The organism is Halomonas sp. (genome assembly GCF_029263665.1).
Taxonomy (GTDB): domain Bacteria; phylum Pseudomonadota; class Gammaproteobacteria; order Pseudomonadales; family Halomonadaceae; genus Halomonas.
Genome location: NZ_JAJUFQ010000001.1, coordinates 288,358 through 345,180 on the forward strand (window position 1 = coordinate 288,358; position 56,823 = coordinate 345,180).

Annotated in this window: 56 protein-coding genes (2 of these 56 cut by a window edge); 15 read left to right on the forward strand and 41 right to left on the reverse strand. The window is 57.1% G+C overall.

Features of this window, described 5'->3' with window-relative positions; translation table 11 throughout:
• The 5 genes from Q1K07_RS01235 to Q1K07_RS01255 form a co-directional block, all read right to left on the reverse strand.
• Positions 1–518, reverse strand: partial view of a 4-vinyl reductase gene (locus tag Q1K07_RS01235; RefSeq protein WP_300306598.1) — the 5' portion only. Its footprint begins 52 nt before the window's first position; 518 of the gene's 570 nt are visible here — the first part of the coding sequence; it begins with the start codon at positions 516–518; its stop codon lies beyond the left edge, outside the window.
• A 95-nt stretch (positions 519–613) separates the two neighbouring features.
• Positions 614–1,657 carry a dipeptidase gene (locus tag Q1K07_RS01240; protein WP_300306601.1) on the reverse strand — a complete coding sequence of 348 codons (1,044 nt, stop codon included), beginning with the start codon at positions 1,655–1,657 and terminating at the stop codon, positions 614–616.
• 188 nt (positions 1,658–1,845) lie between these two features.
• Entirely contained in the window at positions 1,846–2,979 is a 1,134-nt protein-coding gene (locus Q1K07_RS01245) for a GlxA family transcriptional regulator (RefSeq protein ID WP_300306604.1), read from the reverse strand.
• A 476-nt stretch (positions 2,980–3,455) separates the two neighbouring features.
• The gene (fghA, locus tag Q1K07_RS01250; protein ID WP_300306607.1) at positions 3,456–4,313 is read right to left on the reverse strand and encodes an S-formylglutathione hydrolase; all 858 of its coding nucleotides are present in this window, start codon (positions 4,311–4,313) and stop codon (positions 3,456–3,458) included.
• Positions 4,314–4,498: 185 nt separating this feature from the next.
• Entirely contained in the window at positions 4,499–5,608 is a 1,110-nt protein-coding gene (locus tag Q1K07_RS01255; RefSeq protein WP_300306610.1) for an S-(hydroxymethyl)glutathione dehydrogenase/class III alcohol dehydrogenase, read from the reverse strand.
• Positions 5,609–5,729: 121 nt separating this feature from the next.
• Here Q1K07_RS01255 and Q1K07_RS01260 point away from each other — a divergent pair, with 121 nt between their 5' ends.
• Entirely contained in the window at positions 5,730–6,659 is a 930-nt protein-coding gene (locus tag Q1K07_RS01260) for a LysR family transcriptional regulator (protein WP_300306613.1), read from the forward strand.
• 173 nt (positions 6,660–6,832) lie between these two features.
• Here Q1K07_RS01260 and Q1K07_RS01265 read toward each other — a convergent pair whose 3' ends face one another.
• From Q1K07_RS01265 to Q1K07_RS01280, 4 genes are all read right to left on the reverse strand, one after another.
• Positions 6,833–8,116 (reverse strand): arylsulfotransferase family protein, encoded by a 1,284-nt coding sequence (locus Q1K07_RS01265; RefSeq protein WP_300306616.1) that lies wholly within the window; start codon positions 8,114–8,116, stop codon positions 6,833–6,835.
• 36 nt (positions 8,117–8,152) lie between these two features.
• Positions 8,153–9,634, reverse strand: a complete 1,482-nt coding sequence (locus Q1K07_RS01270) for a sulfotransferase (protein WP_300306619.1) — start codon at positions 9,632–9,634, stop codon at positions 8,153–8,155.
• Positions 9,634–9,927, reverse strand: a complete 294-nt coding sequence (locus Q1K07_RS01275; protein ID WP_300306622.1) for a hypothetical protein — start codon at positions 9,925–9,927, stop codon at positions 9,634–9,636. The genes Q1K07_RS01270 and Q1K07_RS01275 overlap by 1 nt, the downstream gene beginning before the upstream one ends.
• A gap of 491 nt (positions 9,928–10,418) precedes the next feature.
• A complete protein-coding gene (locus Q1K07_RS01280) occupies positions 10,419–11,798 on the reverse strand; it encodes an L-serine ammonia-lyase (RefSeq protein WP_300306625.1) in 1,380 nt (459 codons plus the stop codon).
• A gap of 237 nt (positions 11,799–12,035) precedes the next feature.
• On the opposite strand from Q1K07_RS01280, the gene Q1K07_RS01285 reads away from it, so the two are divergent.
• Together Q1K07_RS01285 and Q1K07_RS01290 are read left to right on the forward strand one after the other, a co-directional pair.
• Positions 12,036–12,947 carry a LysR substrate-binding domain-containing protein gene (locus Q1K07_RS01285; protein WP_300306628.1) on the forward strand — a complete coding sequence of 304 codons (912 nt, stop codon included), beginning with the start codon at positions 12,036–12,038 and terminating at the stop codon, positions 12,945–12,947.
• Positions 12,948–13,167: 220 nt separating this feature from the next.
• Positions 13,168–13,881, forward strand: coding sequence for a hypothetical protein (locus Q1K07_RS01290; protein WP_300306631.1), 714 nt, complete (start codon positions 13,168–13,170; stop codon positions 13,879–13,881).
• A 279-nt stretch (positions 13,882–14,160) separates the two neighbouring features.
• Here the strand turns inward: Q1K07_RS01290 and rpoD are convergent, their stop codons facing one another.
• The 3 genes from rpoD to rpsU form a co-directional block, all read right to left on the reverse strand.
• On the reverse strand, positions 14,161–16,005 hold the full coding sequence (gene rpoD, locus Q1K07_RS01295; protein ID WP_300306633.1) for an RNA polymerase sigma factor RpoD: 1,845 nt from the start codon (positions 16,003–16,005) through the stop codon (positions 14,161–14,163).
• Between the two features lie 197 nt (positions 16,006–16,202).
• On the reverse strand, positions 16,203–18,062 hold the full coding sequence (dnaG, locus tag Q1K07_RS01300; protein ID WP_300306636.1) for a DNA primase: 1,860 nt from the start codon (positions 18,060–18,062) through the stop codon (positions 16,203–16,205).
• A gap of 235 nt (positions 18,063–18,297) precedes the next feature.
• A complete protein-coding gene (gene rpsU / locus Q1K07_RS01305; RefSeq protein ID WP_013333229.1) occupies positions 18,298–18,513 on the reverse strand; it encodes a 30S ribosomal protein S21 in 216 nt (71 codons plus the stop codon).
• 324 nt (positions 18,514–18,837) lie between these two features.
• Between rpsU and tsaD the strand changes: the two genes are divergently transcribed.
• Positions 18,838–19,890, forward strand: coding sequence for a tRNA (adenosine(37)-N6)-threonylcarbamoyltransferase complex transferase subunit TsaD (gene tsaD / locus Q1K07_RS01310; RefSeq protein ID WP_300306666.1), 1,053 nt, complete (start codon positions 18,838–18,840; stop codon positions 19,888–19,890).
• 43 nt (positions 19,891–19,933) lie between these two features.
• Here the strand turns inward: tsaD and folK are convergent, their stop codons facing one another.
• Both folK and folB read right to left on the reverse strand, forming a co-directional pair.
• On the reverse strand, positions 19,934–20,455 hold the full coding sequence (gene folK, locus Q1K07_RS01315) for a 2-amino-4-hydroxy-6-hydroxymethyldihydropteridine diphosphokinase (protein ID WP_300306669.1): 522 nt from the start codon (positions 20,453–20,455) through the stop codon (positions 19,934–19,936).
• Positions 20,455–20,820 (reverse strand): dihydroneopterin aldolase, encoded by a 366-nt coding sequence (folB, locus tag Q1K07_RS01320; RefSeq protein ID WP_300306672.1) that lies wholly within the window; start codon positions 20,818–20,820, stop codon positions 20,455–20,457. The genes folK and folB overlap by 1 nt, the downstream gene beginning before the upstream one ends.
• A gap of 82 nt (positions 20,821–20,902) precedes the next feature.
• Between folB and plsY the strand changes: the two genes are divergently transcribed.
• Positions 20,903–21,490: a glycerol-3-phosphate 1-O-acyltransferase PlsY gene (gene plsY, locus Q1K07_RS01325; RefSeq protein ID WP_300306675.1), complete on the forward strand. Its 588-nt coding sequence runs from the start codon at positions 20,903–20,905 to the stop codon at positions 21,488–21,490.
• 116 nt (positions 21,491–21,606) lie between these two features.
• Here plsY and Q1K07_RS01330 read toward each other — a convergent pair whose 3' ends face one another.
• The 8 genes from Q1K07_RS01330 to Q1K07_RS01365 form a co-directional block, all read right to left on the reverse strand.
• A complete protein-coding gene (locus tag Q1K07_RS01330) occupies positions 21,607–22,719 on the reverse strand; it encodes a polynucleotide adenylyltransferase (protein WP_300306678.1) in 1,113 nt (370 codons plus the stop codon).
• Between the two features lie 2 nt (positions 22,720–22,721).
• Positions 22,722–23,051 (reverse strand): thiosulfate sulfurtransferase GlpE, encoded by a 330-nt coding sequence (gene glpE, locus Q1K07_RS01335; RefSeq protein ID WP_300306681.1) that lies wholly within the window; start codon positions 23,049–23,051, stop codon positions 22,722–22,724.
• Between the two features lie 106 nt (positions 23,052–23,157).
• Complete coding sequence (locus Q1K07_RS01340; RefSeq protein ID WP_300306684.1) at positions 23,158–23,970, reverse strand: symmetrical bis(5'-nucleosyl)-tetraphosphatase; 813 nt, start codon at positions 23,968–23,970, stop codon at positions 23,158–23,160.
• Between the two features lie 137 nt (positions 23,971–24,107).
• Positions 24,108–24,497 carry a Co2+/Mg2+ efflux protein ApaG gene (apaG, locus tag Q1K07_RS01345; protein WP_300306687.1) on the reverse strand — a complete coding sequence of 130 codons (390 nt, stop codon included), beginning with the start codon at positions 24,495–24,497 and terminating at the stop codon, positions 24,108–24,110.
• Positions 24,494–25,372: a 16S rRNA (adenine(1518)-N(6)/adenine(1519)-N(6))-dimethyltransferase RsmA gene (gene rsmA, locus Q1K07_RS01350; protein ID WP_300306690.1), complete on the reverse strand. Its 879-nt coding sequence runs from the start codon at positions 25,370–25,372 to the stop codon at positions 24,494–24,496. Before rsmA ends, apaG begins: the two co-directional genes overlap by 4 nt.
• 75 nt (positions 25,373–25,447) lie before the next feature.
• Positions 25,448–26,479, reverse strand: coding sequence for a 4-hydroxythreonine-4-phosphate dehydrogenase PdxA (gene pdxA / locus Q1K07_RS01355; RefSeq protein ID WP_300306693.1), 1,032 nt, complete (start codon positions 26,477–26,479; stop codon positions 25,448–25,450).
• 16 nt (positions 26,480–26,495) lie between these two features.
• On the reverse strand, positions 26,496–27,134 hold the full coding sequence (locus tag Q1K07_RS01360) for a SurA N-terminal domain-containing protein (protein WP_300306696.1): 639 nt from the start codon (positions 27,132–27,134) through the stop codon (positions 26,496–26,498).
• Positions 27,135–27,195: 61 nt separating this feature from the next.
• A complete protein-coding gene (locus Q1K07_RS01365) occupies positions 27,196–29,661 on the reverse strand; it encodes an LPS-assembly protein LptD (RefSeq protein WP_300306698.1) in 2,466 nt (821 codons plus the stop codon).
• A 216-nt stretch (positions 29,662–29,877) separates the two neighbouring features.
• Here Q1K07_RS01365 and Q1K07_RS01370 point away from each other — a divergent pair, with 216 nt between their 5' ends.
• The 3 genes from Q1K07_RS01370 (at position 29,878) to Q1K07_RS01380 (ending at position 32,116) form a co-directional block, all read left to right on the forward strand.
• Entirely contained in the window at positions 29,878–30,900 is a 1,023-nt protein-coding gene (locus Q1K07_RS01370) for a phosphotransferase (protein ID WP_300306701.1), read from the forward strand.
• A complete protein-coding gene (gene murU / locus Q1K07_RS01375) occupies positions 30,897–31,562 on the forward strand; it encodes an N-acetylmuramate alpha-1-phosphate uridylyltransferase MurU (protein WP_300306704.1) in 666 nt (221 codons plus the stop codon). Before Q1K07_RS01370 ends, murU begins: the two co-directional genes overlap by 4 nt.
• 134 nt (positions 31,563–31,696) lie before the next feature.
• Positions 31,697–32,116, forward strand: a complete 420-nt coding sequence (locus Q1K07_RS01380) for an OsmC family protein (RefSeq protein ID WP_149283585.1) — start codon at positions 31,697–31,699, stop codon at positions 32,114–32,116.
• A gap of 142 nt (positions 32,117–32,258) precedes the next feature.
• Here the strand turns inward: Q1K07_RS01380 and coq7 are convergent, their stop codons facing one another.
• From coq7 to phaR, 6 genes are all read right to left on the reverse strand, one after another.
• The gene (gene coq7, locus Q1K07_RS01385) at positions 32,259–32,903 is read right to left on the reverse strand and encodes a 2-polyprenyl-3-methyl-6-methoxy-1,4-benzoquinone monooxygenase (RefSeq protein ID WP_300306708.1); all 645 of its coding nucleotides are present in this window, start codon (positions 32,901–32,903) and stop codon (positions 32,259–32,261) included.
• A gap of 214 nt (positions 32,904–33,117) precedes the next feature.
• Positions 33,118–33,459, reverse strand: a complete 342-nt coding sequence (locus tag Q1K07_RS01390; RefSeq protein ID WP_300306710.1) for a histidine triad nucleotide-binding protein — start codon at positions 33,457–33,459, stop codon at positions 33,118–33,120.
• Between the two features lie 301 nt (positions 33,460–33,760).
• The gene (locus Q1K07_RS01395; protein ID WP_300306712.1) at positions 33,761–34,633 is read right to left on the reverse strand and encodes a phosphoribulokinase; all 873 of its coding nucleotides are present in this window, start codon (positions 34,631–34,633) and stop codon (positions 33,761–33,763) included.
• Entirely contained in the window at positions 34,633–35,067 is a 435-nt protein-coding gene (locus Q1K07_RS01400) for a thioesterase family protein (RefSeq protein WP_300306714.1), read from the reverse strand. Before Q1K07_RS01400 ends, Q1K07_RS01395 begins: the two co-directional genes overlap by 1 nt.
• Before the next feature lie 77 nt (positions 35,068–35,144).
• A complete protein-coding gene (purD, locus tag Q1K07_RS01405; protein WP_300306716.1) occupies positions 35,145–36,428 on the reverse strand; it encodes a phosphoribosylamine--glycine ligase in 1,284 nt (427 codons plus the stop codon).
• A 108-nt stretch (positions 36,429–36,536) separates the two neighbouring features.
• Complete coding sequence (gene phaR, locus Q1K07_RS01410; protein ID WP_300306718.1) at positions 36,537–37,007, reverse strand: polyhydroxyalkanoate synthesis repressor PhaR; 471 nt, start codon at positions 37,005–37,007, stop codon at positions 36,537–36,539.
• 162 nt (positions 37,008–37,169) lie between these two features.
• Here phaR and Q1K07_RS01415 point away from each other — a divergent pair, with 162 nt between their 5' ends.
• The gene (locus tag Q1K07_RS01415; protein WP_300306720.1) at positions 37,170–37,883 is read left to right on the forward strand and encodes a 16S rRNA (uracil(1498)-N(3))-methyltransferase; all 714 of its coding nucleotides are present in this window, start codon (positions 37,170–37,172) and stop codon (positions 37,881–37,883) included.
• A gap of 38 nt (positions 37,884–37,921) precedes the next feature.
• Here the strand turns inward: Q1K07_RS01415 and Q1K07_RS01420 are convergent, their stop codons facing one another.
• Positions 37,922–38,608: an ATP-dependent zinc protease gene (locus Q1K07_RS01420; RefSeq protein WP_366945008.1), complete on the reverse strand. Its 687-nt coding sequence runs from the start codon at positions 38,606–38,608 to the stop codon at positions 37,922–37,924.
• Between the two features lie 130 nt (positions 38,609–38,738).
• Positions 38,739–40,016, reverse strand: coding sequence for a lytic murein transglycosylase (locus tag Q1K07_RS01425; protein ID WP_300306722.1), 1,278 nt, complete (start codon positions 40,014–40,016; stop codon positions 38,739–38,741).
• Positions 40,017–40,313: 297 nt separating this feature from the next.
• Between Q1K07_RS01425 and Q1K07_RS01430 the strand changes: the two genes are divergently transcribed.
• From Q1K07_RS01430 to Q1K07_RS01455, 6 genes are read left to right on the forward strand one after another with little or no spacing between them, the layout of a single operon-like run.
• Positions 40,314–43,181, forward strand: a complete 2,868-nt coding sequence (locus tag Q1K07_RS01430; RefSeq protein WP_300306724.1) for a monovalent cation/H+ antiporter subunit A — start codon at positions 40,314–40,316, stop codon at positions 43,179–43,181.
• Between the two features lies 1 nt (position 43,182).
• Positions 43,183–43,527, forward strand: a complete 345-nt coding sequence (locus Q1K07_RS01435) for a Na+/H+ antiporter subunit C (RefSeq protein ID WP_300306726.1) — start codon at positions 43,183–43,185, stop codon at positions 43,525–43,527.
• Positions 43,524–45,032: a monovalent cation/H+ antiporter subunit D gene (locus Q1K07_RS01440; protein ID WP_300306847.1), complete on the forward strand. Its 1,509-nt coding sequence runs from the start codon at positions 43,524–43,526 to the stop codon at positions 45,030–45,032. Before Q1K07_RS01435 ends, Q1K07_RS01440 begins: the two co-directional genes overlap by 4 nt.
• The gene (locus Q1K07_RS01445; protein WP_300306729.1) at positions 45,029–45,526 is read left to right on the forward strand and encodes a Na+/H+ antiporter subunit E; all 498 of its coding nucleotides are present in this window, start codon (positions 45,029–45,031) and stop codon (positions 45,524–45,526) included. Before Q1K07_RS01440 ends, Q1K07_RS01445 begins: the two co-directional genes overlap by 4 nt.
• Complete coding sequence (locus tag Q1K07_RS01450; protein ID WP_300306732.1) at positions 45,520–45,789, forward strand: K+/H+ antiporter subunit F; 270 nt, start codon at positions 45,520–45,522, stop codon at positions 45,787–45,789. Before Q1K07_RS01445 ends, Q1K07_RS01450 begins: the two co-directional genes overlap by 7 nt.
• 17 nt (positions 45,790–45,806) lie before the next feature.
• Positions 45,807–46,196: a Na+/H+ antiporter subunit G gene (locus Q1K07_RS01455; RefSeq protein ID WP_300306735.1), complete on the forward strand. Its 390-nt coding sequence runs from the start codon at positions 45,807–45,809 to the stop codon at positions 46,194–46,196.
• A gap of 203 nt (positions 46,197–46,399) precedes the next feature.
• On the opposite strand, the gene hemH is transcribed toward Q1K07_RS01455, so the two are convergent.
• The 11 genes from hemH to rnr all read right to left on the reverse strand — a co-directional run.
• The gene (hemH, locus tag Q1K07_RS01460) at positions 46,400–47,455 is read right to left on the reverse strand and encodes a ferrochelatase (protein WP_300306737.1); all 1,056 of its coding nucleotides are present in this window, start codon (positions 47,453–47,455) and stop codon (positions 46,400–46,402) included.
• Positions 47,456–47,568: 113 nt separating this feature from the next.
• Positions 47,569–47,871 carry a DUF6482 family protein gene (locus tag Q1K07_RS01465; RefSeq protein WP_366945009.1) on the reverse strand — a complete coding sequence of 101 codons (303 nt, stop codon included), beginning with the start codon at positions 47,869–47,871 and terminating at the stop codon, positions 47,569–47,571.
• Positions 47,872–48,004: 133 nt separating this feature from the next.
• A complete protein-coding gene (locus tag Q1K07_RS01470) occupies positions 48,005–48,298 on the reverse strand; it encodes a hypothetical protein (protein WP_300306744.1) in 294 nt (97 codons plus the stop codon).
• Positions 48,299–48,396: 98 nt separating this feature from the next.
• Positions 48,397–49,785, reverse strand: a complete 1,389-nt coding sequence (dnaB, locus tag Q1K07_RS01475; RefSeq protein WP_300306747.1) for a replicative DNA helicase — start codon at positions 49,783–49,785, stop codon at positions 48,397–48,399.
• 136 nt (positions 49,786–49,921) lie between these two features.
• On the reverse strand, positions 49,922–51,394 hold the full coding sequence (locus tag Q1K07_RS01480; RefSeq protein ID WP_300306750.1) for a carbon starvation CstA family protein: 1,473 nt from the start codon (positions 51,392–51,394) through the stop codon (positions 49,922–49,924).
• A gap of 406 nt (positions 51,395–51,800) precedes the next feature.
• Entirely contained in the window at positions 51,801–52,247 is a 447-nt protein-coding gene (gene rplI, locus Q1K07_RS01485; RefSeq protein WP_300306752.1) for a 50S ribosomal protein L9, read from the reverse strand.
• A 15-nt stretch (positions 52,248–52,262) separates the two neighbouring features.
• Positions 52,263–53,114, reverse strand: coding sequence for a hypothetical protein (locus tag Q1K07_RS01490; protein WP_300306755.1), 852 nt, complete (start codon positions 53,112–53,114; stop codon positions 52,263–52,265).
• A 10-nt stretch (positions 53,115–53,124) separates the two neighbouring features.
• Positions 53,125–53,352, reverse strand: coding sequence for a 30S ribosomal protein S18 (gene rpsR, locus Q1K07_RS01495; protein ID WP_016853668.1), 228 nt, complete (start codon positions 53,350–53,352; stop codon positions 53,125–53,127).
• A 32-nt stretch (positions 53,353–53,384) separates the two neighbouring features.
• Positions 53,385–53,756 carry a 30S ribosomal protein S6 gene (rpsF, locus tag Q1K07_RS01500; RefSeq protein WP_300306767.1) on the reverse strand — a complete coding sequence of 124 codons (372 nt, stop codon included), beginning with the start codon at positions 53,754–53,756 and terminating at the stop codon, positions 53,385–53,387.
• A gap of 144 nt (positions 53,757–53,900) precedes the next feature.
• Positions 53,901–54,707 (reverse strand): 23S rRNA (guanosine(2251)-2'-O)-methyltransferase RlmB, encoded by an 807-nt coding sequence (gene rlmB / locus Q1K07_RS01505; protein WP_300306769.1) that lies wholly within the window; start codon positions 54,705–54,707, stop codon positions 53,901–53,903.
• 5 nt (positions 54,708–54,712) lie between these two features.
• Positions 54,713–56,823, reverse strand: the 3' portion of a protein-coding gene (gene rnr, locus Q1K07_RS01510; RefSeq protein ID WP_300306772.1) for a ribonuclease R. It continues 385 nt past the right edge of the window; 2,111 of the gene's 2,496 nt are visible here — the last part of the coding sequence; its start codon lies off the right edge, out of view — the gene reads right to left on this strand; it ends in the stop codon at positions 54,713–54,715.

A 56,823-nucleotide genomic window follows, 5' to 3' on the forward strand; every position in this document is an offset into this window, starting at 1 on the left:
ACCTCAAAACGGCCAACCTCACATCCGGACTCGGCAGCGCTCTGGGTCTGCAGTGCCACGGTACGCAGCGAGCTGCCACGGGCCTGCAGAATCTGATCCAGGGCCCCGGCAAACCAGCCGGTAAACATGTATTCGATCTTGCGTCCGACCTTGCCGAGCTGGTAGACGAAAGCGCTGTGCTCAAGACGCACCGCTGCAGTCCCCGCATCAAGATCAATGGCTTCGGTAATGAAGTGGCCCCAGCCACGCTGGGACAGGCGCTTCATGTAATGCTCAAATACGGCTTCACCTTCCAGGCCATGCAATTCAGCCTCTTTCTCACACCAGTGCCAGGCACTCTTGTAACCGGCGTGATAAAGAATCTCGGCATAGCGTTCAGCCCCTAGGGCCTCCTCTACTGCGACATGGTTATTGATGAAAAAGTGTCGTGGTACGTACAGCATCGGCAGGGCGTCAGTGGTCCACACACCCGTCTCGACATCCACTTCAATCGGCAGCTCAGGGGCCATCTTGGTCACGGTTGTTACCTCGAAATATCTTGTTGTGACGGGTGAACAACACCCGGCTTCAGCACTCGGTTTCAGCACTCGATTTCAATAAGGAGAAGGCAGGCTTATTCGCCCCAGACGTCCTTGAGAACTCTTACCCAGTTCTCACCCATGATCTTGCGCACCTGCTGCTCGCTCATGCCGCGACGCAGCAGGGCTTCGGTGAGATTGCCGAACTCGCCAATGGTGCGGATGCCCTTGGGGTTGATGATCTCGCCAAAGGAGGTCAGACGACGGGCGTAGCCCTTGTCATGGGTCAGCCACTCGAAGAAGTTCTGGTCGTGGCCCTGAGTGAAGTCGGTACCGATACCGATGGCATCTTCACCAACGATGTTCATCACGTACTCGATGGCTTCGACATAGTCATCGACGGTGGCGTTGACGCCGGCACGCAGGAAGGGAGTGAACATGGTCACGCCGACGAAACCGCCATGATCGGCGATGAACTTGAGTTCCTCATCGGACTTGTTGCGCGGGTGCTCCTTCAGCCCTGAAGGCAGGCAGTGGGAGTAACACACAGGTTTCTTGGACTCGAGAATCACTTCCTGTGAGGTATTGCTACCGACATGCGACAGGTCGCACATCACCCCGACGCGGTTCATTTCAGCGACGATTTCCCGTCCAAAACCGGACAGACCGCCATCACGCTCATAGCAACCGGTGCCCACGAGGTTCTGGGTGTTGTAGCAAAGCTGCACGATACCCACACCGAGCTGCTTGAAGACTTCCACGTAGCCAATCTGGTCTTCGAAGGCGTGGGCATTCTGGAAACCAAAGATGATGCCGGTCTTGCCCTCTTCCTTGGCGCGGCGAATATCGGCGGTGGTTCGCACTGGACGCACCAGGTCGCTGCACTCTTCCATCAGCGCGTTGGAAGACACAATGTTGTCTACCGTCGCTTGAAAACCTTCCCAGACGGACACCGTGCAGTTTGCCGCGGTAAGCCCACCACGACGCATGTCCTCGAACAGCTCACGGTTCCATTTGGCAATGACCAGACCGTCGATCACCGTCGCCTCACGGTGCAGAGAGGCAGCATCCCCGGACTGCCCCTGACCTTGGGTCGAGGGTGTTTGGGTGGCAGGGGGCTGAGTTATAGGAGAATTCATCGCGATTATCCTGTCCGGTGAATGGAGCTCGCGTCCGAAGGACGCGTCATGCCGGCAGGATAGCGCCGCCTTCAGTACCTCCGGCTCCTGATAGCGACGGCCAGAATTCCAAAAACGTCATGGCCGTCGGTCAGAGACCAACGGCCATGAAATGAGAGGAGAGAGATGAGAAAAGCTAGCAAATGGCGTCAGGCCGAAATGATTCGGCAAGTACCGTAGGTAGGCTCCCCACGAGCATGTTCCAGCGCCGCCATGGCCTGGGAAATAGGTTCCAGGTTCTTGCTATGCAATGGTGCTGGCACGGGTTCAGGCACGGCCGAGGCAGCCATTGCTGGCGTAAAGGCACTCCAGCCCAAGCGTTCTTCACGCGGAGGGAAGCCGAAGAATTCGCGATAGCACTTGGAAAAGTGCGGCGTGGAAACGAAACCACAGGCCGCCGCGATGTCGATGATCGACATGGATGTCTGCTTGAGCAGCTGACGGGCCCGGTTCAGGCGCAGACGCATGTAATAGCGCGAGGGAGAACACTTCAAGTTACGCTGGAACAATCGTTCCAGCTGACGACGTGACAGGTTGACATAGCTGGCCAGCTCATCGAGATCGATGGGCTCTTCCAGATTCGCCTCCATCAGGGTGACAATCTCCTGGAGGCGTGGCTGGGTAGTGCCCAGGACATGCTTGAGAGGAACGCGCTGCTGATCCTGCTCACTACGTACCCGGTCGTAGATGAACATGTCGGAGATCCCCGCCGCCAGCTCACGGCCATGATCACGTGCAATCAATGTCAGCATCATGTCCAGAGGGGCGGTACCACCGGAAGCAGTGAAACGCTCTCGGTCGATGGAAAACAGCTTCGATGTCAGGGAGATTCCAGGGAAATCCTCCTGCAATGCTGCCTGGCACTCCCAGTGGGTGCTGACTTCATAGCCTTCCAGCAGCCCGGCCCGGGCCAGGGCCCAGGCCCCGGTACATACCGCGCCGAAGCGGCTTACGTGACGGGCCTGGTGACGCAGCCATGTGGCATGCTGCGGCTTGACCGTACGCGTCGGAGCAACACCTCCGCAGACCACGATCATATCCAGCGACAAGGGCACTGACGTCGATGCATCCGGTGTCACGGTCAAGCCATCGCTGGCCTGCACGACGGCACCATCCAGGCTCAGGGTATACCAGCGATACAGCTCCTGGCCCGAAAGCTGATTGGCCATCCGCAGGGGATCGATCGCCGACGCCAGGGAAATCAGGGTGAAGTCATCCAGCAGCAAAAAGCCAATGGTCTGGGGCGCGGTGCCTCGCGGCATCGCGTTATTATTCACGGTCATGGTCACCTCCATCGTGGCTGGGATACCGCAGTCTGCTAATCCGCCACCTTTCTGGTGTTGTTATTAGGTCAGTATGCAGCCCGCCGGGAGGTATCGCTCGATGGATAGAGCCAGTCGTTGCGACCAGATCACGAGTCAGGAGTTTTGCCGACGAGTTCAAGCGAAATGTATTCTGGAACAGTGCAACAATGCACAGCAAAAATTACTATCGCACGACCACAACATAATGAATTGCGACAATGATGTCGTTTCTGGAACATTACAGGTCGCCTGAGAGACGCTCCACCTCTCCACAACCCTCTGTTGCATGGGGAAAAATCGATAAAAAAACCTGTTGGAACAGAGGTCCCAACAGGTTTTTCTCAGACTTTATTGCTACTTATCTCTACTACTTTGGGTTTATCACCTGCGTGACATGAGCAAGCACAGGCACTTATCGCGCATGCCTAGTCGCGCAAACCTAGAGTCGCGCAAACCTAGCGCTGTGCATATAAGCGTTCCGCGTGGTAACGCAGATGATCATCGATAAAACTGGCGATGAAATAATAACTGTGATCATAGCCAGGCTGACGGCGCAGCGTCAGCGGGTGGTCATGCTTGGCGCATACGGCTTCCAGACGCTCCGGGCACAACTGCTCTTCAAGGAAGTCATCCGCTTCACCCTGATCAATGAACAGCGGCTGGCGGGAAGCCCCTCGAGCTACCAGTTCGCAGGCATCGTATTGGCTCCACTGACTGATATCGTCCCCCAGATAGGCATTGAACGCCTTGCGCCCCCAGGGCACCTGTGTGGGATTGACGATCGGCGCGAAGGCCGAGACCGAACGATAGTGGCCAGGACGGCGCAAGGCCATGATCAAGGCCCCATGCCCCCCCATCGAATGTCCGCTGATCGATTCCCGGCCATTAAGCGGGAAATGCTGATGTACCACCGAAGGCAATTCCTCGGTGATGTAGTCATACATGCGATAGTGAGCCGACCAGGGGGCTTGGCTGGCATTGACATAGAAACCAGCACCGGAGCCCAGGTCATAGCTATCGTGTTCACCGGCCAGGTCCGTCCCCCTGGGACTGGTATCAGGACACAGGATGGCAACCCCCAGCTCCGATGCCAGCCGGTGAGCACCGGCCTTCTGCATGAAGTTCTCGTCGGTGCAGGTCAGCCCGGACAACCACCACAGCAATGGCACTTTCTGGGTCTCCGCCTGGGGAGGCAGATAGATGGCAAAGGTCATCTCGCAATCCAGTGCCCGCGAGCGATGACGGTAACGCTTGTGCCAACCGCCATGACTGCGATTGGCACTGACCAGTTCCAGTTGTTCGGATATCGACATGGGAGCACTCTCTGATGACAGTCGGTTCAATGGCATTCAAACGGATGGAAGGAGTCCGAGCTTTCCAGGCCCTTGGGTTCCAGGCTGTTTGACTCAGAACCCTTGCGCTCAGAACCCCGCTCGGCCCCTTTTCGTTCAGGAACTTGAACCCGGGGGGGTGAGTTCAGATCCCCGGGAGTTCAGGCTCAGAAATGCAGCACCGTGCGAATGCTCTTGCCAGCATGCAACAGGTCGAAGGCTTCGTTGATCTTCTCGAACGGCATGTCGTGCGTGATGAATTCATCAATCTTCAGTTCGCCATTCATGTAGCGGTCCACGTAGCCTGGTAGTTCGCTGCGGCCCTTGACGCCACCGAAGGCAGAACCTTTCCACACCCGTCCGGTGACCAGCTGGAATGGACGGGTAGAGATTTCCTGGCCAGCACCGGCAACCCCGATGATGATCGACTCGCCCCAGCCCTTGTGACAGCACTCCAGGGCAGAACGCATGACATTGACGTTGCCGATGCATTCAAAGGAATAGTCCACACCGCCATCGGTCAGATCGACGATGACCTGCTGAATCGGATCACTGTAATCCTTGGGATTGACAAAGTCGGTAGCACCGAACTGGCGCGCCAGCTCGAACTTGTCCGGATTGACGTCAATGGCAATGATGCGCCCGGCCTTGGCCATCTGCGCACCCTGGATGACTGCCAGACCGATGGCACCCAGGCCGAACACGGCAACGGTGGCGCCCGGCTCGACCTTGGCAGTATTGAGGACTGCGCCAATACCGGTGGTCACGCCACAGCCCAGCAGGCAGATCTTGTCCATGGGAGCTTCCTTGGACACGACGGCCAGGGAAACTTCCGGCACCACGGTATATTCACTGAAGGTGGAAGTGCCCATGTAGTGGTACAGCGGCTTGCCTTCCAGAGAGAAGCGAGAGGTGCCGTCCGGCATCACCCCCTGGCCTTGAGTCGCACGCACTGAACCACACAGGTTGGTCTTGCCCGAAAGGCAGAACTTGCACTTGCCGCACTCGGCAGTGTAGAGCGGAATGACATGATCACCCGGTTTGACGCTGGTCACACCCTCGCCCACCTCCTCGACAATGCCAGCACCTTCATGCCCCAGCACCGCAGGGAACAGACCTTCCGGGTCCGACCCGGACAGCGTGTAGGCATCCGTGTGGCATACACTGGTGGCCACCATGCGCACCAGCACTTCTCCAGCCTTGGGCCCCTGTACGTCGATTTCTGTGAGCGTAAGAGGCTTGCCCGCTTCCAGAGCAATGGCGGCGCGAGATTTCATGTGTTTCTCCTGACAAGATGGATGATGCATATGCTTCGCAGTCTAGCCCCCATGGCAGACTAGGATAAATAGCATCAACGGCATAACATTGTTGCCATATTGCAATAATGGAAAGATCGTCATGCATCCTTGGGCCGGCATAGAAGCCTTTGTCGAGGTGGTCCGCCTCGGCTCTTTCGCCAGTGCAGCTCAGCGCCTGGGAGTCTCCAGCTCCCATGTCAGCCGTCAGATCGCTGCCTTGGAGAAGCGCCTTGACGCACCACTGCTGTACCGCACTACGCGGCGTATTCGCCTAACGGAAGCCGGCCGTCTGTATTACGAGCAATGCGATGCATTGGTGGACGGCTTTCGTGATGCCGACGCGGTACTGCGCGACTTCGAGGCCCGGCCTCGGGGAGAGATCGCCTTGACCTGCGCCACTACCTTTGGCGAGCGCTATATTGCCCCGTTGATCAATGACCTGCTGACACAATATCCACAGCTCAGCGTTCGCCTGCATTTCACCAACAGGAAAGTGGACTTGATCGAGGAAGGTTTCGATATCGGTATTCGCATGGGCGCACTGGAAGACAGTTCGATGATTGCCCGCCGCCTCACCGATCGCCGTGAATATGTTGTCGGGTCTCCAGATTACTTTCAGCACTACCCACAACCCCACACGCTTTCGGAGCTGCGACGCCATCGCTGCCTGCATGGTTCCAGGGATCGCTGGAGATTTGCCGTGGATGGCATCGCTCGGGAGGTCACCGTTCGGGGACCATGGCAAGCCAACTCAGGCCCGGCGCTGCTCGACGCCGTACTCAAGGGGTTGGGGCTGGCCCAGCTACCGGATTACTACGTCGAGCAGCACTTGGCCAAAGGACAACTGATCTCTGTCCTCGACGCTTACCGCCACAGTGACACCGGGGTCTGGGCCGTGACACCCCACCACCGCCAGCGCTCCCCCAAGGTACGCCTGGTCATCGACTACCTTGCCGAACAACTGGCCAGGCGCTTGCCGCCACGCAGCCCTGAGCCCATGAACAGCCTTGAGCGCCATGAACAGCCCTGAGCGCCATGAACAGCCTTGAACTCATGAACAACCCTGGGCGTTACTGATATTGAGTAATGAGCGCCAACAAGAACCCCCGAACAGCGCTCCAGCAGATTCCCATCCGCTTCAAGGCCATTCGGGGGTGAGGAGCTCACGACACCATGTGCTTGTAGTGGCACCTGGCGTTGGGGCTATTTGCTGCTGCAGCTGGGCACACCGTTGGTGAAGAAGTCCTTCGGCACAAAGCGGGCCTCGGTGGTGATCAGGTTGTTCTCCTCATCCCAGACCATCGGCTTGTCCCAGACCAACTCACCTTGCGGCGATACCTCCAGAACACGACCACCTTCCGCCTCGGTAAGCAGGATATTGCCATCCGGCAATGTCTGATGTTTACCACGCCGCCAGCTATAGAAAGGCACCTGATCGGACCCCGCGAAGACGGTTTCGACAGTCTCCCTCCCTTGCTCGCTGGGACGGATCTGACGAATCTTGGTGGCCCCTGAACCTGTCGCATTGTCGAACACAGTGATGGTGCCATCGGGCTCGAAATCCGGGTCATGCTGCTTGAACCAGGGGCCATAGTGCCACCACTTCATGCGCCCGGTATCGGGATCGACGACAGTGATGAGGTTCAGCTCACGCATACTGAGCAAGACATCGCCTGCTTCGAACATTGGGAAGGCATCTGCCATATCCGCACGCAGAGGCTCGGCATCATTGATATGAAATGGATCGTTCAGACGGCGGATTTTCTCACTCGCGCTTTCGGGGGTACGAGTACGAATATCGAGCATGGCCTGCTGCATGCCACCATCCGCAGGGACCATGTCCTCTTTGATATCCAGCCGTTTCAGAACCTCCCCGGTATCTTCATCGAGCCATGCCACGCCATCTTTAAACAAGGTCACGATATGCCCTTCGCCATCGCGGGTAATGGAATGGTGGTAAGCCCCGTTCTGTACCCACATCGGTTCACCACAGGCGTCGATGCGTGCAATGGCATTACCAGCATCGAAAGTCAGGATCAGCGAGCCATCTTCCATGACCTCCATGCCATGCAACATGACATTCTGCGGTTCATGCTCGGTATCAAGCTTGTCGTAATGCACCGGCCAGCGATATACCTCGTTGCCGTCATTATCAAACAGACGAACCACATGGAATGACTCATCCTGGTTCTCATTCAGGCCAGCGATGAGCACATAGCCATCCGCCGAGAACTTTCCGGATTCACTGCGATCCGGTCCTGTATCGGTATCAGCACCACCCGGGGCCACAAGATGCCGTGTCGGCTCCAGGCCATAGTCATTCTTCCAGTTCTTGGCAATATCAGTCAGTGTACGCTGCGCAAGCTCGACTTGTGGGGCAGGAAACCAGTTGCGCCAGGCCGCGAAAGCGCCATAAATCACAGCAATGACAACCAGCGACACGATGAAGACAATAGAACCTATACGGTCAGAAAAAGACGATTTCACAGAGCAGACATCCTTTCATTTGGGCGGCACTCGCACTTAAAGTGCCCGTTCCTGGAGTTGTGCGTAAAGATCATTGGCACGCTGTACCAGATCAGGGGAGGCATTAGGCAGTTCAGGCGAAACACCAGGCGCCCGGAACATCTCGGAAGCTGCATTGAAAGCCTCGCGATGCTCAACCCCCAGCACCTCAGCAAGCATCGGCAACTGGGCCTCTGGGTCACGGCTCAGTGCAGCATGATCAACAAAGACAGACGCCACGGGAGCCGTGCTCAACACATGCTCGTAAGCCGCAATCCAGTAACGCAGCCAGTAATCAGCACGCTCAGCACCTTCTGCACCTTGCGGAGCCCCAGGAAAGGCGATGGGACGCAGTGCAGCACCGAACTCGAAATGTCCAATCCCTTCCATGTACTGTCGGGCAAAGCGGTCACGCGAGTGAAGATCAGCAAAGCGCTGATGCTGGCGCATCAATGATGAAATCTGTGACGCAGGGTCGCGCACGGGGATCACTATCTGGGCCTCGGGAAACGCGGCATCCAGTAGTGGCAAGCGAGCAATATTCGCGTTGTTCTTCGACACATAACGCTGCGAACCAGGCACACTGGCCACGATCTTGCGCATATGCCGAGAAAGAAATTCCTCGAATTCAGGGTTACGATCTTCAGCCCCCCAGAGCTCGATGCTCTTGTCAGTGTAATGTTCGCCCCAGAAAGCCATCCAGACCATTTCCTCGAAGGCTTCTGGACTATCGAAGTCCACTGCAATCCCATCGCCATGCGCACGTTCGGACTTTTCACCCTTCTTGCGAAACATGCTCGAAAAACGCCCCCATAGTAATGGCGACATGGTGAATGGCATGTTGCGATAGGAAGCCGAAGCAAATTCCTCCTGGCGGGCCAGCAGTTCCAGCAGAATGGTCGTTCCGGCACGCGGCAGCGAGGTCACGAAGACCGGCCTGCCCACTTGGGTTTCGGCTAGCGTACCTTTCCAAAGCTTGTCTTCGAATGACGATAACGCGATCTGACGAGATGGTGAGGAAAAAGCGTAGTTATGCAGCGCCTTGTCAATCGCGGAATACGGTACTTCTTCGCGAGCAGCCGCGGCATCCTCTGCCGTTTCAGTATCCGCCTGCGGGCTTCGTTTCTTCAATTTTCCACTGAGAACCCAAAGTATAATGGCCCCCAAGGAAGACCACAGGATGAATGACCAACTGGTAGCAATCGCCATCACTTGATCTGTAGTGAACAGGTCAAGCGCATCTCCTGCCAGAACGAACAGCGCAGCAGCCACACAGGCTGCCACGCCAATGGCCAACAGAATGAAGAACGTTTTCATCAAGGAAAGGGACGCACGCTGAATACTCTTTTCCTTGATGTCATCGCTCAGATCCGGATCCGTGATCACGCCCATTGCATCCTGGGCCACCTTTATCACCTGCAAGGCATGGCGCTCTGCTGCCAGCACACGCAACACCATGACAAAGGCAACAAGCCCTGCAATCAATGCAGCAAGAGCCATTACTGGGAACCTCGTGAATCATCCGAGGCTTCCTCGGCCTGCACATTTTCCTGAGTACTAGCCGTACGCTTCTTGCGCATCAACCGCTTCAGCGGGTACCAGACGAAGCCGACTACCGCCAGCACCAGGGCCAGAATGACGGCGATCATGGTGCCGATTGCAGTAAGCCCAGCCCCTGGGCCTACATAGGCAAACGCCGGGGTAGCAGCCAAACTGGAGGAGACAAGCACCAGACTAGCGAGACCCAGGCTTCGTTGACAAAAGGCTCGTTGAAAAGGGATCCGTTGAAACATGAGAAGGCTCCTTTGAGTCAAGCAATCCTATAAATTGAATACCTCGTAAAGTGGACTATGCAGTAAACGACTTGTTCCCTAAATTCTTGCCCAGTTTTTATATGTTGCTCACTAGCGACAGGGTTAATTAATCCCTTAAGAATCACAACCTGTTCTGACATGAGAATGGCATAAAAAAACACCTCTGAGCCAGGATATAGTATCCAGGTTCAGAGGTGTCGTTCGTCCAAAAAATGACGGAATCACCCGATCCAGCAACTTGCAACAGGCCCAACAGCTCACTTACATTCAAAGCCTGCCAAAACCAAAAAAAACACTCATATTCAACAGGTTAAAAAATATTTTAGACCTGATTTCGTTCAAAAGTCACATATAGCTTCCAGCCCACATAAATTCAGTCACGTGAACAAGAAGCACCTGAATATAAAACACTTTTCTGATGGACTTACATGAGCCGGTTTATATAGACCGCCTTCTTACTCAGACATTCCTCAGCATTCGATGGCATTTACCGCCAGACCACCTCGCGAGGTTTCCTTATATTTCTCCTGCATGTCAGCACCGGTATCACGCATGGTACGAATCGCCTGATCCAGAGATATAAAGTGATCCCCATCTCCTCGGCATGCCATCAGTGCCGCATTGATGGCTTTTACCGAGGCAATCGCATTTCTCTCGATACAGGGAACCTGAACCAGGCCGCCAACCGGGTCACAGGTCAGGCCAAGGTTGTGCTCAAGCCCAATCTCGGCAGCATTCTCCACCTGGGGAACACTTCCTCCCATGACCTCAGCCAGCCCTGCCGCTGCCATAGCGCAGGCCGAGCCGACTTCTCCCTGGCAGCCAACCTCGGCCCCGGAAATGGACGCGTTCTTCTTGCACAGAGTCCCGACGGCCGCGGCAGTAAGCAGGAAATTGACGACATCCTTCTCGCAGGCACCTGGTTGAAACTTCATGTAGTAATGCAGCACTGCCGGAATGATCCCTGCTGCACCGTTGGTCGGTGCAGTGACCATACGTCCGCCAGCGGCATTTTCTTCATTCACTGCCAGGGCGTAGACATTGACCCAATCCATGGCCGAGAACGTGGAAGCAATCAGGCCTGCATCATCAGCCATGGCTTCCAGGCGACGATAGAGAGCGGCAGCACGACGCTTGACATTGAGGCCACCTGGCAGAATGCCTTCATTGTGAACGCCCCGTTCGACACATTCCTGCATGGCCTGCCAGATATCCCATAAGCCTGCGCGTACTTCAGCTTCCGGGCGCCAGGCCTTTTCGTTCTCCATCATCAGCTCGCTGATCGACATGTCGTGAAGACGACACAGGGCCATCAACTCGGCGCCGCTGTTGAAGTCGTACGGCAACGCCGTATGATCAGTATCCAGGGAGCCTTCCTGGGCCTGAGCCTCATCGATGACAAAGCCACCACCGATGGAATAATAGGTTTCACGACGCAGCTCTTCGCCATGGCCCTTGGCGACCAGCGTCATCGCATTGGGATGGTAAGGCAGGTTTTCCTCGTGCCACAGCAAGTCACGAGCCCAGACAAAGGGCACGGCGACATGTCCCCCCAGCATCAGCGTCTGGCTTTCAAGCAGTTCCTCGATGCAAGGGCCGACAATGCTTGGGTCAATCGTATCGGGACGCTCGCCCATCAATCCCATGAGTGTCGCCCGATCAGTGGCATGCCCCTTTCCGGTAGCAGACAACGAGCCATAAAGGTGCACTTCAACACCGGCAACACGCTCAAGCAATTCATCGCGACGCAGGCCAGCGACGAAGTCATATGCCGCCCTCATCGGCCCCACGGTGTGAGAACTGGACGGTCCGATACCGATCTTGAACAAGTCGAATACGCTGATCGCCATGGGGGAGAACCTCTTGTTATATGCTGCCGGGAGGGTGTCTTGAGACACTTTTCATAGGTTATTCAGGGATGCACGGTCATGCGGTAGGGAAAGGCCAGTCATCAATTTCACTAAAGCCTCTTGTTACCCCCTCCCTCTTTAGCGCTATGATGGATCTCATCAAGCCGCACAACAACATAGAATATCTGGCTTAAGCTATAGCTCAGCTAAACCATAATTGGAGCGTATCACTTCCCTATGAGTCGCCTGCTTAATGCCCAGACCCACGCCTGGCTGAAAGGCTTTGCCGTGAGCGCTCGTCACCTTTCCTTTACTCGTGCGGCAGAGGAACTGCATGTGACGACGGGTGCCGTCAGCCAACAGATCAAGCAACTGGAAGATCGCCTTGGGTTCAAGCTGTTCCTGCGCCTGCCACGCAGGTTGGAACTGACAGAGGAAGGCAAACGCCTGGCGGCAGTAGTGGAAGATGCCTATCAGGCCGTAGGGCTTGAAGTGAACCGCTTGCGCAGCGGCGTCATGAGCGGTGTGATTCGACTACGATCAGTACCGTCTTTCCTGAACAAGTGGCTGATGCCGCGCTTGCCGCGCTTGCAGGCGCGCTTCCCAGACATCGAGCTGCATATCACCTCTGAAGATAGCAACATCTCCCTGCGTGATGGCAACTTTGACCTGGCCATCGACCTCAACGATGGCCAATACCCAGGGTTGACCATCACCCCCCTGATGGAGGAGCGCATCTTCCCGGTATGCTCTCCCGGTCTTTTACGTGGCCGCCCTCCCTTGCGCACCCCCGAGGATCTGGCCTGGTACCCACTTCTGCATGACATTACCGCCTGGCGTGGCAGCCATGAGTATGGTGAATGGCACCACTACCTCTCGGCCATTGACGCCCCGCCCATCAACCTGGAACGTGGCTACACCTTCAACCGCAATCACCTGACCATGGCAGCAGCCATTGCCGGCATGGGGGTCGCCATTGCGCGGGAAACACTGATCACCAGCGAGCTGGATAGCGGTGCACTGATTGCCCCCTTCCGTACCCGCGTCGACACCGGCAAGCACTATGGGATTGTTCATGCCAGTGGCGCCCTGGATGACCGTCGAGTCAGGGCCGTGCACGATTGGATCGTGGAAGAGGCGCAGCGCTGACCTTGATGGGTGAGACATTAGCACCTTGCCTTGAAGTCTCGTGCCAACCACCTCTGCACCAACTCCCTCTTGCACTAACGACTTCTTGCACTAACGACCTCTTGCACCAACTACCTCTTGCGCCCCGGCAAGATAACGCCTCAATCCAAAATAACGATTAAGCAAAGAAATGTAACTAAGGTATAATAGTCGGCTTTCAAATCCCCTTTGGAGGCCAGGGATGTCAAAATCGCCCACTTCTCCACCCCCTACCATCAGCTTCCGCCAGACATGCCTGCGAGCCCTTGTTTATCTGCTGGGTATCGGTGGCATCATGCAAGGCGTGCTATGGGAAGCCGGATTGTCACCGGACATCCGCTTCAGCGAACTAGGGTTCACCGAGATCACTCAGTCAATCCTTCTTCTGAGCTGCTGCTTGCTGCTGCTCTATACCCGCCAGGTTCTTGGCGCCCTGCCTAGGGTCACATTGCTGATGCTGGGCCTGCTGGGGAGTGCCCTTATTCGTGAGCAGGATGCCTTTCTCGACATTTATGTATTCGATGGCGCCTGGCAGACACTGGTCACGCTACTGGTGCTACCGATTCTCTATCAGACCATTCGCCATCGGCATGCCTTCTTAAAGGAGTTTGAAAGCATCTCCGACAGCTTCGCCTTTGGCGTGTTCGCTTCCGGCTTTCTATGTACCTTCGCCTTCTCTCGCCTGTTCGGGCGCGGGGCCATGTGGGAAACCCTGCTTGGCAATAACTACGACAGGATCTTCAAGGATGCTGCCGAAGAAGTGGTCGAGCTATTCGGCTATGTGCTATTGCTCTACGCGGTCATCGAATTGTGTCTCTGGGCACGGCGCCGGTTTTCAGCCTCCAGCAAACAGACGCCCGCCCCTCAATCGCAAAGCGATCTCGTGCAACAGCAACAGCAGCAGAAGAAACAGTGAGAAGAAGTTGATGTGAGCTCAAGAACGAGCTGACAAAGGCCATGGATAATGGCTAGGCAAGGCGACATCCGCCGGGGATGTCGCCAGAATTGAGCGACTTGGATAGTCCCCATGATAGTCCCACGGCACGGCACCGCATCTCAACGCAGCATAATCGAGCACCGTAACTTGCCAGTCACCTGATACGACAATGCCCTGATATACGACAATGCCCGTGGATCTCTCCACGGGCATTGTCATTTTCAGCAGCGTGCTTTCAGCATCGCCCTCGACGTACGATCATTCATCGAGGAAAGACCGCAGCGGCTCCGAACGTGTTGGGTGACGCAGTTTACGCAACGCCTTGGCTTCGATCTGACGGATACGCTCACGAGTAACGTCAAACTGCTTGCCGACCTCTTCCAGGGTGTGATCGGTATTCATGTCAATACCGAAGCGCATACGCAACACCTTGGCTTCACGCGCGGTCAAGCCACCCAGAACATTGCGAGTCGCTTCGACCAGCCCCTCACCCGTCGCCGAGTCGATCGGCAGGATCATGGTAGCGTCTTCGATGAAGTCACCCAGGTGCGAGTCGTCGTCATCACCAATGGGCGTCTCCATGGAGATCGGCTCCTTGGCAATCTTGAGCACTTTCCGCACCTTGTCTTCCGGCATCTCCAGACGCTCACCCAACTCTTCCGGAGTCGGCTCACGCCCCATTTCCTGCAACATCTGGCGAGAAACGCGGTTGAGCTTGTTGATCGTCTCGATCATGTGTACCGGAATACGAATGGTACGTGCCTGGTCAGCAATGGAGCGAGTGATCGCCTGGCGAATCCACCAGGTGGCATAGGTCGAGAACTTGTAGCCGCGACGGTATTCAAACTTGTCGACCGCCTTCATCAGGCCGATGTTGCCTTCCTGAATCAGATCCAGGAACTGCAGGCCACGGTTGGTGTACTTCTTGGCAATGGAGATTACCAGGCGCAGGTTGGCCTCGACCATCTCCTTCTTGGCCCGACGAGCCTTGGCCTCACCAATCGACAGCCGACGGTTGACTTCCTTGATCTCACTGACCGGCAGGCAGACCATTTCCTCTTCGAAGGCAATCTTGCGCTGGGCACGCTGGACGTCCGCACGCAACTCTTCCAGCCCTTCAGCATAACGGGCATTGGCGGCGATGAAGTCATCCAGCCAGTCAAGCCGGGACTCGTTACCAGGAAAGTCCTTGATGAAGGTCTTGCGCGGTACCTTGGCCTTCTTGACCAGCAGCTGCATCACCGTCTTTTCCTGAGCACGAACCTGCTCGACGCTGATACGCACCTGCCCTACCAGACGCTCGAAATGCTTGGGCACCAGCTTGATCGGGGAAAACAGTTCGGCCAGACGCGCCAGCTCTTCCTGGGCCTCGGCAGATCCACGCCCCTTGGATTCGATGGTGGAGCTTACCGCCGCTACCTGCTCACGAATCTGCTCGAAACGGGCGCGAGCCTCTTCCGGATCAGGGCCACCACCAGCGTCATCTTCTTCGGCGGTATCGTCGTCGTCATCGCCATCATCTTCCACGGAGGCTGTCTCGCTTTCCTCAGGAAGATCAGCCTCGGCCACACCAGGAATTCCCTCATCGGGATCGATGAAACCAGAGAACAGGTCAGACAGACGGCCAGGTGCTTCTTCGTCCTGAGTCGCATCATAGGCTTCGAGGATGGACTCTACTGCTCCAGGCAGGTAGGCCAGCGCGGACATCACCTCGCGGGTACCTTCCTCGATACGTTTGGCAATCTCGATCTCGCCTTCGCGGGTCAGCAGTTCCACCGTTCCCATCTCACGCATGTACATGCGCACAGGATCGGTGGTGCGGCCCACGTCACTCTCTACTGCTGCCAGTGCTGCCACGGCCTCCTCGGCAGCGGATTCGTCGGTTGAATGGTCCGACATCATCAGGGTATCTTCATCGGGAGCCTCTTCGACAACGCTGATACCCATGTCATTGATCATGCCGATGATATCTTCGACCTGATCTGGATCGGCAATATCTTCGGGAAGGTGGTCGTTGACCTCGGCATAGGTCAGGTAACCCTGTTCCTTGCCGCGCGCGATCAACTCCTTCAGACGTGACTGCTGCTGCGCATTTCCAGCCATAGAAACCCTATCTCGACGAAGAAGAATGAAGCACCTGAAGCACTGAGGAGAAAAAACTCGGTAAGCAGAACAGTATAGCGCTTAGGGCCCTATCTCTGCCAGCAAAATGTATTTGCTCTATCATCCAGGTGTGTTAGTTTGTCGGGTTGCACCTATTCCCGACGAGTATTCTTTAGATGGTGGTGCGGGGCAATAATTCAACCCCTGACTTCCGTCAACAGAGCCATCAGTCGTTCACGTTCCTCGCGACTGAGGCGCTCGCCGGCACGATCCTTGGCCAATAGCGCATCCAACTCCTCTTCCGGAGAGCGCTGGCGCTGGCGGCGACGGAAGTATTCCACCAGCCCTTCCAACTCTGCTCTCCGAGCAGCAACAGGAATCAACAGTTCCCGTCGTGCCAGTGCAGCCAGACGTTCCCCATCCTGACTACCGTGGAAGTGCATCAACAGCACTTGCGCACTGGCATAGCCCCCGGCCCTGAGCAGCCCGATAACTTCGCGACACAAACGACTGTCATCATCATCGCCCAGGCACCAGCCGTCATCCTCGGGCAGGCTCTCAAACAAGCGTGGCTCATGCACAAGCAACTGCAAGGCTCGAGCCATCAATCCCAGTGCAGCCCCTTGGCGCTTGCTGCGCGACATGCCTGACGGAGCCATGCCTTCGCCGAACCCCGACATGGGCTCTTCGAAAGCAACCCCCTCTTCTGCTGGAGCAGCACCAACACCCGCCATAGTGTCTGGCTGACGCTGATGGCTCGCCATCAACGCTTCGAAACGTGATTCATCGACTCCAGTGCGACGCGATAGTTCCGTCAGCATCAGTGACTTGAGCACGCCTTGCGGAAGCCTTTCGATAGCGGCAAGCACCTGGCTGGCATAACGTTCGCGATCTTCAACGCGAGCCAGGTCACGCCCCTGGGCAGCCTGATCGAAGAGGAACTCCGATAGCGGGCTGGCACAGGTGATACGATCCTCGAAGGCCTTGGCCCCCTCCTTGCGCACCAGGGTATCCGGATCCTCCCCCTCGGGCAGGAACAGGAAACGCGCCTGGCGACCATCAATCATCTGCGGCAGTACCGTCTCCAGAGCCCTGGCCGCCGCCTGACGCCCCGCCTTGTCGCCATCGAAGCAGAACACGACTTCGCCAACCAGACGAAACAGGCGCTGCAAGTGGTCTTCAGTAGTCGCTGTTCCCAAGGTCGCCACCGCATTGACGATGCCGAACTGAGCCAATGCCACCACATCCATGTAACCTTCGACGATCAGCAAGCGCTCGAGCCGATGATTGGCCTGACGCGCCTCATACAGACCGTACAACTCCCGCCCCTTGTGGAACACAGGAGTCTCGGGAGAATTGAGATACTTGGGCTTGGCATCACCCAGCACCCGGCCGCCAAACCCCAGGGTTCGGCCACGTATATCGCGAATCGGAAAGACCACCCGATCACGAAAACGGTCATAGGTGCGGCCACTGTCCTCATGCTGCACCAGCAGGCCGTACTCTACCTGCAAGCCTTCGGCGACACCCTGGCCGCCGAGATGCTGTTTCAATGCATCCCACTGCCCCGGAGCGTATCCAATCCCGAAGGCCCGCTGGACTTCTAGTGAGAGCCCGCGACGCTCCAGGTATTCTCTCGCCGCCTGCCCTTCAGGCATTTTCAGCCGTTCACGGAAGAAACTGGCCGACATTTCCAGCAGGTTGACACCTTCCTTGCGTTTTTTCTCTCGAGCCTGGGCCTGGGGGTCATCACGGCCTTCCCGCGGAATTTCCATACCGACGCGAGAAGCCAACTGCTCGACCGCTTCAGGAAAGCGCAGCTTGTCATACTCCATCAGGAAGCGCAGAGCATTACCATGAGCACCGCAACCGAAGCAGTGATAGAACTGCTTGTCAGCACTGACAGTGAATGAAGGGCTTTTCTCCTGATGAAAGGGACACAGCCCTGAGTGATTGCGCCCTGCTTTCTTCAGCTTGACACGCTCACCCACCACCTCGACGACATCAACACGAGCCAGAAGATCATCGATGAAGCGCTGAGGAATCTGACCGGCCATGTATGACTCCAAAAATAGAGCATGACTCCGAAGAAACGTATGACTCCAAGAAGAGCATCAACCCGAGAAGAACGTCGGTCCGGCACCCACCCTTCCAGCAGGAAAGCGAAAGACGGAAAAAACAAGCGGCCACCGGATGGCGGCCGCTTGGGGAAACGCTAAATAAATTTTAGACAGGTTTCCCTGGCGTCCTCCTGAATCGCGGACATCGAAATATCCCCGACTCAAGTACGGATCAATAGAGACGTTCGAAGCGCTTACGCTCACGCTGGAGCTTCTTGGCGTGACGCTTTACAGCGGCAGCAGCCTTGCGCTTGCGCTCGGCAGTCGGCTTCTCGTACTGCTCACGACGACGAACTTCGGACAGAACGCCGGCTTTTTCACAGGAACGCTTGAAGCGACGCAGAGCGACGTCAAACGGCTCGTTATCACGTACTTTGACAGAAGGCATTAAGCACTCACCACCTTGGGTAACTTGAGTTCGGTTTGTACGTACACCTTCAAGGCCAACCTCCAACAACCGTGACATCGGTTTACACACCCTGCCGTGTTGCTGGTCTTCTGAGCCCTGGATGCACGACCCAGTCTTACAGCGCACAGCATTTTAGTCGTCGAACCGGGACTATGCAAATCCTTTACTTCCACAATGGTTCAGTCAATCACGGAAAAAGCGTAGAATATGGCACTTTCTGGCGTCCGAGCTTGTCCGAAACGCCGTCCTCCTCGAGGACACACCCTCTGGACAAGCCTGCTCTGTTTACCGAGTCCAATCCCTATGCGCGTATTAGGCATCGAAACCTCCTGCGATGAAACCGGCGTCGCGATCTACGACACTGAGCATGGCCTGCTGGCTGACACCTTGCATAGCCAGGTGGCAATGCATGCAGATTATGGCGGCGTAGTGCCGGAGCTGGCTTCACGCGACCATACCCGACGCCTTCTGCCACTGATTGATGAGGTACTGGATCAGGCCGGGATGAGCCGCCACGATATCGATGCCATTGCCTACACCGCAGGCCCTGGCCTGGTGGGGGCCCTGATGGTTGGCGCCAGTACGGCGCACGGCATGGCCCGCGCACTTGGTATCCAGGTACTTGGCATTCACCATATGGAAGGCCATCTGCTGGCTCCCATGCTGGAAGATGAGCCTCCGGCCTTTCCCTTCGTTGCTCTTCTGGTTTCCGGAGGCCACACCCAACTGGTACGAGTGGATGGTATTGGCTGCTACACGCTACTCGGAGAATCCGTGGACGATGCCGCCGGCGAGGCTTTCGACAAGGTCGCCAAGATGCTCGGTCTTGATTATCCTGGAGGCCCAAGAGTCGCGGCACTGGCCGAAAACGGCGACCCAAAGCGCCTGCGTTTCCCTCGCCCAATGACAGACCGCCCAGGCCTGGACTTCAGCTTTTCAGGCCTCAAGACACATACACTGACCACCATTCGCGAATTCGAGCGACGCCATGAGCTTGATGATCAGGCCAGATGCGATATCGCCCGAGCCTTTGAAGAAGCGGTAGCCGATACTCTGGCGATAAAATGCCGCCGAGCGCTGGAACAGACTGGACTCAAACGTTTGGTGGTGGCAGGTGGCGTCAGTGCCAATGTGCGCCTGCGTGCCCGTCTCGACGAGCAATGTCGCAAGCAAGGTGCCCGCGTATTCTATCCCCGAGGCCGTTTCTGCACCGATAACGGCGCCATGATCGCGTATGCCGGAGCTCAGCGCCTGGCCGCTGGAGAACGCGACGAGATCGGACAGATGAAAGCTGTACCACGTTGGCCGATGGACTCCTTGGAGTCACCGAAGGATCAGGAATCCCCGAAAGGTTGATACTGGATCATGCATCAAGCGCCCTGATGTCGGGATTGCGGCATCAGTTGGGCTTGATGGGCAGCTTGTGCCCCTGCCATTCGAAATCGATCGGCCATAGCACTTGGGCGGGATCGTCAAACTCAGTCCACAATGCCTGATACCTGTTCCCGTCGACGGGATGGCGCAAGTCTGGCAGGATTTCAGCCAGAGGCCACAGTACAAAGGCGTGACGCAGGATTTCTTCACGGGGTAGTGTCACCCCATCATGAGTCCCCACCAGATCCCCTACCGTGAGGATATCCACGTCCAATGTACGCGGGCTGAATTTGGGGCTGTCCTTGCGCCGACCATGATGAGACTCGAGCGTCTTGCACCATGTCTGCAGTTGTGCAACCTGCCACTCGCTATTGAAAGCGACGATCAGGTTGTAGAAATTACGGCCATCCTCGAACCCTACTGGCTCGCTTTCGAAGACTCGGGATACCATCAGTTCCCCGAAAGTCTCAGCCAAGGCATCGAGACAGGCTCGAATATGCTGGTCGCGTTCGATGTTGCTGCCAAGACTGAGCGTAACCAAGGCCATCAACCCACCTCCACCAGAGAGCCCCGTTCGATCATGACACCGACAGCTCGGGCATTGGGTACGGCACCAGGTTTACGAATAGTCAAACGCAGCCAGGGAATGGAGAATTCATCACGTAACATGGCAGCCAGGCGTTCGGCAAACGTCTCGACCAACTCGAAGTCGTTTTCCTTGGCGAAGGTGCCAATGCGTCGGCTGATGGCATCGTAGTCCAGGGTCTTGGACAGGTCATCATCTTCTGCAGCAGCACGGATGTCGGTCGCCAACAGCAAATCCAGCGACAGTGTCTGGGTGATAGTGCGCTCCCACTCGTAGACGCCAATTACCGTGTCTACTTCAAGAGCTTCGATCAATACCTTGTCCATCGCGAGGTTCCGAATGAAATCTGATGGTAGTGCGTGAAATCAGGCGCCGATTGTACGCGAGCAAGGAGAGGGAAGACAGCACATGGGACTACAGTTACACATCATCCTGCCATTGGCAGCACTGGGCTACCTGAGTGGCACCTGGCTGGGCGCCATGACAGTATGTCGCCTTGCCCGACTCCCCGACCCTCGCATCACGGGCTCCTGCAACCCAGGTTTTTCCAATGTACTACGTCAACATGGCGTGCAACTGGCCTTGGCAACGCTGATCATCGACGCCACCAAAGGTTGGCCAGCTCTGGTCCTGGGAATGATCATGCAGCTTCCACCCTGGGGGCTGGGACTGATTGGTCTCGGTGTATTGCTTGGCCACTGTTACCCCGCCTGGTACCGGTTCCGTGGTGGCAAGGCGGTGGCCAGTGCCTTTGGCGTCATGCTCCTGCTGACGCCTGGCGTCGCACTGATCTGTGCCGCCATCTGGGCACTGCTGGCCTGGCGCATCCATACCGCAGCAATCGCCTCCCTGGCCAGCGCCACTCTGGCACCGCTGATCAGCCTGTGGTTGTCTCCGGATTTTGCCTGGGTTGTCCTGATATTCGCCCTGCTTGTACTGGTTCGCCATGCCCTTAACATCCACCGTCTGCATCAAGGCAAGGAACCAAAGCTATAGACCTGATCGCCATCCCCTCTCATCCGAGATGAAAACTATGGTGGTGAGGAACTATGGCGGTGAGCAAACTACAGCAGCGAGAAACTATAGGGTGAGGAACTATAGCGGTGAGCAAACTACAACGAACGAGAGATGGCTGCGAGTCTGCGCCGGGCCAGTTCATGCCCCAGCTCACTGCCGCTATATCCTTCCTTCACTAAATCGCGTGGCGCCAGGCTTGATGCGGCTTGCCATGCAACACCCACGGATGCTGCAAGCTCAGGATGGTCGAGCGCCAGAACCGACAGCAAAGGACCAACCCTTTCGCTACGCCTCCAGGCATCTATACTTTCCAGCCACGTCATGATCGACTGCGCGGTGTCAGCACCAGCATTGGCCAACTGCCGTGTATATGCCAGCTGCTCCATGAGCTCTCGGTATACCCGGGGCATTCTCAGGCGCTGCCCCAGATCGGCGCGCTGTGATTCGCTCAACGTTTCCAGCAACCTGCCCCAACGCCATGACGCCACATCTTTCAAGGCCTCTGGCAACACCTGCATTCGTTTCAGTCTTGGTTCCAGCCCCTCGTGCTCATACAACTCAGGCATCAACACCTTGAGAGCGCCACAGCTATCCAGGGTACGAAAGTACTGCTCAGGGAAAGGTTCCGACAGCGCCCGTTCCGTTTCCGTCCAGACTCGTTCAGCAACCAGGTGTGTCAATTCGCCACTCTCGGCAAGCTTACTCATCAGCGCCATGGTAGATGCAGCGACAGAGAAGCCCAGGCCTGCATAGCGAGCTAAAAAGCGTGCAGTACGCAAGACACGCAGTGGATCTTCCACAAAGGCGGGACTGACATGGCGCAGGATGCGAGCTTCAAGATCCACCATGCCGCCAAAAGGATCCACCAGTGTGCCATCCATCGATTCGGCCATGGCATTGATGGTCAGGTCACGCCGGACCAGATCTTCCTCCAGCGTCACATCGGGACTGGCATGAACGACAAAGCCGGTATAGCCATGGCCGGACTTGCGCTCCGTTCTCGCCAGGGCATATTCCTCTTGGGTCTGCGGGTGAAGGAACACGGGAAAGTCACGACCTACCGGGCGAAACCCCCGTTTACGCATGTCTTCCGGAGTCGCGCCCACCACGACCCAGTCCGTGTCCTTTACTGGCCAGCCCAGGTGCGCATCGCGTACCGCTCCGCCAACACGATAGACATCAAGTCCGGCACAGGGGTCCTTGGTCATGCTCAGACCTCGACGCGGCTTGGCAGCAATTGCTGCCAGCCCACAAAACCACCATCCAGACTATAGACATCAGCATAGCCCTGGGAAGACAACCAGGCAGCGGCCTGTTGACTGGAATTGCCGTGATAGCAGACCACGACCATAGGACGCTCCTTGGGCGCTTCTTCGAGCAGGGCCGGAATACTGTCATTATCCAGGTGGCGACTTCCTGGTATATGCCCTTGAGTGAAGCTCTGTGGATCACGGATATCCACCAGGGTCAGTTCGACGCTTTCGTCCAGCCAACGTTCTAACGTGCCAGTATCCAAGTGTTGAAAGCTGGGATGATGCATGCAACCTCCATCAGAAGCGTCAGAGAAATGATATGTGGATCTGTAGATACAAGATTGAAGAAACGAAAGCTGCATCACGCAGACTGAAGACAAGGTACGTTGAAGACTAGGTACATTGAAGACTAGGTACGCTGATGCGCTCCCCACTATCCAGGTTGAGAGCCGTCAGGCATCCCCCCCACACACAGCCAGTATCCAGGGCTTCCACCCTGATCTTGCTTCCAGGGGTTGTGCCACATAGCGCCGCCCAGTGGCCAAACAGCAACCAAGGGTCGTCGTTGCGGGAATATTGAAACCATGGAACGAAGCCTTCGGGGGCACTGTCCAGGCCTTCCTTGGCAGAAAAATCCAGGCGCCCTTCCGCATCAATGAAACGCATCCGGGTCAAGGTGTTGACGATGGCTCTCAGGCGCTCGATGCCATGCAAATCAGCTCGGTAACGTCTCGGCTTGTTGCCGTACATCTGTTGCAAGAAAGTACCCGCTGCTTCACTGCGCAAGCATCTAGCCAGCTCTGTCGCCAATACTTCTGCCTCCTCCAAGCTCCACTGGGGAGGAATACCGGCATGAGTCATCAGGGTATCGCCGTCACGCAGCAGCAGTGGACAGGCCTGCAGCCAATCGAGCAATGCTTCTCTATCCGGGGCAGCAAGAATATCGTGTAGCGTATCCTTGCGTTTGACATCAGCCCCTCCTCTGGCCACAGCCAGAAGATGCAGATCGTGGTTTCCCAGCACCACTTGAGCCGCATCACCCAACGCCTTCACTTCCCGCAAGCAGGCCAGAGACCCAGGACCGCGATTGACCAGGTCTCCGGCCAGCCACAAGCGGTCACGGCGCGGATCGAAGCTCAGCTTATCAAGCAGTGCCACGAACTCTTCATGACACCCCTGCAGGTCGCCAACGGCATAAGTAGGCATGAAAGACTCCAGAGAACCAAAGACGCTTCGGACACTTCAGCGTGTAAAGACCCACTTCAACAAAAGCAATTCGATAACAGCAAGTTAATGACAGCAGCCAGATACAGGCCAACACAACAGGAATGGCCTTTGTGCGTCTAGTGAACCTGATTGGGCGTGGCCAGACGAAACACATCGACAGGTACTTCAACAGGTCGCTGGCTAGCCGTGTCGACGCAGGTATAAGCCCCTTCCATAAACCCCACAGGCCCATCGAGAATAGCTCGGCTGGTGTAACGAAAGGTCTGCCCAGGGGCAATCATGGGCTGTTTGCCAACGACCCCCTTGCCCCGCACTTCCTGCACCTGTCCGCTGGACTGGGTGATTTTCCAGTAACGCGCCATTATCTGAATGCTGTGTGGCGAATGGTTATGCACAGTCACCGTGTAGCTGAACACATAACGGTTTTCCAGCGGAGACGATTCGTCCTCGCGCCAGGTATGCTGCACATCAACACGTATGTCCAGCGCTGGCTTTCCCGTACTCATGCGTTCTCTCCACCTTCTTCGCCTGCACCATAGCCTGTCTTTTCGCCACGACTTGAACCCGTATCACTAGCGGCCACGCTGTCATGTATCGCGTTGGCGATAATCACGAACTCTTCCACGCTAAGGGTCTGAGGACGACGACCAGGGTCGATGCCGAGCTCGCTCAGGCGCTCCCCTGTGATGCGCCCCTTGAGGTTGTTGCGTAGCGTCTTGCGGCGTTGAGCGAATGCTTCGCGGACCACCTCGAACAGTAGTTTCTCATCCTTGGCCACACAGGTTTTTTCCTTGTGCGGCGTAAGCCGCACGATGGCAGAGTCCACCTTGGGGCGTGGTACGAAAGCCTCCGGAGGCACCACGAACAATGACTCCACCTCACAGAAATACTGAGCCAGCACGGACAGGCGGCCACGCTCTCCGCCTCCGGGAGGAGCTGCCAAGCGATCGACGACCTCCTTCTGCAGCATGAAGGTCATATCCTGAATCGCATCACCGGCCTCAAGCAGATGCGAGATCAATGGCGTGGAGATGTTGTAGGGCAAGTTGCCTACGACACGCAGTGGCTGACCACCGTCGCGCAATGCGACGAAGTCCATCTTCAGTGCATCACCTTCGTGAATGACAAAGTCAGGATACTGAAAGAACTGCACGCGCAGCCCAGGAATCAGGTCACGGTCCAGCTCAATGACTTCGAGACGGCCGCTGGTGTCCGCCAGCAAAGGTTCGGTCAAGGCGCCTTGCCCCGGGCCGATTTCAATCACACGATCCTGTGGACGAGCACCAATGGAGCGCACGATACGAGAAATGATGCCTGGATCACGCAAGAAATTCTGGCCGAAACGTTTACGGGCCCGATGCGCCATGGGGCGGGAAGCCATACTGTTTTTCCTTTCTGAAGTCCCGCGATGCCATATAGCGGAAGCAGGACGAAAACTACATGGGCTCGACGAGAATCATGCCCGGCCAGCAGCCTGGTGCACGACCATGTCTTCGGCTACGGCGATTGCGACGGCAAGACTACCCGGATCGGCAACGCCAAGACCGGCAAGGTCCAGCGCTGTACCATGATCCACTGAAGTACGCACCAGCGGCAGGCCTAGAGTGATGTTAGCGGCACTGCCAAACCCCGAATACTTGAGCACTGGCAGCCCTTGGTCATGGTACATGGCCAGCACAGCATCAACACCATCCAGATGACGGGGAGTGAAGAGCGTATCAGCAGGAAGCGGGCCATCCAGCATCAAGCCCTCGCTCCGCAAGCGCTCAAGTACAGGAGAGATCACATCAATTTCTTCACGCCCCAGATGTCCGCCTTCGCCGGCATGCGGGTTGAGGCCACACACGGCAATGCGTGGAGAGTGAATACCGAACCAGCGTGTCAGATCCGCCGCCAGAATACGTAGAACACGCTCCAGACTCTCCTGGGTCAGGGCAGCGGCGACATCAGACAATGGCAGGTGGGTGGTTGCCAATGCCACTCGCAGCGGCATAGGCTGCCCAGCCAAGCGGCCATGCAGGGCATTGTCTGTGGCCAACATCATCACGACATCGTCTACGCTACAGGCATCACGTAGATATTCTGTGTGCCCGGTAAAGTCAGTAAAGCCGGCATCGCGAATCACCCCTTTGTGCAGGGGCGCCGTGACCATGGCCGATGCATGCCCGTCAATGCAGGCTGTCACGGCCAGGTCCAGAGTTTCGAGCACATAAGTTGCATTCGCGGCATCCAGAACACCCGGACAACAAGGACGTCGCAATGCTACAGGCCATAGCGGCAAACGACCGACGCGAGGTTCTGGCATGGGGTCTCCAGGTGCCAGAACGACGATGTCGACATCGACACCTATTGCCTGGGCGCGCTCATGCATGAGCTGCGGATCGGCAATGGTCACCCAGCAGACTGCCTGACGCGCAGCCAACATCAGCACCAGTTCCGGTCCGATGCCAGCGGGCTCTCCACAAGTGATGACGAGAGGCATACCCATCAATCAGGCGTGCCCATCAATTCTGATTCAGGCGGTTATCGATGAACGCCTCACCTTGGATTTCCTGGACCCACTTGTCCAGTTCATCCCCGGCCTTGCTCTGGAAGATGGCCTGACGAGCCTGATCACGGGTAGCTCCAGGGTTCTGTTGCATGAAGCCGTCGACTTCGGCTTCAGTAACATTGACCCGGCTAGCCACTTCCGCTTGCTGCACCTGCATGATCAACATCTCACGGCGGATCTGTTCACGCACATCCGCCAGCGTCAGACCGTCGGCTTCCACGGCATCGGCAAACTGGTCAAGCGTCATGCCATTCTGGCTGGCCACTGCACGCACCTGACGATTGAGTTCTGTCTCATCGACGCTGAGATCCAGCTTTTCGGCACGCTGGGCTTCGATCTCTTCAACGATCATGCGGTCCAGCACCTGAGAGCGCAGAGCCTGTTCCGGCGGCATGGCCACATTGCCAGTATTGAGTCGGGCCTTGGCCTGAGCCACACGACTTTCCAGCTCAGAAGCCATGATGGCATCTTCATTGACCACGGCGACAATTCTATCCAGCGGCTGGCGATAGCCGTCCTGCGCCATGGCCACCATGGAAGTAAGGCCAAGGCAGGTGGCCAGCACCAAGGTGGCAAGATGTCGGCTACGCATAGTGATGCATCCTCTGTACGGCAGTAGTTATATACAGTAATCAAGACCCGGCAAGGGGGTATCAGTTCAGTGAAACATTGCGGTAGCCCGGTACCGCAGACTCGAAGTAGCTATCGGCTTCGCCACCAACGCCACCAAGCCCCTTGAGCACGAAGCGCAGGAAAACGCCCCGATCCGTGGTGTCATCCTCGATATTATTGGCGGTGTCCTCATCGTCGATCCACTCGCGCCACACCAACTGCACACCATAGCAGCAGTCGTTCCACTGCACACCCGCCATCTGATCCAGAGCGCGATCATTGGTATTGTCGTACAGCAGTCGACCGATCAGATCGATGTTGTTGGTCGCCTTGTAGGCGAACGACACATCGACCTCTTCGGTGTTGTAGTTGCGATTGTCCTCGGGATCATCTTCCTTGCTGAAACCTTCAATCTGCCAGCGGTACCCCAGGTTCACCACATGTCCTGCATCAGCGCGGTACTGCAAGCCAACCCCCGTGCTCTCGGTGCGATCCAGGTGATCGTCGTAGAGCCACTGCCAACGGGTCCGCCAGTTGTCATTGATGGTCCAGTCCAACTTGGTTACCCAGGCAGAGCGGTCTCGCGTGGCTTCGTAGTAGTCGAAAGAATCCTCGTCACGCGGCAGGGTATCGGGATCGCCGTTCATGTCAATGTTGCGATCCTCGAAGTAGGCTGATTGGCCAACCCCGAGCGACAGGCGTTCACGGCCACTTTCGTCTTCCAGGAAACGACTTTCCACACCATAGGACAGGCGATTGAGGTCACCGACACGGTCACCACCGGAGAAACGATAAGGCGACCACAGTTGCCCCCAGGAGAAGGACTTCTCGTTGGTATCGAAATCCGGGAACTCGCTCTGATCCCTGGCCGGGATATAGGCATAATTCAAACGCGGCTCGAGAGTCTGGCGATAGTCATCGCTGCCGACCTTGAGGTCGCGTTCGAAGATCAGGCCGGCATCAATGGTGCTGACCGGCACCGCAATGCTCGGATCATCGGAGCGATCCGTGATCCGATCCTGATAATCGAGATCGTATTGTAGATAGCGCATTTCCACCCGAGGCTCGAAGAAGCCCCAAGTGGGGTCGAGGCGATAGCCAAGTGCAGGTGCCAGCGTCAGACGAGTACCGTTGGCAGCTTCCCGTATAGGGATGCGGCGCTCCCTGCCATCGAAGTCATAGAAGCCATTTTCGTCACCTTCGATGTCACGCCAGAAATACGTCGCATTGGAATACCACTCTTGATAGAGACCGCTGTCCTGATCCCAACGTGCCTTCGCCGTCAGGCTAGGCAAGCGATAGAACGGCTTGTCCTTCTCATTGAGAGGATCATCCAGTTTCTGGTAACCCTGAGCCTTGGCCTGCAACTTCCAGGTGTCACCCAGGTAATCGATCTGGGCCAGGCGCGACATCTTATTGGTCGAGGACTCGCCAAAAGTCTTGCCGAAGTCATCGAAATAGCTGCCATCGCTGGCAGCGCCATAGCGCAGCTTGTACGGCACCTGCGGATTGATCTTGCCGACATGGCTATAGTCGAAGTACCAGCGGTCGTCACCATGCTCCAGTTCAGAGTTGGAATCGTCATCACCGGCACTCTCGTCATCGGCCAGGTACGCGCCTTCTATGGTGCCGCGACTATTGGGCAGCAGATAACGGAACTCGCCCCCCAACATGAAGCCACTGTCCTGAATCCAGCGTGGACTGACAGTGGCATCGTAGTTGGGTGCCAGGTTCAGGTAGATGGGCTGCTCGTAATCGAGTCCACCATCGGAAAACTGAACCAGCGGCCACAGCAGACCGGTCTGACGTCGTTCATCGATGGGGAAACGCACCCAAGGCCAATAGAACACCGGCACATTACCGAGTTCGAGGCGAGCGTGCTTGGCGATACCATAGCCTTTCATTCGATCCAGCAGAATGTCATTACCGACCAATCGCCATGTGCTGTCGCCGGGGTCACAGGTGGTGAAACTGGCTTCGTTCAGCCGGAATACATTTTCCGATACACGTTCAAGACGGATGGCGTCGCCACGCACATGCGCATCATGGGCCACATAATGGGCAGTATCCACATTGGCCTGGTCCGTCTTCAACGACACCTGAGCACTATCGCCGCGGACCAGCAAGTTCTGGTCACGCAGCGTCAGGGGTCCCTGGATATTGGCCACATCCCGCTCGGGAGGTACCTGTACATGGGGGGCTTCAAGCTGTGTATCGCCCTTGCGCAACACGACGCCGCCCTGAAGCACCGTATCGCCTTTGTTGTCATAATTGGCTTCATCGGATTCAGAGCTGACCTGACCCTCTATAGCCGGCTTCTCCAGGCGATATTCGGGTTGAACATAATAGCCCCGGCAGACTTCCCCACGCGGACGATCATCACCCCAGGGCTGCCAGTCAAGCTGACCGGCAGCCAGGGAATCCGGTGGCGCCGCCATCAGGGGGGCGTTGATCAGGCTGGAGGTGGCGAGGCCAGCCAGGGCCGTCCATGCATATCGCTTCGCCATAGTGCGCGCTGTCCTCGACGGGGTGAATCGGTATTATACAGACCCAGAATGACCTGTAACGCCCAAGTCGGCCAAAACGCGAGTGGCGATGTGCCCTGGTTGATGCTTTATATCCGGCGCTACAGCAGTCAATGAGTTAACACAGCATGCGGCGGGGGCGAGAAAGCGTCAACTAACGCCACCTCTGACATGCCACTTCAGGAGTGCTTATCCTTCATGTCCAAGGCCGACGCCCCCTCCCGCTTCGACCGTCTGAGCAACTGGGCCGACCAGCGCCATCCCGGTCAGGTCACCCAGGTGACGCTGGCAGCTGGCGATGCCAGTTTCCGCCGTTACTATCGCGTGACGCTTGCCGATGGCAGCACAAGAATGCTGATGGATGCCCCTCCTCCCCAGGAAGACATCCGTCCTTTTGTGAGCATAGCCAGATATTGGCTTCAATCCGGCCTGCCCGTACCCAAAATCCATGGAGAGGACGCCGAAGCTGGTTTTGTCGAGCTCGAGGACCTGGGTGACGAGCCACTCAACCTGCCTCTGGAAAGCGCCGACGAAACCACGACCAAGAAATATTTCGACGCTGCACTGGCATTGATCGACGAGCTGCAGAACCGCACCTCGCCGGAACAGCTACCGCCCTATGACGAGGAAGCACTTGGTCGCGAGCTGGACCTGTTTCCGCAGTGGTGTCTGCAGCGCTGGTTGGGAATGACGGAGCTTCCCCGGGGCTGGAACGCTCTTCGCCGTCAGTTGATCGACAGCGCTCTGGAGCAACCCATCGTCACCGTGCACCGTGACTATGACGCCATGAACCTCATGCAGCACGATGGCCGTCTCTATCTGATCGACTTTCAGGATGCGCTGGCTGGCCCCATCAGCTATGACCTGATTTCACTGCTGCATGGCCGCTATCGTCGCTTCTCTTCGCAACAACGAGCGAAATGGATAACCGCGTTCCACCAGCGAGCCATTGCCGACGGGCGCCTCGGTCCCGATGTCGATGCTGCAACGTTTGCTCTTCAGGTCAATGCCATGGCGGCCCAGCGTGCCATCAAGGTGCTCGGCATTTTCTGTCGCTTGACGCTGCGAGATAGCAGAGAAGGCTACCTGGCACGTCTTCCCCAGTTTCTGGAGCACTTGCAGGACAGCCTGGCGGAGCTGCCCGGCCATGAGGACTTCAAGACATGGCTGACCAGTACGTTCACACCGGCCATGCAGGCAGGCAAGGAAAGTGCAGCATGAAGGCAATGATTCTCGCCGCGGGCCTGGGTACCCGCATGCGCCCGCTGACCGATCATTGCCCCAAGCCTCTGCTGCCAGTGGCGGGAAAGCCATTGATTGTTCATCACCTCGAACGCCTCGCCGCCAGCGGTATCCGCCAGATCGTGGTCAATGTCAGCTATCGCGCTGAACAGATCATCTCTGCCCTGGGAGATGGCTCCCGTTATGGTGTCGAGCTGGCATTCAGTCATGAGGAACAGCCGCTGGAAACAGCTGGAGGCATCGCCAAGGCCAGGCCTCTACTGGGCGATGCTCCCTTTCTGCTGATCAATGGTGATATATGGACAGACTTGGTGCTGAGCAACCTTCCGCAACTGGGTAACGATCTGGCGCACCTGGTCCTGGTCGACAACCCGCTCCAACATCCTGATGGGGACTTCTATCTCGATGACTCAGGCAGGGTTCATGTGCAGGGTGAAAGGATGCTCACCTATGCAGGCATCGCCCTGATCGACCCCGCGCTGGTCAATGACTTGCCTGAACCCTGCTATCCTCTGGCCCCCTTGCTGCGCCAGGCCATGGAACAGCAGCGTGTCGGCGGTACTCATCACCGAGGCCATTGGGTCGATGTCGGTACGCCACAGCGCCTGCAGGAGCTGGATGATCAGCTGCGTACTGGCTGAAATATGCTAGCGGGAAGAACCGTGTATCAGCTGAGACACAGGGCCGTAGCTGTTATGCTGCTCGCCCTCTGGTCACAAATTGGCTCGCGGAGAGCCCCGGTTGAAGAAACCGGTTGGAGAAAAAGGAATAAGCGATGAACGTCAGTGTGAAGTGGACCGATGGCCGTCAGTTCCTGGCCGAGTCCGGCAGCGGACACAGTGTGGTCATTGATGGCCCACCCGACCATGGTGGCCGTAACACAGGCCCCCGCCCCATGGAAATGCTGCTGATGGGCCTGGGAGCCTGCACCTCCTTCGACGTGCTGGACATTCTGGAAAAGTCCCGTGCTCCGGTGGAAGATTGTGTGGCCAGCATCGAAGCGGAACGCGCTGATGCTGTACCTGCCGTGTTCACCAAGATCCACGTGCACTTCACCGTGACCGGCAAGGGACTCAAGGAAAGTCAGGTGAAACGCGCAGTGGAGCTATCGGCTGACAAGTACTGCAGTGCTTCCATCATGCTCGCCAAGGGCGGTGTCGACGTCACTCACTCATACACCATCGTCGAAAGCTGAGACAACAACAGCAGCGAGCTCCGAGCAGCGGACTACGAACGATTCAGCACAGCTAGATATTGACAGATACCGAAGCCAGCTTCGGAGTCCCGCTCAAGCCATGCAGGCTCGTAGCTCGTAGCTCGTAGCTCGTAGCTCGTAGCTAGATACGATACACACTCTTGGTCATCACTTTTGACATCAGTGTCATGCCGGCCTTGACGGGGCCAGGGAAACGAGCACCACCAGCTTCCAGGGCCTGCTGGGCGTGATGCGCCTCATCGATGGCCATCTGTGCCAATACCGCACGGGAACGCCGATCTCCGGCAGGCAGGCTTTCCAGGTGCTTGTCCAGGTGCTTGCCAACCTGCTCCTCGGTCGCCGCGACAAACCCCAGACTGATACGGTCTCCCACTGCACCGGCCAATGCACCAATGCCGAAGGAGGCCGTGTAGAACAACGGGTTGAGTACACTGGAGCGTGATCCCAGCTCACCCAGGCGCTCTTCGCACCATGCCAGGTGATCGATCTCCTCCTGTGCAGCCTCTTCCATCTGGCCACGCACTTCCGGCAGCTTCGCGGTCAGTCCCTGTCCCTGATACAACGCCTGAGCGCATACCTCACCGGTATGATTGATGCGCATTAGTCCTGCAGCATGATGACGCTCTTCGGCACTCATTTCCCCGTCCTCTACCTCCTTTCCTGCAGGAGTCGGACGCGAGGCCACTGCAGCGCCAGGCACCAAGGTACGCAGCACATTATCAAATTGATGGATCGCCTGATCGATACGGCTGAGGATACGGGGCATGACGGACTCCTTGGCAATGACTGCGCCTATTCTAGCGACTGGTTCATGCATCAGAAAACCATGGCAGACATTTGCCTGGCAGCTCATGTGCGCCCGCTCTCGACACGATGGCACAGCCCAATGAGAGGCGCCGCCCATGATAGGCGGCGCCGATGAATGCACGGGAAGCGTCGAACGCTTTGATGATGCCGGAAGAAACTCCGTCGAGCGCCGGCTAGCCAGCCGGCCAAGTGAAGCGACGACCGCCCATCACGTGCATATGAATATGATAGACCGTCTGGCCACCATCTTCATTGCAATTCATCACCACTCGAAAACCATCTTCAGCAAAACCTTGTTCCTTGGCCAGTCTGGAAGCCGTCATTGGCAGACGTCCCACCAGTGCCAGGTCGTCCTCGGTGATGTCATTGAGAGTAGGGATATGCTTCTTGGGAATGACCAGCATGTGGGTCGGGGCCTTCGGATCTATATCATTGAAGGCCAACACCTGATCGTCTTCATAGACGATGTCCGCGGGAATCTCGCGATTGATGATCTTGCAGAAAAGGCAATCCATGTCAGACTCCAGAAACACGCAGCTGCAGCAAAGAAAAAGAGAATTCCTGATGAGGTTACCCGGACACTGCCTCGCTGTCAGTAGTCCTCACCTCGGTATGATGCATTCTCCCCGGCAGCAATGAGCCCTTGCCAGTATGGCACTGACGATGATGATGTCCGTGGTACTGCATGGCATTACCGCCCACCCAATGATCCAGCGCTTCAGCAATACCTGGGCCATTTGACAGGGCGGAACGCACAGCGGCGAGCTATTCGGCTCGCCGCTGTGCGTTCTTTACACTTTGTGTTCAGCCTGGAATCTAACGAAATCTACGTTGGGCCAACAGGTGCTGCACCAGTGGGCCAAGGATCAACTCCATAGCCAGAGGCAGGCGAGCTCCAGGTACCACCAGGGTATGGGGACGACTCATGAAGGCATCGTGGATCATGGCCAACAGATAAGGGAAGTCCACCGTCGATGGATCACGAAAGCGAATTACGACGAAGGATTCAGCATCGGTGGGAATGTCCTGAACCTCGAAAGGGTTGGAGGTATCCACCGTAGGCACCCGCTGGAAATTGATATGCGTGCGCGAAAACTGCGGCAGGATGTAGCGCACATAGTCGTCCATGCGACCCAGTATGGTGTCGACCACAGCCTCATGGGTATAGCCTCGGGCATGCATGTCACGATCGATTTTCTGGATCCACTCCAGGTTCATGGTCGGCGCCACCCCGACCAGCAGATCCACATGCCGAGCAATATCGATGTCACTGCTTACCAGGCCACCATGCAGGCCTTCATAGAACAGCAGATCGGTACCACTCGGCAATGGCTGCCACTCAGTAAAGGTTCCGACCTGGTAGCCAGCCTCGATCATCTTCTTGTCTTCGGCATGGATATAGTGACGATAGGTGCCTGTGCCACTATCGCCATACTCCTGGAACAGGTCACTGAGACGATCGAGCAGGTTGGCTTCTACCGCGAAGTGGGACAGCTCGTCCTTGCGCTCGGGTTCTTCGCGGAAAATGCGTGCCAGCTCCTGGCGCGTATAGCGGTGAAAAGCATCACCATCGACAAAAGCCGCATGCACATCCTCGCGGGCGAACATACGCTCAAAGGTTCGTTTAACGGTGGTGGTCCCGGCTCCGGAAGAGCCGGTCACCGCAATGACAGGGTACTCGCGCGACATCAGCGTGCCCTCGCCAAAGCCTCGCGCACCGTATCCGGTACCGCTACGGCGCGGCGGGCCTCAGCCTCAACCAGCACCAGATTGACACGTGCCGTCGCCACCACCCGCTCATCGCTATTTCGGCGAATGCGATGGAAGACAGCTAGTGCCTTGCGACCAGGCTCCGGGATGGCGATATCCACGGTCAACGCATCGGGCCAATGGGCCTCAGCTTGGTACTGTACTGCCAGATCTGCTGCAACACAGGGATATCCTCCCAGATCCCGCTCATCCAGCCCGCAATGAGCAAGAGCAGCCACTCGGGCCTCATGCATCAATGAGATCACCGTATCATGTCCCAGATGAGCGCCATAATTCATGTCCGTGATACGCACCGTCATGGGGTGACGGTAAACGATGGCGGCCTCGGGGAAATCGAGCTTCACTCGTTCCATGCTCGCTCCTTGGTGCTTATTGTTGTTGGGCCAACCCAAGCACCCTCGGGCTGGCCAGGGCTGGCGCCTGACAGTGCTCAGCTCTTCCGTGACATGGCACGATGGGCAATATCACCCCGACAGAAAGCACCTTCGAAAGAAATGGCCTCCACACCACGATATGCAAGCTCTCGGGCTTTCGCCACATCATCGCCTAATGCAGTGACACAAAGCACACGCCCGCCAGATGTCACCAATTGTCCATCCTGGTGCCTGGTACCAGCATGGAACACCTTACAGCCAAGCGCTTCAGCAGCCTCGATGCCGTTGATGACATCACCTTTACGGTAGCTTCCGGGATAACCTTGTGCCGCCATCACCACGCCAATGGCCGGCTGCGAGCTCCAGTGGCAATCACGCCCGGCCAGCTGGCCACGAGCCCCTGCCTGACAAAGCTCAGCCAGATCACTCTCCAGACGCAGCATGATCGGCTGGGTTTCAGGGTCACCAAAACGGCAGTTGTATTCGATGACCTTCGGCTGACCATCCGGAGTGATCATCAGTCCCGCATAAAGGAAACCTGTATAGGGATGCCCCTCGGAAGCCATGCCGCGTACGGTAGGTTCGATGACCTCGTCCATGATGCGCAGATAGACATCGCTGGTGACCACCGGCGCGGGAGAATAGGCTCCCATGCCGCCCGTGTTGGGCCCTGTGTCTCCCTCGCCAACACGCTTGTGATCCTGACTGGTCGCCATCGGCACGATGTGCTCACCATCGACCATGACGATGAAGCTGGCTTCCTCACCTTCCAGGAATTCCTCGATCACCACCCGTGCACCGGCATCACCGAAGGCGTTGGCTTCCAGCATGTCGCGAACAGCCGCTTCCGCATCATCGAGGGTCTCTGCCACGATGACCCCCTTGCCAGCCGCCAGGCCATCAGCCTTGATCACGATGGGAGCGCCCTTCTCGGCCACATAGGCCAATGCTGGCTCCACTGCGGTAAAGGTCTGGTACTCGGCCGTGGGAATGGCATGGCGCGCAAGGAAGTCCTTGGTGAAGGCCTTGGAGCCTTCCAGTTGAGCCGCCCCCTGTGTCGGACCGAAGATATCCAGCCCGGCGTCACGAAAACGGTCGACGACGCCGGCCACCAGCGGAGCTTCCGGCCCGACGATGGTCAGGTCGATGGCTTCACTGCAGGCAAAGGCCACCAGCCCATCGAGGTCAAGCACATCAATATCGACATTGGTCAGACTAGCCTCACTGGCGGTACCGGCATTGCCAGGAGCAACGAATACCTCATCGGCCAGGGGCGATTGGGCGACCTTCCAGGCCAGGGCGTGTTCGCGGCCACCGCCGCCAATGATCAGGACCTTCATCCGCTCAACTACCTTTCGAGTGACAAACGAGGCGGCATTATGGCAGAAATCACCCGCTGCCGCTCAGACGCCTGAACAGGAGACCTGCATCAGGAAGATGTCCGGTGCTCACTTCTTCTCGTCGTCATCCTTGCTCGAGGGGCCAGACATCGGGTTGGCCTGGCTGATGGTCTGCTGCCAGAAGCGCATGTTCTCTTCCGCCAGTTCCCGCATCAGTTCCATCGGTGAATGGCGCATGGCCTGCTGCCATTGGTCCTGCATGCGCTTCTGCTGCTCCAGCATCAACCGCGTGCCTTGCTCCAGATAACGCGCCAGGGGCAAGGGCTGAGACATGGCATAGACTCGAATCAGCTGTTCCAGCAGGTCATTGGAAAACACCTCGGCCTCACTATCGGCCTGTTCCTGCTCGATGATGATCGACAGCAGGATGGTTCGTGTCAGGTCCTCACCACTCTTGGCATCTTCGACACGAAAGGGAACCTCTTCGAGAATCAGACTGCGCAGATCTTCGAGAGTTACGTAACGGCTCTGTTCGGTATCATAGAGCCGACGATTGGCATACTTGCGAATTACACGCACGGCGCTGCTCCTGAAAGTCGGTGAGGAGTTGTCGAAAGCTCCCATGAGCCTCCATTTTGCATTGCGATACGCACCTTGCAAGATAATCCGGCACGAACTCGTTGCGATCTTATCGATCAACGCGGGCAATACTGTCTCAACCATCCTCAACGATGAGGTCCTATGAACCTGATTTTGCTCGCCCAAGATGACATTGTGACCACGACACGGGCCCGTGTCAGAGACCCTCGTCGGTTAACCCACCTTCGTCAGGTCCATCGCGCAAAATGCGGCGACATCATGACACTAGGGGTCGAGAACGGTCTCCTGGGGCGCGGAGAACTACTGTCGCTGACAGATGAAGAGGCTTGTTTCGACATCTCGGCACTGGACCAGACGCCTCCGGCACCACTGCCGGTTCATCTCGTTCTGGCACTTCCCAGGCCACGGATGCTGGCTAGAAGCATAGAACATGCCACATCCCTCGGGGTCAAACGGCTCACGCTTCTGCATAGTCGACGAGTGGAAAAAAGCTACTGGCAGTCACCTGAGCTCGATCCCGCCAAGATCCATCAGCACCTGGTACTGGGCCTGGAGCAAGCCAGGGACACGATGATGCCCTCTGTCGAGACAGCCAAAGGCTTTCGCCCGTTCGTCGAGGATCGCCTGCCAGAGTTGCTCAAGGGGCGTCGAGGCTTGCTCGCTCACCCAGGAATGTCCGTGGCCTGCCCAAGAGGCATCGACGACGAAGTGGTGTTGCTGATTGGCCCCGAAGGAGGGTTCATCGACTGGGAGGTAGAAAAAATGCTGGAAGCCGGCTGCGAAGGCATTCACCTCGGTGAGCGCATTCTAAGAGTCGAGACAGCAGTCACGGCTTTACTTGCCCGATTGTTTTAAGATGAAAAAGGGCGCTGAAGAATCAGCGCCCGATATGTTCATGCGTCGTCCTCGTTGTCTTCTGCGTCATCACCCTTGGCACTGTGATTTTCATCGGCGTCGTGGTTTTCATCAGCATCATCAAGATGTTCCTTGACGTTACCGTACTCACCTTCGCCATGATGTTCGATCACTGGAGAATCTTCGTCACAGGTCGGGTCGGTAATGAAGGTCTTGTTGACATCGAGCAGCCCCAGTTCACCGATCGTGCGCCTCCCCAGCAACACGGGATAGATCATGTCCTCGCGGTCCCGTAGGCTGAACTGTTCCTCATGGATGGTATCGCCCATGCAGATCTTCATCAGCACCACCAGACGAGGATCTCGACCACCAGCCCCGCGCACGGCCATGTCGCGATAGACAGGCTTCTCCAGATGCTTCTCGAACACTTCACCGGTTTCTTCATCGGTCAGCTCAAGATCGAAGCGCACCCAGGGCACGTCATCTTTCTTGAACTCTTCAATGTTACGCGCATCCAGGGAAGACGTCAGAGCGCCACTATCCAACTTGGCCTTGACCTCAATATTCCAGGGCTCAATGGTGGCCTTCTCCACCCAGCCAAACACATCCACGCCTTCCTTATCGTGATCCGCCAGTGAAGGAGCAGAGATAAGCAGGGCCGACATGGCCAACAGCATCGGCGCCATGCGTCCGGCGTGTTTGAGAGGGGAAGTCGAAAACGTCATGGTCATTCCTCATCAAGCACCCCCCATCATGGGCGGTACAGGGTTTGGTTTCCTTGATGCGTTGCGCTTCTGATATACGCGATGGCCTGATAGCTCAATGACATCGATCAGAACTTCGGCGTAAGACACCTTAACGGTTCAGGCGTTCCAATACCGTCAAGGTCGCAAAACCGTCAGGCACCAGCCCTTGGTCACGCTGCCAGGCCCGCAAGCCTTCACGCGTGTTGGGGCCAAGGATGCCATCTGGCGTTCCTACCTCATACCCTAACGCTCCAAGACGGGCTTGCATTTCCTGTATCTGGGAGCGACTCAACGGCTTCTCGTTCCTGGGCCAACTGCCCTGAATCCCTGGGCGACCGGCGATACGGTCGCTGAGTGTCGCAACGGCAAGTCCATAACTGGTGGCATTGTTGTAGCGCAGGATAGCGCGGAAGTTCGGCCCTACCAGAAATGCAGGACCTTGAGCTCCTCCGGGGGTGATCACCGAAGCTTCAGCAAAAGCCGGCAAACTCCCTCCATTGAGCGCCGTTACACCAAGACTGGCCCACTCTTGAGCAGAATGGCGGGTACTCAACTCAGTCTGGGAATAATCGAAGCCTTGTGGCAGCTTGACCTCGACACCCCAAGGCTGACCCTGTTGCCAACCAGCCTGATGCAGATAGTTGGCTGTCGATGCATAGACATCGGGAATACTGCCCCAGATGTCACGGTGCCCATCGCCATCACCATCCTTGGCATAGGTGATGAAACTGGAAGGGATGAACTGAGTGTGTCCCATGGCGCCGGCCCAGGATCCTTTCATGCGCTCAGGAGAGATATCGCCCGCTTGAATGATCTTGAGTGCGGCCAGCAGCTCATCGTGAGCCCAATCCCGTCGCCGGCCTTCATAGGCCAGTGTCGCCAATGCATCAAGGGTGGAGAAATCACCAAAGTTCTGGCCAAAGCTGCTTTCGATTCCCCAGATCGCCGTGACCACTTCAGCAGGCACACCATACTGCGATTCAGCTGCACGGGCGGCAGCATTATTGTCCGCCAGTTTGCTACGGCCCAGGGAAACCCGAGAATCGGAGACCGCGCCATCGAGATATTCCCAGATCGGCCGCACAAACTCAGGCTGAGCCCCATCGAGCTCGATCACCCGTGAACTGAAGCGTACACCGTCAAAGGCCCGTTGCAGGGTGTCCTCGCTGATACCTGCGGCAAGCGCCTCTTGACGGAATGCATCACGCCATTGTTCGAAGTTCTGGAACTGAGCGCTCGGCGCAGTGGCATGAGACGCTTCCTTAGTTTGCGTTACTGCTTGCTCCTTCTGCTCTGGCGCTGCCGGAGAGTCGGGTACGGCAGCCGAACTCTGGCAACCAGTCAGCGAAGCAATCAAAAGAGCTGGAACCATTACACGTGTCAGCATGGCGAAAGCAGTCCTTGGCAGTCGAATTGCTCCGCATGATGACCCAGCTATCGATGTCATTCCAGTCACAAGCTCACAACAGAGCGTTCTTCCCATTTTGATATACCTTCCATACCTGACTGCCCGAGCCATACGATTTCCGAAAAGCAGCCAGAAAGATGGAGAGAAAAGGTTGAAAACTGAACAGGAAGCGAGACGTTCAACTTTCGGGTAAAGTGGGACCGCCATCGAGGATGAGCCGAGCTGTACACCAGCCTTCTCTCATCACGTTCAATGACCGCGCAGGATGACCGACCGATGACATTGCTTTGGATCCCAATGCTGACTTTGCTGGGTGTGCTCGTACCCGCATTGACAGCTCAACGAGGCCGGCCAATATGCACCTTGGCGACCGCCGCCCTTCCTACTCTGGCACTGATCCTGACTCTGGCTCAGTTTCCCGCCATTGCCGATGGAGAATATCCCAGAGTCGCGCTGGAATGGATGCCACAGCTCGGTCTCGATCTGGCCTTTCGTCTTGATGGGCTGTCACTGCTATTCAACATCCTGATCCTCGGCATCGGTTTGTTGATTCTGCTCTATGCCCACTATTACCTGGACAAGAGTGAAAGCCATGGGCGTTTCTACGCTTATCTGATCCTGTTCATGGCGTCCATGGTCGGCATCGTCATGGCCGACAACCTGCTGGTCCTGTGGGTCTTCTGGGAAATGACCAGCCTGTCGTCCTTTCTCCTGATCGGCTTCTGGTCTCACCGCAGTGAAGCGCGCAAGGGCGCGCGCATGGCCATGACCGTGACCGGAGCGGGAGGCCTCGCCTTGCTGGCAGGTTTTCTGTTGCTGGGGGATATCGTCGGCAGCTTCGACATGCAGACCGTACTCGACAGTGCCGACCTCATCCTCGCGGATCCTCGTTATCCGCTGGTGTTGATCCTGGTTCTGCTCGGCGCCTTCACGAAATCTGCCCAGTTTCCTTTCCACTTCTGGTTGCCCCATGCCATGGCGGCGCCGACGCCAGTATCGGCCTATCTGCACTCTGCAACGATGGTCAAGGCCGGCATTTTCCTGATGGCCCGCCTGCACCCTGCCCTGGCCGGCAGCGAACTATGGACGGCGCTGGTGGCAGTCATCGGTATCACCACCATGGTCTATGCCGCCTGGTTCGCTCTCGTCGAGTCCGACCTGAAGGGTATCCTGGCATTCTCAACCGTCAGCCATCTCGGCCTGATTACGGTGCTGCTGGGCATCGGCAGTCCGATGGCCGTACTGGCAGCGCTCTTCCACATTCTCAACCATGCCACCTTCAAGGCAGCCTTGTTCATGTGTTCGGGGATCATCGACCACGAGGCTGGTACCCGAGACCTCTCACGGCTGGGCAAGCTGGCCAAGGCCATGCCAATCACCTGCCTGGTGATGAGCATCGCAGGCGCCGCCATGGCTGGCTTCCCCTTGTTCAATGGCTTTCTGTCCAAGGAGATGTTCTTCGAGTCCACTCTGCATACTCAGGCGCTGGGCGGCCTGAGCCTGATATTACCGGTGCTGGCCACCATCGGCGGAGCGCTTTCTGTGGGCTACTCCGTACGCCTGGTGCATGCGGTGTTCTTCGCCGAACCGCGCCATGCTCCTCCCAAGCACCCCCATGAGCCACCGCGCCTAATGCGGGCTCCTGCAGAGCTGCTGGCCGCACTGTGCGTAGCGATAGGATTGTTTCCGGCCCTGATGGCCACCTGGCTGCTGGCTCCTGCTGTGGAAGCCGTGCTGCAGGCGCCTCTGGAGTTCCATCTGGCCATTTGGCATGGCTTCAACCTGCCCTTGGCCATGAGCGGGGCCGCTGCCGCTGCCGGCATCACGGCCTATGTGCTGCACCGATATATCCGGCGTTTCATTCGCGATTTCCCGTCACGTAATGCCAATCTGATTTTCGAAGGTACTGTCCAGTACATCTCCGACAAAGCCGAGGTGGTAACAGAGTTCTTCGATAATGGCTCGTTGCAGCGCTTCATGGCGCTCTTGATTGGCACTGCCCTATTGATGGGCGCCATCGGTCTGTTCCAGGTAGAAACGCTGACCGGTCCCAAAGGCAATCAGCCCCTGGATGGTGTCTTGATCCTTGGCGCGGTGCTGTTGATCTTCACGGGTATCGGCACAGCGGTCACTCACCGACAGCGCCTGCTTTCGTTGATCATGCTGTCGGTGGTGGGCCTGATCGTATCACTGACCTTTGCCCGCTTCTCTGCGCCTGACCTGGCATTGACACAGTTGTCGGTGGAAGTGGTGACAATGATCCTGCTGATGCTGGCACTATTCTTCCTGCCCCAGAAGACGCCTAGGGAATCCTCCCCCGGCCGTTCACTGCGCGATGTCATCATGTGCAGCGGCCTTGGCGTCGTGATTGCGGCACTCAACTATGCCGTACTGACCCGCGACACCAGCACCATCTCCTCCTTTTTCCTCGAGAATAGTGTGCCTGGTGGCGGCGGTCATAATGTGGTCAACGTCATCCTGGTGGACTTCCGCGGCTTCGATACTTTGGGAGAGATCACGGTCCTGGCCATTGCCGGCCTGGCCATTCTCAAACTGCTCAACCGTTTGCGTCTGTTCATGCCACACAGCGACAGTGACGGCCGCATCTGGTGCCCTGACCGTTACCCGATGATTCTGACCACGGTATCTCAGCCTGTTCTGCCACTGGCTCTGTTGGTCTCCGTATTCATCTTCCTGCGCGGCCATAACCTTCCAGGTGGAGGCTTCATCGCAGGCTTGATCACGGCAGTGGGCTTGATCCTGGTCTACATGGCTCGAGGAGTGGATTGGACCCAGCAGCGCCTGGCGTTCCCCTATCAACCGATCGCCATCCTGGGGGTCGGCATCGCCACGCTTACTGGCTTTGGCAGTTGGTTGTTCGGCTATCCATTCCTGACCTCATCCTATGACCACTTCCATATTCCGTTGATCGGCGATCTGGAGCTGGCCACGGCTCTGCTGTTTGATCTGGGCGTCTACCTGGCCGTCGTGGGTGCCACCCTGATGATTCTCGCCAACCTCGGCAAGGTGACGACTTCCCACCGACCGAGCAAGGACGATTCAACGCCCATTCCGAGTGGCTTGCACCGTACCGATGTTATCGACGCAGCCAACCCGAAACCCGATGCCAAGGAGACCGTGTGATATGGAACTGCTTTATGCCATCACCACCGGCGTGCTCAGCGCCAGCGGCCTGTACTTGACGCTGCGCGGACGAACCTTTCCGGTTGTCGTAGGGCTGACGCTGCTGTCCTATGCCGTCAACTTGTTCCTGTTTTCCATGGGTGGCCTGACATCAAACGCTCCCGCCATCATCGGAGACAGCAGCCACTACTCTGATCCCCTGCCTCAGGCACTGGTGCTGACCGCCATCGTCATCGGCTTTGCCATGACAGCCTTCGCCGTCATTCTGGCCATGCGTGCCCGTGGCGACATGGGCAACGATCACGTGGATGGCCGCAAGGCCGAGGATCGAGGGGAACGTCGCTGATGTCACACCTGATCATCCTTCCCATCGTTCTGCCGCTCGCCGCAGCCGTGATACTGCTGCTGGCACGTTTTGGCGCCTTCACCCGACGCCTGCTAGCGCTCATTGCCACCGGCGCCTTGCTGATCACCTGCGTCATGCTGGTAGGCAAAGCCAGCCAAGGGGAAGTGCTCTATTATGCTCTTGGCAACTGGCAGCCTCCCTTTGGCATCGTCCTGGTACTGGACAGACTCTCTGCACTGATGGTGACAGTCACCGCCATCCTGTCCATGGGTTGCGTGATCTTTGCCTGTGGCGGCGATGACGAGAAGGGAAGCAACTTCCATGGCCTGTTTCAGCTCCAGCTCATGGGCATCAACGGAGCCTTCCTGACAGGCGATCTGTTCAACCTCTTCGTCTTCTTCGAAGTCCTGCTACTCGCCTCCTATGCCCTGCTGGTACATGGAGGTGGACGTGATCGTATCCAGTCAGCCGTGCATTATGCTGTGCTCAACCTGGCGGGATCAGCGCTGTTCCTGATTGCCGTAGGCATGCTGTACGGCGCCACCGGCACGCTCAACATGGCCGACATGGCTCGAGCGGTGAGCATGATGGACCCGGAGCGTAACGGGCTGGTCGTGGCCGGAGCATTGATGCTTCTAGTGGTCTTCGGTCTCAAGGCTGCCATCCTGCCACTGTACTTCTGGTTGCCCCGCACTTATGCCAGTGCTCCAGCACCAGTGGCAGCCCTGTTTGCTGTCATGACCAAGGTCGGGATCTATGCCATTCTACGCGTCTATTCCCTGATCTTTGGCAACCAGGCCGGTAGCCTGGAAGCTCTGGAACAGCCCTGGGTATGGTGGATGGCACTAGCGACACTGGTCATTGCCGCCATCGGTGTGCTGGCTGCCAGGGATCTACGCCTGCTGGTGGCTTATCTCGTGCTGGTCTCAGTGGGAACCCTGCTGGCTGGCCTGGGCATGCATTCACCTCAAGCTACCTCTGCGCTCCTGTTCTATCTGGTACATACCACTCTGGTCACCGGTGGCCTATTCCTGCTTGCCGAGATGATCGGTCTGCAGCGTGGCAAAGCTGGCACTCGTCTGGTCAAGGGCCGCATTCCCACTCATGCGACAGCCCTCGGCCTGCTGTTCCTGCTTGGTGCGATTGCAGTGGCAGGTTTGCCGCCCCTCTCCGGCGCCTTCGCCAAGGCCATGCTGCTGGCAGCAGCAGAAGGCGTTCAGCGCGCCTGGCTGTGGCCACCGCTGTTGGTTGCCGGATTATGTGCCCTCATAGCATTATCTCGGGCAGGCTCGACACTGTTCTGGCGTAGTCAGGAAAGCGACAACGCCGATGACCAGTTGTCCGGCTGGCATTGGGCCGGCACAGCGTGGCTGCTGATCGCCTCCCCTTTGCTGGTCGTTCTGGCCGGCCCCCTGGCCACTTACACAGAAGCGGCAGCGGCTCAGCTCAATGATCCTTCAGCCATAATTCAAGCCCTTCTTCCCACTGAGGAGGATGCCCCATGATGCGCCTGCGCTCCTGGCTGCCCACTCCGGGCCTGTCACTGTTGCTGTTGATTGTCTGGCTGTTGCTGGTCAATGAAGTCTCCGTGGGACATCTGCTCCTGGGGGGCATTCTTGCCATCGCCATTCCACGCTTGACCTCCCGCTTCTGGGATCGAAAGCCGACGGTGCACAAGCCCATGAAGCTGCTGCTGTTCTTCCTGCGTGTCGTTGGCGACATCATCGTCGCCAATCTCCAGGTTGCACGCATTATCCTCAGCCCCTGGCACCGTTCTCGACCACACTTCGTCGAGTATCCGCTGATGCTGGAAGAGCGCTTCGCGATCACCATTCTGGCCAGCACCATCACCCTCACTCCAGGAACGGTATCCGCCAACCTGCGCATGGATGGAAAGACCTTGCTGATCCACGCCCTAGACGCGGAAGACGACGCGACATTGATTCGCACGATCCGTGAACGCTACGAACAGCCACTGAAGGAGATCTTCGAATGCTAGATACCGCCGTGGTCATCAGCGGTGCCTTGATCGTCCTGTCACTGCTGCTCAATCTGTTCCGCCTGACCCGGGGGCCGGACATGCCTGATCGCATCCTGGCCCTGGACACCATGTACGTGAATTCCATTGCCCTGATTCTGCTGATGGGATTGTGGATGAACTCCAAGACCTACTTCGAGGCAGCCTTGCTGATTGCCCTTCTCGGTTTCATCAGTACAGTGGCCGTCTGCAAATATCTGCTACGCGGCGATATCATCGAGTAAAGGGAGGAAGAGTCTGCATGCTGTATGTGATTCTTGAAGCGGTGATTTCGGTACTACTGATTGCGGGAGGCCTGTTTGCCTTCATCGGCTCACTGGGCCTGGCACACCTGCGGGACTTCTTCATGCGTCTGCACGGCCCCACCAAGGCCACAACACTGGGTATCGGCTGCATGCTGATCGCTTCCATGCTGTATTTCAGTGTCACTCAGTCTGAGTGGCATCTGCAGGAACTGCTGATCACGTTGTTCCTCTTCATCACTGCACCGGTAAGCGCCCACCTGCTGGCCAAGGTAGGGCTCCACCAACGCTTGAAGTTTGTCGATAAAACACGGGGCAAACCAGTCGAGTTCCTGGATGAGGATATTGGGGGGAAGCCGCTATCTGACTCTAGTGACAGCAATAGTTGAGTCAACCACAGCAGAAGTCACCACCAGCCCCCCTCTCCCGCAGCAACTCGCCAACATACCTATGCCAAAAACAAAGCGCTCGCCAGATCGGCGAGCGCTTTGTTTTATATGCGAAATTTACTTGCAGGTTTCTTTTGCCAACTTCTCTTGCCAACGCCTCCTGCCTGGAAGCCAGGGACTAACAGGAAACGGAGGAGGGCCTTCTACAACCAGCCCGAAAGCTCATTGCGCGCAACATCGCTCAGAGCCGCTATATGATCATCACGGTCATTGAGACAGGCAATATAAGTGAAGCGCTCTCCTCCGGCCGCAAGAAAGGCCTCTTGAATTTGCTGCTGGATCTCTTCCAGCGTTTCCACACAGTCAGCCGAAAACGCAGGAGACACTACGGCAATATGCTTGTGGCCCTGCCGAGCAAGTACCGCCACCTGGTCAATGGTTGCAGGCCCTACCCACTCTTCCGGACCAAACTTGGACTGAAAGGTCGTCACGATCCGGTCCTCTTCCCAACCTAGTCGCTGTTGCAGCAGCCGGGTCGTAGCATGACACTGTGCCTCGTAGGGATCACCGTCCTTGATGTAGCGTTTGGGAACGCCATGGTAGGACGCCACCAGCCGAGAAGGCACATCCTCACCCTGCCAATGCTCCACGACTGATGCCGCCAGCGCCTCGATATAGCCAGGATGAGCGTAATAGGCAGGAACCGTACGTACCGATGGCTGCCATTTCTGCTTCATCAACGAGCGAAATAACTGGTCACAGGCAGTTGCCGTGGTCGGAGCTGCATATTGAGGATACAGCGGGAAGAACAGGATACGCTGGCAGCCTCTCTCCTGCAGGCGGCGCACCACACTGTCGGTGGATGGGTTGCCATAGCGCATGCAGAAATCTACCTCTACCCGTTCTCCATACTCTGCTTTCAGCAGGGCTGACAGCTTGTCGCACTGCTGGCGAGTGATCGTCAATAACGGGCTCTCGTCGCGCTCCTCGTTCCATATGCTGCGATAGGCCTCTCCAGAAGCGAAGGGGCGGCGACTGAGGATGACCAACTGCAATAGTGGCTGCCATAGCCAGCGTGGATAATCCACGACACGCTGGTCAGATAGAAACTCACTCAGATAACGTCGGACCGACCAGTAATCCGTCGCATCCGGTGTCCCAAGATTCGCCAGCAGAACACCAACCTTGGTGCTCTGTGCGGGAGCATCACACTGGGTCTGAAGAGAAGATGGAGCAGACTGTGGGGCTGGCTGGGCCATGAAAGCAGGATCCTTGAGAAGGTCTAGAGCCGCAAGAATATCACTCGCGGACGCCTGCCTCGAATTGGATTCCATCATGGCCACGATGGCGGGTATCAATAACTGGACAACACTCAGAATGCCAGGGGAGTACGCGAGGCCAGGGGCGCCAGGTAGTGTGTACTGCGACCGACCAGTTCATCCTCAGCAACCTGCTGCACCAGATAAGCCTGGTGGATACCGGCCCGCTTGAGCTCCAGATAGACATCCTCCAGAGAGCGGAACAGAACAGGTTTGCCACTGCGGCAAAGGCTGTGGCGCCCCCCTTCCATATCTTCCAGTTCAACCTGATAGAAACGGCTGGTGGAAGAGCCGATCACCCGGATTTCAAAATGGTGCTGCCCTGCTACAAAATTTTGAAGCTCATGAAGTTCCATCATATCCATCACCTTACTTTTCGCTGTTCTCGTCTTTTTGCCTGGCGTACAGACTAGAACTGCAGAGTGACAGAACAATGACATCAAGGCTGTTGATACAGGTCATGAGCAAGAGAAATCATCTGGCCCCGGGTTACTGATACTCTGAAGGGTCAATTGCCTTGCCCAGAGAATTGCGATCAACCCACTTGCCCGCCTTGGTTTCCTTGTAGCGAAACACGACCTTGTCACCGACTTGTACAGGAAGTTCAGCATCTTCCGTCTGGTAACTGTAATCGACACCGTCCACCACCAGGTGATAACGATACAGGTCAGGCATGCCCAGCCATTCCTTGAAAGGTCCTTCTCTTTCCACAGACGCCAATACACCACGGGCCTCCAGTTTGGGCGCGCGCTGCCGGTTACCGCGTCGAAATCCGCCTGCCATGGGATGAACCTCCAGATTGGATGGGAAAAGGAAAGGAGCGGGATTATACGATCCTGTGCACAATGCGCAATGCACCCTTGCAAGAACGAGGCTTCCTCTTACTCGCCGAAAGTATCGCCATACGCATCCGGTGCCAGGTCTTCAAAGCGAGTGTACTTACCGATGAAGGCCATGTGCACGGCTCCGATCGGACCATTACGCTGCTTACCGATGATAAATTCTGCGAGTCCCTTGTTATCGGGATTATCCGGATTGTAGACCTCATCGCGATAGACGAAACCAATCAAGTCAGCATCCTGCTCGATTGCACCTGATTCTCGCAGGTCCGACATTACCGGACGCTTGTTGGGACGCTGCTCGAGTGAGCGGTTAAGCTGGGAAAGTGCAATCACTGGGCAGCCGAACTCCTTGGCCAGCCCCTTGAGAGAACGAGAGATCTCGGAGATTTCACCGGTACGGTTCTCGGAAAATCCTGGTACCTGCATCAACTGCAGATAGTCGATCATGATCATGGCCAGGTTGCCATGCTCGCGCACTATCCGCCGTACCCGTGAACGCATCTCGTTGGGTGACAACGCCGCCGTATCGTCGATGAAGAGCTGCTTGTCCTTGAGCAGATTGACCGCAGACGTCAGGCGCGGCCAATCTTCATCTTCCAGCTGGCCACTACGTACTCGTGTCTGGTCGATACGTCCCAGGGACGACAGCATCCTGAGCATGATGGATTCCGCTGGCATTTCCATGGAAAACACGACAACCGGCTTGTCGCTGGATACCACGGCATGTTCCACCAGGTTCATGGCAAAGGTCGTCTTGCCCATCGAGGGACGTCCAGCGACGATGACCAGATCCGAAGGCTGAAGACCAGATGTCATTTCATCGAGATCGCGGAATCCCGTGGACAATCCTGTCATCGCCCCCTTCATGTTGAACAGCTCATCAATGCGATCGACCGCCTTGGTCAGCAGTTCACTCATGCCGATAGGCCCCCCCGCCTTGGGGCGATCCTCGCTGATCTGGAACACCAGACGCTCGGCTTCGTTGACCAGCTCGTCGGAACCTCGGCCATTGGGAGCAAAAGCACTTTCTGCGATCTGATTGGCGGCCTGAATCAACTTGCGCAATGTCGCTCGCTCGCGAACGATGTCGCCATAGGCGCGTATGTTGCTTGCAGAAGGGGTATTGCGTGCCAGTTCAGCCAGGTACGCCAGCCCTCCAACCGAGTCCAACTGGTCTCGTGCTTCCAGAGCCTCCGACAGGGTCACCACATCCAGAGGTTGACTGCCTTCCGCCAGCGCCACCATGGCGTTGAAAATCAGACGATGCTCGTAACGATAGAAATCACCGGCGGCCAAGCGGTCGGCAATACCATCCCAAGCTTGGTTGTCGAGCATCAAGCCGCCGAGCACTGACTGCTCAGCTTCGAGAGAATGTGGCGGTACCTTCAGCGCAGCGGCTTCCTGGTCGAGTTCCTGGACCTCACTCATGCACTCATTACCTTGGCGATGACAAACGGAATAGTTCGGGCTGGCTCATTCTACCCGAAGCGGGCCACTCTCGCCCGAAAACGCAAAAACCCTCTGCCATAAGGCAGAGGGTTTCTCCGTGACTCCCTACGCAATATCAGTTGGCAGTCGATAGCTCCGAGCCTTTCAGAGCATCACGGGGAGGTTGTGCAGGTTCATCCACGGCGAAGATGCCACCACTCAAGCGACGCACCCGTTTCATGAACAATGCGATACACAGCAGCGTGCCAAGTGCAGCCGCTACATAGCTGATCTGCAACGACAGACCAAAGCCAATCGGCGCATTGGCCAGGTAGGTAAAGGTCGCCATGGTCATGAACACGGCAGGAATAGAGGTGATCAGGTGTGGTTTGCGCGCCAGCACCAGATACATGGTACCGACCCACAAGGCGATGACAGCTGTCGTCTGGTTGGCCCAGGAAAAGTAGCGCCACAGCAGGGTGAAGTCGATATGGGTCAGCGCATAAGAAGCCACGAACAAAGGAGCCGCTACCATCAAGCGCTTGACCAGGGGCTTCTGATCGATCTTGAGATAATCGGCAATGATCATCCTTGCACTGCGGAAGGCCGTATCACCAGAGGTGATCGGCAGTACGATGACACCCAATATTGCCAGCGTGCCACCAATGGCCCCCAGCATGGAAACAGAGACCTCACTGACCACCGCAGCAGGACCGCCCGCTGCCAGCACGTCTGACAGGCTGTGGTCGCCATGGAACAGGCTCATCGCCGCAGCAGCCCAGATCATCGCGATGATCCCTTCAGCAATCATCATGCCGTAGAAGATCTTGCGACCGTTGTCTTCATTCTCGGTGGTGCGCGAAATGATGGGAGTCTGGGTGGCATGAAAGCCAGACAAGGCACCGCAGGAAATGGTCAGGAACAGCAACGGAAAGATAGGAGCGCCTTCGGGGTGCATGTTCTGTAGTGACAGCTCGGGAATCGGAGCGCCCGTCACCACGAGCCCGATACCGATGCCTGCCGCGCTGATCAGCAACAGAGCACCGAAATACGGATAGATGCGTCCGATGATCTTGTCGATGGGCAACAGTGTTGCCAACAGGTAATAGGCGAAGATGGCGCCAATGATCAGTGTCAGGGAGAAAGGTGTCATGCTTTGCAGCAAGGCAGCGGGCGACGTCACGAAGACAGTTCCCACCAGCAGCAGCAACAGAACCGCAAAGCCATTGACTACATGCTTCATGGTCTTGCCCAGGAACTTGCCGGCCAACTGAGGTAAGTGAGCACCATGGTTTCGGATCGAGATCATGCCTGTCAGATAGTCATGAACGGCACCAGCAAAAATGCAGCCGATGACAATCCACAGGAAAGCGACTGGCCCATAGAGCGCCCCCAGAATCGGCCCGAAGATAGGACCAACACCCGCAATATTCAAAAGCTGGATCAGAGAGTTGCGCGCAGAATTCATCGGCAGGTAATCGACATCGTCGCGCATCGTGAACGCCGGAGTAGGTCTCTTGCGGTCCGTGACGAACACACGTTCAACGAACTTGCCATAAGTGAAATAGCCCACAACCAGAAGCAGGATTGCGGTGATGAAGGTAATCATCCAGGCACCCTCTGAGACGGCCGCCGCTCGATACGTGCGGACGGCGTGAAAGATACTGGGCAGTGATTGGCCCAGTCCACGAGCAGGGGCAATCTACTTAGGTTGCTAACACCAAGCAGCTATACTTTGGTCGCAAACGCCTAGTTATGCATCCCCCCTGACACCAAGAGGACTGATAAATAGGCATTAATATAAAACAAGCAAAATACACAAAATGACAGAAGGGCCGACCAAGATGGCCTGACGCGCCGGGTGTGATGAAGACAGCGCCAAGATAACACCGAGACAAGATAACACCGAGAAGGGCTTCATCAGAGGGATATGAAAGTGGTTCATCAAGCCCACAAAAACAAAGGGCGCGAGAGAAACTCTCGCGCCCTTCGCACCATCGTGAATGAGGCTTGCCTTACTCGGCAACCACCACTACACGAACGGTGGCATCGACTTCAGCGTGCAGATGCAGGACGATGTCATATTCGCCAGTCTGGCGAATCGGACCTTCCGGCATGCGCACTTCGCTCTTGGCCACTTCGAGCCCGGCGCTGGAAATGGCTTCAGCCAGATCACGCGGACCGATGGAACCGAACAGCTTGCCTTCGTCGCCAGCCTTGGCAACCAGAGACAGCTCGATATCGTTGAGCTGCTCTGCACGCGCCTCGGCATTGGCCTTGCGCTCGGCGGCCTGAGCTTCGAGCTCGGCACGCTGGGCATCAAAGGCAGCGATGTTTTCCTTGGTAGCCGGTACGGCGAGACCGTAAGGCACCAGGTAGTTACGGCCATAACCAGGCTTGACGGTGACCTTGTCACCAAGACCGCCCAGCTTGCCAATGTTGTCGAGCAGAATGACTTCCATCTCGTAAACCTCTTATCAGTTGTCGTGGCCCAGACGCCCGCGAAAATCCGCAAAGGTGTCAATCATGGCCACGACCAGCACGATGAGAATCATGGGCCAGGTGGTGATCAGCAGCACATAGAACGCGACCAGCCACAACCCGTTCATCCCCTTACGTCCAACCACACCGTGTATCAGTCCAATGCCTGCTATCAGCAACGGTATCCAGGCCAGCATGCCCAACCCTGGCAGCCCCAGCACAGCACCTGCGATCAGCAATACCACCAGGAACACCAGCTCCCGAATGCTGAGGCGTAATGCATGAAACTCTTCCCGGAAACCGCCCGGATTGTAGAGCCCTGCTTGCCAGCTACGTGCCAGCACCAGACATGCCACAGCGGCAAGCATGACTATCAGCCCTGTGACACCGCTGATCAGCAACTCCGCCAGCGTCTTGGCATCGACACCACTGGCAGCCAGATCATCAAGAAACGCGCTGAGCTCAGTAGAGCTCTGACGCAATTCTTCCAGCAGCATGGCCGTGTCTGCACGAGGCAAGAACACTCCCAGCTGAATCATCACTGCACCTGCCAGGGCGCCGACGATGAGTGCCTCGCTCCAGCGCATGCGAGAGCGCAGCACAATGGCCATCAGTATTGCCAGCAGCGTGGTAGCCAGGGGAATCGGGTCACCCTGGGTCCACCACCATCCCGCAGGAATGGCTGCTGCGGCAATGACAGGAAGCCCGGAGGACATGCCCCGCCGCAAGGTGACCAAAGCGGCAATGGCGCTGCCGAACCAGAACAGCCACGGAATTGCCGAGGCCAGCAAAGCGACCAGAGCAGCCTGAGGCGTGCCCTTCATCGCCCATCGCGCGATAGCAAGCATCGACTAACGCTTACTGGTGGCTATCGGTATAGGGCAGCAGAGCCAGATAGCGAGCGCGCTTGATCGCGGTAGACAGCTGGCGCTGATAACGGGCCTTGGTACCGGTGATACGGCTGGGAACGATCTTGCCGGTCTCGGTGATATAGGCCTTGAGCGTGTCCAGATCCTTGTAGTCGATCTGCTTCACGCCTTCAGCGGTGAAACGGCAGAACTTACGGCGACGGAAAAAACGTGCCATGGGTAGACTCCTTATAACGTGCGATGAGCGACTTAGGCGGATTCAGCGGTGCGCGGCTTTTCTTCGCGACGGGCACGCTTCTCTTCCACCGGTTTCATCATCGGAGACGCTTCAGTGATGGCTTCCTTGCAGCGCACCACCAAGCTACGAATGATGGCATCGTTGAAGCGGAAGATGTTCTCGATTTCCTCGATAGTCTCGCCGCTGGCTTCAACGTTCATCAGCACGTAGTGAGCCTTGTGGATCTTGTTGATCGGGTAAGCCAGGTGACGACGGCCCCAATCCTCGAGACGATGAACAGTACCGGCATTCTCGGTCACGATGCTGGTGTAGCGCTCGACCATGGCCGGAACCTGCTCACTCTGGTCCGGATGGACCATGAAAACGATCTCGTAGTGACGCATGGGTTCTCCTTTCGGTTTGGCAGCTTCCGCAGGGGCTCGGGCTATTGCCTGGCACCGGGGGAAGCAAGGAGTTATAAAAGCAACGTCCGCATACGGACGCGCCCGCGCAGGACGCACGGGCGCAAGTATTCTATAGGAGCGACCCTATTGGGGCAAGCGCTGCCGCACCGCCTCGAACAAGCAGATGCCTGTAGCAACCGACACGTTCAGGCTCGACACCTGCCCCGCCATAGGCAGCTTGACCAGAGTGTCACAGGCCTCGCGGGTCAAACGCCGCATGCCCTTGCCCTCGGCTCCCATGACCAGCGCCGTAGGTCCACTGAAATCCGCCTCGAACAGACTGCTTTCGGCCTCACCGGCGGTCCCTGTGATCCATATCCCCATGTCCTTGAGCTTGGCCAGCGCACGCGCCAGATTGGTTACCTGATAGACAGGAACACTCTCGGCCGCCCCACAGGCCACTTTTCGCACCGTGGCATTCAAGGGAGCGGCGCGGTCCTTGGGCACAATGACACCATGCACACCAGCGGCATCAGCGCTACGCAGGCATGCCCCAACGTTATGCACATCGGTGACACCATCAAGGATCAACAACAATGGGGGCGTGTCACGCTTCCAGGCCTTGAGCTGATGCCAGAGGACTTCTTCGCTTTCCGGCACCAACGGGGGAACGAAAGCCACCACCCCTTGATGAGATGCCCCCTGAGACAGGCGGTCCAGCTCATCCCGGGGGACATGACGTATTCGCGCCCCCCGGGAACGAACCGTATCGATCAAGTCCGCCAGACGACGCTCTGCGTCACCATCCTGCACCCACACCTCACGCGGAGACTCTCCGCGTTCGATGAGAGCACGCACTGCATGTACGCCAAATACACTGTCAAGCCCACCGGGCGTTGCCGGAGAAGTGCTTCGACGACGCTGCTGTTGACGTTTGTTACTGTTGGCCACGGCCTCTACCTCTTGCTACGACGCGACCGCCGCCGGCGTGTTTTCTTTTCAGTACCGCTCTTGGCGGCTTTATCGGCATCACTCTGGGCTGTTTTACCCACCCCACTCTGGGCTGTTTTATCCGCCCCGCTCTGGGCAGCTTTCCCTCGGCGTGACTTGCTGGGCCTGGAGGATTTCGCGGGTGCGCTCGACTTGCTATTGCCATCCGCTACCGTTGCCTCTGAGCCACGGCGCTTACGAGGCTTGCGCCTAGGGCGAGGTTGGCCATCGGTCAGCTCAAAGTCGATCTTGCGCTCGTCCAGATCGACCCGCGCCACCTGCACCGTCACGCCATCTCCAAGACGGTAACTGATCCCGGTACGTTCTCCCTTGAGGCGATGCTTCTCCGGCTCGTAATGGTAATAATCCGAAGGCAACGAGGTAACGTGCACCAGTCCTTCAACATAGACCTCGTCAAGGCGCACGAAGATACCGAACTGGGTGACAGAGGCAATGGTGCCGTCATAGACCTCACCAAGCTTGTCGGACATGAACTCGCACTTGAGCCAGCCTTCCACATCGCGCGTGGCATCGTCAGCACGGCGCTCTGTCATCGAACAGTGCTCTCCCAGTTCCAGCATCTGCTCGAAGGTGTAGGGGCACCACGTGCTTGGCGGCTCCACAGGAGCCCCATCGACACGCAGTACCGTACTGGTCTGGCGTGGCCCTCGAATGACCGAACGAATGGCGCGGTGGACCAGTAGATCCGGATAGCGACGGATCGGCGAAGTGAAGTGGGCATAGGCCGGATATGCCAGGCCGAAGTGGCCTTCATTGTGCGGTGAATACACCGCCTGACTCATGGAACGCAGCATCACCGTCTGAATGATATCCGCGTCTTCACGATCCTTGATGGCCTCGGCCAGGTCACGATAATCCTGGGGCGAAGGATCATCCCCTCCGCCAAGCGACATACCGATTTCATTGAGAAACAGGCGTAACTTGTCCAGGCGCTCAGCACTCGGCCCCTCATGAATACGATACAGCGCTGGCAGGTCGTGCTTGTCGAGGAAACGCGCCGTCGCCACGTTGGCCGCAAGCATGCACTCCTCAATGATCTTGTGGGCGTCATTGCGTGAGCGCGGCACGATCTTTTCGATCTTGCGCTCCTCATTGAAGAGGATCGCCGTCTCGGTGGTCTCGAAGTCGATGGCTCCACGCTCGGTACGCGCCTGGCGCAGCAGCTTGTACAGACTGTAGAGATTCTTCAGCGATGGCACCAGAGCCTTGTACTCCCGGCGCAACGCTTCACCTTCCTCGCCTTCATCCTGCAGGATGGCCGCCACCTTGTTATAGGTCAGGCGCGCATGAGAGCGGAACACCGCCTCATAAAAACGATAGCGACTGATATTGCCACTCTTGGAAATATTCAGCTCGCAGACCATGGCCAGGCGGTCCACTCCCGGATTAAGGGAACATAGACCATTTGACAGCAGCTCCGGCAACATCGGCACTACCTGCCCTGGGAAGTAAACCGAGTTGCCCCTGGCGATGGCTTCCTCGTCGAGAGGACTCCCCGAACGCACATAGTGAGAAACATCGGCGATAGCCACCAATAGTTTCCAGCTGCCAGAACGTGTCTTGTATGCGCAGACCGCATCATCGAAGTCCTTGGCGGTCTCGTCATCGATCGTCACCAGAGGCTTGTCACGCAGATCCACACGATGCAACTTGTCTTGTTCGGCCACTTCCGCAGACATGGAAGCGATCTGGTCCATGACTTCCGGAGGAAACTCTGCAGGAATCTCGTAGCTGCGCAGGGCAATATCGATTTCCATGCCGGGATCCATACGCTCGCCGAGCACCTCGATGACTTCACCTACCGGTTGTACTCGGGTGTCAGGCTGCTTGACGATACGTGCGGAGACCACCTGGCCATCGCGCGCCCCACCACAGGCACTATGAGGGATAATGACTTCCTGGGTGATGCGCAGGTTCTCGGGGATCAGCACGCCGAATTCGGAGGTATTCTCTCGATACACACCCACGATCGTCTGGGTGTTACGAGCCAGAACTTCTACTACGGTGGCCTCATCACGTCCTCGGCGATCCCGACCACTGACGCGTACCAGCACAT

Excerpts from the sequence above, each read along its gene's own strand:
- Q1K07_RS01240 (WP_300306601.1), bottom strand. The coding sequence starts at position 1,657 with ATGAATTCTCCTATAACTCAGCCCCCTGCCACCCAAACACCCTCGACC.
- Q1K07_RS01245 (WP_300306604.1), bottom strand. The coding sequence starts at position 2,979 with ATGACCGTGAATAATAACGCGATGCCGCGAGGCACCGCGCCCCAGACC.
- fghA (WP_300306607.1), bottom strand. The coding sequence starts at position 4,313 with ATGTCGATATCCGAACAACTGGAACTGGTCAGTGCCAATCGCAGTCAT.
- Q1K07_RS01255 (WP_300306610.1), bottom strand. The coding sequence starts at position 5,608 with ATGAAATCTCGCGCCGCCATTGCTCTGGAAGCGGGCAAGCCTCTTACG.
- Q1K07_RS01260 (WP_300306613.1), top strand. The coding sequence starts at position 5,730 with ATGCATCCTTGGGCCGGCATAGAAGCCTTTGTCGAGGTGGTCCGCCTC.
- Q1K07_RS01270 (WP_300306619.1), bottom strand. The coding sequence starts at position 9,634 with ATGGCTCTTGCTGCATTGATTGCAGGGCTTGTTGCCTTTGTCATGGTG.
- Q1K07_RS01275 (WP_300306622.1), bottom strand. The coding sequence starts at position 9,927 with ATGTTTCAACGGATCCCTTTTCAACGAGCCTTTTGTCAACGAAGCCTG.
- Q1K07_RS01280 (WP_300306625.1), bottom strand. The coding sequence starts at position 11,798 with ATGGCGATCAGCGTATTCGACTTGTTCAAGATCGGTATCGGACCGTCC.
- Q1K07_RS01285 (WP_300306628.1), top strand. The coding sequence starts at position 12,036 with ATGAGTCGCCTGCTTAATGCCCAGACCCACGCCTGGCTGAAAGGCTTT.
- Q1K07_RS01290 (WP_300306631.1), top strand. The coding sequence starts at position 13,168 with ATGTCAAAATCGCCCACTTCTCCACCCCCTACCATCAGCTTCCGCCAG.
- rpoD (WP_300306633.1), bottom strand. The coding sequence starts at position 16,005 with ATGGCTGGAAATGCGCAGCAGCAGTCACGTCTGAAGGAGTTGATCGCG.
- dnaG (WP_300306636.1), bottom strand. The coding sequence starts at position 18,062 with ATGGCCGGTCAGATTCCTCAGCGCTTCATCGATGATCTTCTGGCTCGT.
- rpsU (WP_013333229.1), bottom strand. The coding sequence starts at position 18,513 with ATGCCTTCTGTCAAAGTACGTGATAACGAGCCGTTTGACGTCGCTCTG.
- tsaD (WP_300306666.1), top strand. The coding sequence starts at position 18,838 with ATGCGCGTATTAGGCATCGAAACCTCCTGCGATGAAACCGGCGTCGCG.
- folK (WP_300306669.1), bottom strand. The coding sequence starts at position 20,455 with ATGGCCTTGGTTACGCTCAGTCTTGGCAGCAACATCGAACGCGACCAG.
- folB (WP_300306672.1), bottom strand. The coding sequence starts at position 20,820 with ATGGACAAGGTATTGATCGAAGCTCTTGAAGTAGACACGGTAATTGGC.
- plsY (WP_300306675.1), top strand. The coding sequence starts at position 20,903 with ATGGGACTACAGTTACACATCATCCTGCCATTGGCAGCACTGGGCTAC.
- Q1K07_RS01330 (WP_300306678.1), bottom strand. The coding sequence starts at position 22,719 with ATGACCAAGGACCCCTGTGCCGGACTTGATGTCTATCGTGTTGGCGGA.
- glpE (WP_300306681.1), bottom strand. The coding sequence starts at position 23,051 with ATGCATCATCCCAGCTTTCAACACTTGGATACTGGCACGTTAGAACGT.
- Q1K07_RS01340 (WP_300306684.1), bottom strand. The coding sequence starts at position 23,970 with ATGCCTACTTATGCCGTTGGCGACCTGCAGGGGTGTCATGAAGAGTTC.
- apaG (WP_300306687.1), bottom strand. The coding sequence starts at position 24,497 with ATGAGTACGGGAAAGCCAGCGCTGGACATACGTGTTGATGTGCAGCAT.
- rsmA (WP_300306690.1), bottom strand. The coding sequence starts at position 25,372 with ATGGCTTCCCGCCCCATGGCGCATCGGGCCCGTAAACGTTTCGGCCAG.
- pdxA (WP_300306693.1), bottom strand. The coding sequence starts at position 26,479 with ATGGGTATGCCTCTCGTCATCACTTGTGGAGAGCCCGCTGGCATCGGA.
- Q1K07_RS01360 (WP_300306696.1), bottom strand. The coding sequence starts at position 27,134 with ATGCGTAGCCGACATCTTGCCACCTTGGTGCTGGCCACCTGCCTTGGC.
- Q1K07_RS01365 (WP_300306698.1), bottom strand. The coding sequence starts at position 29,661 with ATGGCGAAGCGATATGCATGGACGGCCCTGGCTGGCCTCGCCACCTCC.
- Q1K07_RS01370 (WP_300306701.1), top strand. The coding sequence starts at position 29,878 with ATGTCCAAGGCCGACGCCCCCTCCCGCTTCGACCGTCTGAGCAACTGG.
- murU (WP_300306704.1), top strand. The coding sequence starts at position 30,897 with ATGAAGGCAATGATTCTCGCCGCGGGCCTGGGTACCCGCATGCGCCCG.
- Q1K07_RS01380 (WP_149283585.1), top strand. The coding sequence starts at position 31,697 with ATGAACGTCAGTGTGAAGTGGACCGATGGCCGTCAGTTCCTGGCCGAG.
- coq7 (WP_300306708.1), bottom strand. The coding sequence starts at position 32,903 with ATGCCCCGTATCCTCAGCCGTATCGATCAGGCGATCCATCAATTTGAT.
- Q1K07_RS01390 (WP_300306710.1), bottom strand. The coding sequence starts at position 33,459 with ATGGATTGCCTTTTCTGCAAGATCATCAATCGCGAGATTCCCGCGGAC.
- Q1K07_RS01395 (WP_300306712.1), bottom strand. The coding sequence starts at position 34,633 with ATGTCGCGCGAGTACCCTGTCATTGCGGTGACCGGCTCTTCCGGAGCC.
- Q1K07_RS01400 (WP_300306714.1), bottom strand. The coding sequence starts at position 35,067 with ATGGAACGAGTGAAGCTCGATTTCCCCGAGGCCGCCATCGTTTACCGT.
- purD (WP_300306716.1), bottom strand. The coding sequence starts at position 36,428 with ATGAAGGTCCTGATCATTGGCGGCGGTGGCCGCGAACACGCCCTGGCC.
- Q1K07_RS01415 (WP_300306720.1), top strand. The coding sequence starts at position 37,170 with ATGAACCTGATTTTGCTCGCCCAAGATGACATTGTGACCACGACACGG.
- Q1K07_RS01420 (WP_366945008.1), bottom strand. The coding sequence starts at position 38,608 with ATGACGTTTTCGACTTCCCCTCTCAAACACGCCGGACGCATGGCGCCG.
- Q1K07_RS01425 (WP_300306722.1), bottom strand. The coding sequence starts at position 40,016 with ATGCTGACACGTGTAATGGTTCCAGCTCTTTTGATTGCTTCGCTGACT.
- Q1K07_RS01430 (WP_300306724.1), top strand. The coding sequence starts at position 40,314 with ATGACATTGCTTTGGATCCCAATGCTGACTTTGCTGGGTGTGCTCGTA.
- Q1K07_RS01435 (WP_300306726.1), top strand. The coding sequence starts at position 43,183 with ATGGAACTGCTTTATGCCATCACCACCGGCGTGCTCAGCGCCAGCGGC.
- Q1K07_RS01445 (WP_300306729.1), top strand. The coding sequence starts at position 45,029 with ATGATGCGCCTGCGCTCCTGGCTGCCCACTCCGGGCCTGTCACTGTTG.
- Q1K07_RS01450 (WP_300306732.1), top strand. The coding sequence starts at position 45,520 with ATGCTAGATACCGCCGTGGTCATCAGCGGTGCCTTGATCGTCCTGTCA.
- Q1K07_RS01455 (WP_300306735.1), top strand. The coding sequence starts at position 45,807 with ATGCTGTATGTGATTCTTGAAGCGGTGATTTCGGTACTACTGATTGCG.
- hemH (WP_300306737.1), bottom strand. The coding sequence starts at position 47,455 with ATGGCCCAGCCAGCCCCACAGTCTGCTCCATCTTCTCTTCAGACCCAG.
- Q1K07_RS01465 (WP_366945009.1), bottom strand. The coding sequence starts at position 47,871 with ATGGAACTTCATGAGCTTCAAAATTTTGTAGCAGGGCAGCACCATTTT.
- Q1K07_RS01470 (WP_300306744.1), bottom strand. The coding sequence starts at position 48,298 with ATGGCAGGCGGATTTCGACGCGGTAACCGGCAGCGCGCGCCCAAACTG.
- dnaB (WP_300306747.1), bottom strand. The coding sequence starts at position 49,785 with ATGAGTGAGGTCCAGGAACTCGACCAGGAAGCCGCTGCGCTGAAGGTA.
- Q1K07_RS01480 (WP_300306750.1), bottom strand. The coding sequence starts at position 51,394 with ATGATTACCTTCATCACCGCAATCCTGCTTCTGGTTGTGGGCTATTTC.
- rplI (WP_300306752.1), bottom strand. The coding sequence starts at position 52,247 with ATGGAAGTCATTCTGCTCGACAACATTGGCAAGCTGGGCGGTCTTGGT.
- Q1K07_RS01490 (WP_300306755.1), bottom strand. The coding sequence starts at position 53,114 with ATGCTTGCTATCGCGCGATGGGCGATGAAGGGCACGCCTCAGGCTGCT.
- rpsR (WP_016853668.1), bottom strand. The coding sequence starts at position 53,352 with ATGGCACGTTTTTTCCGTCGCCGTAAGTTCTGCCGTTTCACCGCTGAA.
- rpsF (WP_300306767.1), bottom strand. The coding sequence starts at position 53,756 with ATGCGTCACTACGAGATCGTTTTCATGGTCCATCCGGACCAGAGTGAG.